This window comes from Williamsia muralis NBRC 105860, from assembly GCF_001598915.1.
GTDB classification, from domain to species: Bacteria; Actinomycetota; Actinomycetes; order Mycobacteriales; family Mycobacteriaceae; genus Williamsia; species Williamsia muralis.
The window spans coordinates 1088418-1146088 of record NZ_BDAP01000002.1 but is presented as its reverse complement, the minus strand read 5'-3'; the positions used below and the strand labels follow the sequence as shown (position 1 = coordinate 1146088).

53 protein-coding genes (1 of these 53 only partly in view) are annotated in these 57671 nt (G+C 65.6%); 27 read left to right on the top strand and 26 right to left on the bottom strand.

Annotated features, from left to right (window positions below; genetic code table 11):
- Nucleotides 1–12 precede the first annotated feature (12 nt).
- From WIMU1_RS12055 to WIMU1_RS12005, 11 genes are all read left to right on the top strand, one after another.
- Nucleotides 13–1245, top strand: coding sequence for an inorganic phosphate transporter (locus tag WIMU1_RS12055; RefSeq protein ID WP_174548719.1), 1233 nt, complete (start codon nucleotides 13–15; stop codon nucleotides 1243–1245).
- A 3-nt stretch (nucleotides 1246–1248) separates the two neighbouring features.
- Nucleotides 1249–1527 (top strand): hypothetical protein, encoded by a 279-nt coding sequence (locus WIMU1_RS12050; RefSeq protein ID WP_062797363.1) that lies wholly within the window; start codon nucleotides 1249–1251, stop codon nucleotides 1525–1527.
- A 13-nt stretch (nucleotides 1528–1540) separates the two neighbouring features.
- Complete coding sequence (locus WIMU1_RS12045) at nucleotides 1541–1849, top strand: DUF3349 domain-containing protein (RefSeq protein ID WP_062797361.1); 309 nt, start codon at nucleotides 1541–1543, stop codon at nucleotides 1847–1849.
- A 109-nt stretch (nucleotides 1850–1958) separates the two neighbouring features.
- Nucleotides 1959–2309 carry a DUF3349 domain-containing protein gene (locus WIMU1_RS12040; protein WP_030165448.1) on the top strand — a complete coding sequence of 117 codons (351 nt, stop codon included), beginning with the start codon at nucleotides 1959–1961 and terminating at the stop codon, nucleotides 2307–2309.
- The gene (gene menE / locus WIMU1_RS12035; RefSeq protein ID WP_371850294.1) at nucleotides 2302–3465 is read left to right on the top strand and encodes an o-succinylbenzoate--CoA ligase; all 1164 of its coding nucleotides are present in this window, start codon (nucleotides 2302–2304) and stop codon (nucleotides 3463–3465) included. Before WIMU1_RS12040 ends, menE begins: the two co-directional genes overlap by 8 nt.
- Nucleotides 3466–3621: 156 nt before the next feature.
- The gene (locus WIMU1_RS12030) at nucleotides 3622–4290 is read left to right on the top strand and encodes a DNA-binding response regulator (protein WP_062797357.1); all 669 of its coding nucleotides are present in this window, start codon (nucleotides 3622–3624) and stop codon (nucleotides 4288–4290) included.
- On the top strand, nucleotides 4257–5492 hold the full coding sequence (locus WIMU1_RS12025; protein WP_062797355.1) for a sensor histidine kinase: 1236 nt from the start codon (nucleotides 4257–4259) through the stop codon (nucleotides 5490–5492). Before WIMU1_RS12030 ends, WIMU1_RS12025 begins: the two co-directional genes overlap by 34 nt.
- Nucleotides 5489–6565 (top strand): DUF8320 family protein, encoded by a 1077-nt coding sequence (locus WIMU1_RS12020; protein ID WP_062797353.1) that lies wholly within the window; start codon nucleotides 5489–5491, stop codon nucleotides 6563–6565. The genes WIMU1_RS12025 and WIMU1_RS12020 overlap by 4 nt, the downstream gene beginning before the upstream one ends.
- A 135-nt stretch (nucleotides 6566–6700) precedes the next feature.
- Nucleotides 6701–6955 carry a response regulator transcription factor gene (locus WIMU1_RS26680; protein WP_307714731.1) on the top strand — a complete coding sequence of 85 codons (255 nt, stop codon included), beginning with the start codon at nucleotides 6701–6703 and terminating at the stop codon, nucleotides 6953–6955.
- Between the two features lie 123 nt (nucleotides 6956–7078).
- On the top strand, nucleotides 7079–8062 hold the full coding sequence (locus WIMU1_RS12010; RefSeq protein WP_062797349.1) for an ATP-binding cassette domain-containing protein: 984 nt from the start codon (nucleotides 7079–7081) through the stop codon (nucleotides 8060–8062).
- Nucleotides 8059–8883, top strand: coding sequence for an ABC transporter permease (locus tag WIMU1_RS12005; RefSeq protein WP_062797342.1), 825 nt, complete (start codon nucleotides 8059–8061; stop codon nucleotides 8881–8883). Before WIMU1_RS12010 ends, WIMU1_RS12005 begins: the two co-directional genes overlap by 4 nt.
- Here the strand turns inward: WIMU1_RS12005 and WIMU1_RS12000 are convergent.
- Nucleotides 8880–12104, bottom strand: a complete 3225-nt coding sequence (locus tag WIMU1_RS12000) for an AfsR/SARP family transcriptional regulator (protein ID WP_062797340.1) — start codon at nucleotides 12102–12104, stop codon at nucleotides 8880–8882. The two genes, WIMU1_RS12005 and WIMU1_RS12000, sit on opposite strands and share 4 nt — an antisense overlap.
- A 123-nt stretch (nucleotides 12105–12227) precedes the next feature.
- Between WIMU1_RS12000 and WIMU1_RS11995 the strand changes: the two genes are divergently transcribed.
- Nucleotides 12228–13097, top strand: coding sequence for a 1,4-dihydroxy-2-naphthoate polyprenyltransferase (locus tag WIMU1_RS11995; protein WP_062797660.1), 870 nt, complete (start codon nucleotides 12228–12230; stop codon nucleotides 13095–13097).
- 74 nt (nucleotides 13098–13171) lie between these two features.
- Here WIMU1_RS11995 and WIMU1_RS11990 read toward each other — a convergent pair whose 3' ends face one another.
- From WIMU1_RS11990 to WIMU1_RS11960, 7 genes are all read right to left on the bottom strand, one after another.
- Complete coding sequence (locus tag WIMU1_RS11990; protein ID WP_062797338.1) at nucleotides 13172–14029, bottom strand: Clp protease N-terminal domain-containing protein; 858 nt, start codon at nucleotides 14027–14029, stop codon at nucleotides 13172–13174.
- Between the two features lie 32 nt (nucleotides 14030–14061).
- Nucleotides 14062–14277 carry a helix-turn-helix domain-containing protein gene (locus WIMU1_RS11985; protein WP_023961410.1) on the bottom strand — a complete coding sequence of 72 codons (216 nt, stop codon included), beginning with the start codon at nucleotides 14275–14277 and terminating at the stop codon, nucleotides 14062–14064.
- Nucleotides 14278–14408: 131 nt separating this feature from the next.
- Nucleotides 14409–15257: an endonuclease domain-containing protein gene (locus WIMU1_RS11980; RefSeq protein WP_062797336.1), complete on the bottom strand. Its 849-nt coding sequence runs from the start codon at nucleotides 15255–15257 to the stop codon at nucleotides 14409–14411.
- 140 nt (nucleotides 15258–15397) lie between these two features.
- Nucleotides 15398–17938, bottom strand: coding sequence for an FtsX-like permease family protein (locus WIMU1_RS11975; RefSeq protein ID WP_084248177.1), 2541 nt, complete (start codon nucleotides 17936–17938; stop codon nucleotides 15398–15400).
- Nucleotides 17935–18603, bottom strand: a complete 669-nt coding sequence (locus WIMU1_RS11970; protein ID WP_023961404.1) for an ABC transporter ATP-binding protein — start codon at nucleotides 18601–18603, stop codon at nucleotides 17935–17937. Before WIMU1_RS11970 ends, WIMU1_RS11975 begins: the two co-directional genes overlap by 4 nt.
- Before the next feature lie 61 nt (nucleotides 18604–18664).
- Nucleotides 18665–19807: an L-cysteine desulfhydrase Cds1 gene (gene cds1 / locus WIMU1_RS11965; RefSeq protein ID WP_062797333.1), complete on the bottom strand. Its 1143-nt coding sequence runs from the start codon at nucleotides 19805–19807 to the stop codon at nucleotides 18665–18667.
- 15 nt (nucleotides 19808–19822) lie between these two features.
- Complete coding sequence (locus tag WIMU1_RS11960; protein WP_245968924.1) at nucleotides 19823–20269, bottom strand: DUF4229 domain-containing protein; 447 nt, start codon at nucleotides 20267–20269, stop codon at nucleotides 19823–19825.
- A 258-nt stretch (nucleotides 20270–20527) separates the two neighbouring features.
- Here WIMU1_RS11960 and WIMU1_RS11955 point away from each other — a divergent pair, with 258 nt between their 5' ends.
- From WIMU1_RS11955 to WIMU1_RS11945, 3 genes are all read left to right on the top strand, one after another.
- Complete coding sequence (locus WIMU1_RS11955; protein ID WP_062797656.1) at nucleotides 20528–20779, top strand: BldC family transcriptional regulator; 252 nt, start codon at nucleotides 20528–20530, stop codon at nucleotides 20777–20779.
- A gap of 125 nt (nucleotides 20780–20904) precedes the next feature.
- Nucleotides 20905–21153: a hypothetical protein gene (locus WIMU1_RS11950; RefSeq protein ID WP_062797331.1), complete on the top strand. Its 249-nt coding sequence runs from the start codon at nucleotides 20905–20907 to the stop codon at nucleotides 21151–21153.
- Between the two features lie 238 nt (nucleotides 21154–21391).
- Entirely contained in the window at nucleotides 21392–21814 is a 423-nt protein-coding gene (locus WIMU1_RS11945) for a helix-turn-helix domain-containing protein (RefSeq protein WP_023961395.1), read from the top strand.
- 47 nt (nucleotides 21815–21861) lie between these two features.
- On the opposite strand, the gene ccsB is transcribed toward WIMU1_RS11945, so the two are convergent.
- From ccsB to eltD, 14 genes are all read right to left on the bottom strand, one after another.
- Nucleotides 21862–22836 (bottom strand): c-type cytochrome biogenesis protein CcsB, encoded by a 975-nt coding sequence (ccsB, locus tag WIMU1_RS11940; RefSeq protein ID WP_062797329.1) that lies wholly within the window; start codon nucleotides 22834–22836, stop codon nucleotides 21862–21864.
- Nucleotides 22837–22859: 23 nt separating this feature from the next.
- Complete coding sequence (gene resB, locus WIMU1_RS11935; protein ID WP_062797326.1) at nucleotides 22860–24650, bottom strand: cytochrome c biogenesis protein ResB; 1791 nt, start codon at nucleotides 24648–24650, stop codon at nucleotides 22860–22862.
- Nucleotides 24647–25468 (bottom strand): cytochrome c biogenesis CcdA family protein, encoded by an 822-nt coding sequence (locus tag WIMU1_RS11930; protein ID WP_030165512.1) that lies wholly within the window; start codon nucleotides 25466–25468, stop codon nucleotides 24647–24649. The genes resB and WIMU1_RS11930 overlap by 4 nt, the downstream gene beginning before the upstream one ends.
- An 8-nt stretch (nucleotides 25469–25476) precedes the next feature.
- On the bottom strand, nucleotides 25477–26022 hold the full coding sequence (locus WIMU1_RS11925; RefSeq protein WP_051406663.1) for a TlpA family protein disulfide reductase: 546 nt from the start codon (nucleotides 26020–26022) through the stop codon (nucleotides 25477–25479).
- A 136-nt stretch (nucleotides 26023–26158) separates the two neighbouring features.
- On the bottom strand, nucleotides 26159–26791 hold the full coding sequence (locus tag WIMU1_RS11920; protein WP_023961390.1) for a histidine phosphatase family protein: 633 nt from the start codon (nucleotides 26789–26791) through the stop codon (nucleotides 26159–26161).
- Nucleotides 26791–28110 (bottom strand): glutamate-1-semialdehyde 2,1-aminomutase, encoded by a 1320-nt coding sequence (gene hemL, locus WIMU1_RS11915; protein WP_245969224.1) that lies wholly within the window; start codon nucleotides 28108–28110, stop codon nucleotides 26791–26793. The genes WIMU1_RS11920 and hemL overlap by 1 nt, the downstream gene beginning before the upstream one ends.
- 176 nt (nucleotides 28111–28286) lie before the next feature.
- Nucleotides 28287–28772, bottom strand: coding sequence for a ribose-5-phosphate isomerase (locus WIMU1_RS11910; RefSeq protein WP_023961388.1), 486 nt, complete (start codon nucleotides 28770–28772; stop codon nucleotides 28287–28289).
- Nucleotides 28769–30550 (bottom strand): dihydroxyacetone kinase family protein, encoded by a 1782-nt coding sequence (locus WIMU1_RS11905; protein ID WP_062797324.1) that lies wholly within the window; start codon nucleotides 30548–30550, stop codon nucleotides 28769–28771. Before WIMU1_RS11905 ends, WIMU1_RS11910 begins: the two co-directional genes overlap by 4 nt.
- Nucleotides 30547–31692, bottom strand: a complete 1146-nt coding sequence (locus WIMU1_RS11900) for an ABC transporter ATP-binding protein (protein ID WP_023961387.1) — start codon at nucleotides 31690–31692, stop codon at nucleotides 30547–30549. The genes WIMU1_RS11905 and WIMU1_RS11900 overlap by 4 nt, the downstream gene beginning before the upstream one ends.
- On the bottom strand, nucleotides 31689–32828 hold the full coding sequence (locus WIMU1_RS11895) for an ABC transporter ATP-binding protein (protein WP_062797322.1): 1140 nt from the start codon (nucleotides 32826–32828) through the stop codon (nucleotides 31689–31691). The genes WIMU1_RS11900 and WIMU1_RS11895 overlap by 4 nt, the downstream gene beginning before the upstream one ends.
- Complete coding sequence (locus WIMU1_RS11890) at nucleotides 32825–33688, bottom strand: carbohydrate ABC transporter permease (protein ID WP_062797320.1); 864 nt, start codon at nucleotides 33686–33688, stop codon at nucleotides 32825–32827. Before WIMU1_RS11890 ends, WIMU1_RS11895 begins: the two co-directional genes overlap by 4 nt.
- 1 nt (nucleotide 33689) lies before the next feature.
- Nucleotides 33690–34646, bottom strand: coding sequence for a carbohydrate ABC transporter permease (locus WIMU1_RS11885; protein ID WP_062797318.1), 957 nt, complete (start codon nucleotides 34644–34646; stop codon nucleotides 33690–33692).
- Nucleotides 34647–34663: 17 nt separating this feature from the next.
- On the bottom strand, nucleotides 34664–36085 hold the full coding sequence (locus WIMU1_RS11880) for an ABC transporter substrate-binding protein (RefSeq protein WP_062797316.1): 1422 nt from the start codon (nucleotides 36083–36085) through the stop codon (nucleotides 34664–34666).
- Nucleotides 36086–36100: 15 nt separating this feature from the next.
- Nucleotides 36101–37189, bottom strand: coding sequence for an erythritol/L-threitol dehyrogenase (gene eltD, locus WIMU1_RS11875; RefSeq protein WP_062797314.1), 1089 nt, complete (start codon nucleotides 37187–37189; stop codon nucleotides 36101–36103).
- A 170-nt stretch (nucleotides 37190–37359) separates the two neighbouring features.
- Here eltD and WIMU1_RS11870 point away from each other — a divergent pair, with 170 nt between their 5' ends.
- Nucleotides 37360–38373 carry a sugar-binding transcriptional regulator gene (locus WIMU1_RS11870; RefSeq protein WP_062797652.1) on the top strand — a complete coding sequence of 338 codons (1014 nt, stop codon included), beginning with the start codon at nucleotides 37360–37362 and terminating at the stop codon, nucleotides 38371–38373.
- Nucleotides 38370–39155, top strand: a complete 786-nt coding sequence (locus WIMU1_RS11865) for an SDR family NAD(P)-dependent oxidoreductase (RefSeq protein ID WP_062797313.1) — start codon at nucleotides 38370–38372, stop codon at nucleotides 39153–39155. The genes WIMU1_RS11870 and WIMU1_RS11865 overlap by 4 nt, the downstream gene beginning before the upstream one ends.
- Nucleotides 39156–39208: 53 nt before the next feature.
- Here WIMU1_RS11865 and WIMU1_RS11860 read toward each other — a convergent pair whose 3' ends face one another.
- Both WIMU1_RS11860 and WIMU1_RS11855 read right to left on the bottom strand, forming a co-directional pair.
- Complete coding sequence (locus WIMU1_RS11860; RefSeq protein WP_062797311.1) at nucleotides 39209–40693, bottom strand: FGGY-family carbohydrate kinase; 1485 nt, start codon at nucleotides 40691–40693, stop codon at nucleotides 39209–39211.
- A gap of 87 nt (nucleotides 40694–40780) precedes the next feature.
- Nucleotides 40781–42289: a PucR family transcriptional regulator gene (locus tag WIMU1_RS11855; RefSeq protein ID WP_425470435.1), complete on the bottom strand. Its 1509-nt coding sequence runs from the start codon at nucleotides 42287–42289 to the stop codon at nucleotides 40781–40783.
- A 226-nt stretch (nucleotides 42290–42515) separates the two neighbouring features.
- On the opposite strand from WIMU1_RS11855, the gene WIMU1_RS11850 reads away from it, so the two are divergent.
- The 7 genes from WIMU1_RS11850 to WIMU1_RS11820 all read left to right on the top strand — a co-directional run bounded on the left by WIMU1_RS11850 (nucleotide 42516) and on the right by WIMU1_RS11820 (nucleotide 52368).
- Entirely contained in the window at nucleotides 42516–43913 is a 1398-nt protein-coding gene (locus WIMU1_RS11850; RefSeq protein WP_062797309.1) for an aminobutyraldehyde dehydrogenase, read from the top strand.
- A gap of 2 nt (nucleotides 43914–43915) precedes the next feature.
- Nucleotides 43916–45286 carry a 4-aminobutyrate--2-oxoglutarate transaminase gene (gene gabT / locus WIMU1_RS11845; protein WP_062797648.1) on the top strand — a complete coding sequence of 457 codons (1371 nt, stop codon included), beginning with the start codon at nucleotides 43916–43918 and terminating at the stop codon, nucleotides 45284–45286.
- Nucleotides 45276–47270, top strand: coding sequence for a primary-amine oxidase (locus WIMU1_RS11840; RefSeq protein ID WP_062797308.1), 1995 nt, complete (start codon nucleotides 45276–45278; stop codon nucleotides 47268–47270). Before gabT ends, WIMU1_RS11840 begins: the two co-directional genes overlap by 11 nt.
- Nucleotides 47263–48780: an NAD-dependent succinate-semialdehyde dehydrogenase gene (locus WIMU1_RS11835; protein ID WP_062797306.1), complete on the top strand. Its 1518-nt coding sequence runs from the start codon at nucleotides 47263–47265 to the stop codon at nucleotides 48778–48780. Before WIMU1_RS11840 ends, WIMU1_RS11835 begins: the two co-directional genes overlap by 8 nt.
- Nucleotides 48781–48838: 58 nt before the next feature.
- Nucleotides 48839–49825: a nitrilase-related carbon-nitrogen hydrolase gene (locus WIMU1_RS11830; RefSeq protein WP_062797304.1), complete on the top strand. Its 987-nt coding sequence runs from the start codon at nucleotides 48839–48841 to the stop codon at nucleotides 49823–49825.
- On the top strand, nucleotides 49825–50844 hold the full coding sequence (locus WIMU1_RS11825; RefSeq protein ID WP_062797301.1) for an agmatine deiminase family protein: 1020 nt from the start codon (nucleotides 49825–49827) through the stop codon (nucleotides 50842–50844). The genes WIMU1_RS11830 and WIMU1_RS11825 overlap by 1 nt, the downstream gene beginning before the upstream one ends.
- Nucleotides 50845–50958: 114 nt before the next feature.
- On the top strand, nucleotides 50959–52368 hold the full coding sequence (locus tag WIMU1_RS11820; RefSeq protein ID WP_062797300.1) for a purine-cytosine permease family protein: 1410 nt from the start codon (nucleotides 50959–50961) through the stop codon (nucleotides 52366–52368).
- Here WIMU1_RS11820 and WIMU1_RS11815 read toward each other — a convergent pair.
- Nucleotides 52356–53891: a PucR family transcriptional regulator gene (locus WIMU1_RS11815; RefSeq protein WP_062797298.1), complete on the bottom strand. Its 1536-nt coding sequence runs from the start codon at nucleotides 53889–53891 to the stop codon at nucleotides 52356–52358. The genes WIMU1_RS11820 and WIMU1_RS11815 overlap by 13 nt on opposite strands.
- Before the next feature lie 104 nt (nucleotides 53892–53995).
- Between WIMU1_RS11815 and WIMU1_RS11810 the strand changes: the two genes are divergently transcribed.
- The 3 genes from WIMU1_RS11810 to WIMU1_RS11800 all read left to right on the top strand — a co-directional run bounded on the left by WIMU1_RS11810 (nucleotide 53996) and on the right by WIMU1_RS11800 (nucleotide 57543).
- A complete protein-coding gene (locus WIMU1_RS11810; protein ID WP_062797297.1) occupies nucleotides 53996–54472 on the top strand; it encodes a nucleoside deaminase in 477 nt (158 codons plus the stop codon).
- A complete protein-coding gene (locus WIMU1_RS11805) occupies nucleotides 54469–55440 on the top strand; it encodes an isopenicillin N synthase family dioxygenase (protein ID WP_062797295.1) in 972 nt (323 codons plus the stop codon). The genes WIMU1_RS11810 and WIMU1_RS11805 overlap by 4 nt, the downstream gene beginning before the upstream one ends.
- A gap of 78 nt (nucleotides 55441–55518) precedes the next feature.
- On the top strand, nucleotides 55519–57543 hold the full coding sequence (locus tag WIMU1_RS11800; RefSeq protein WP_084248174.1) for an acyl-CoA dehydrogenase family protein: 2025 nt from the start codon (nucleotides 55519–55521) through the stop codon (nucleotides 57541–57543).
- Nucleotides 57544–57551: 8 nt separating this feature from the next.
- Here WIMU1_RS11800 and mce1N read toward each other — a convergent pair whose 3' ends face one another.
- On the bottom strand, nucleotides 57552–57671 hold the end of the coding sequence (mce1N, locus tag WIMU1_RS11795; protein ID WP_062797293.1) for a transport-regulating membrane protein Mce1N. 477 nt of this gene lie beyond the right edge of the window; the window shows 120 of its 597 coding nt (coding positions 478–597); its start codon lies off the right edge, out of view — the gene reads right to left on this strand; its stop codon occupies nucleotides 57552–57554.

Sequence of the window (57671 nt, the reverse complement as noted above, 5' to 3'; positions counted from 1 at the left end):
GAATCAGTACTCATGAGCGCAGAAATGTTGATTCTCGTGCTGCTGGTCATCACAGCACTTGGATTCGACTTCACAAATGGCTTCCACGACACCGGAAATGCAATGGCGACGTCGATCGCCACCGGTGCCCTGAAGCCCAAAACCGCGGTGAGTATCGCCGCGATACTGAACCTGGTCGGCGCGTTCCTCTCGGTGGAGGTCGCCGCGACCATCACCAAGGACGTGCTCGAGATCCAGCAGACGAGCGGTGAGGACAAAGGCGATCTCATCGCCGGTCTGAACGCCGAGACTGCGATGATCATCATCTTCGCCGGCCTCATCGGCGGCATCCTCTGGAACCTCTTCACCTGGCTGTTCGGTCTGCCCTCCAGCTCATCGCACGCCCTCTTCGGCGGACTGATCGGCTCGGGCATGGCCGCGATCGGCACCTCCGGCGTCAACTGGGACGGCATCACGTCGAAGATCCTGATCCCCGCCCTCATGGCCCCGATCATCGCCTGCGTGGTGGCCGCCGCGGGTACCTGGATGATCTACGCACTCACCAAGAAGGTGGCGGAAAACAAGAAGGCACAAGGCTTTCGGGCCGGCCAGATCGCCTCGGCCTCCCTGGTCTCCCTCGCCCACGGCACCGGAGACGCCCAGAAGACGATGGGCGTGATCGCCATGGCCTTGATCGCCAGCGGCCACCTCGACGCATCGAGCGTGGAGCACGGCCTGCCCTTCTGGATCGTCTTCAGCTGTGCCGCGGCCATCGCCATCGGCACCTACCTGGGTGGCTGGCGCATCATCCGCACCCTGGGCAAGGGCCTGGTCGAGATCGAGTCCCCCCAGGGCATGGCCGCTGAAGCCTCCTCGGCAGCAATCATTCTCACCTCGAGTGCCGCCGGTATGGCACTGTCGACCACTCAGGTCGCCACCGGATCGATCCTCGGTTCGGGTGTCGGCAAGAAGGGCGCCACCGTCCGCTGGTCGGTGGCCGGCCGGATGGCAGTGGCCTGGATCGTCACCCTGCCGTCGGCGGGACTTGTCGGTGCCCTGAGCTACTACGTGGCCGACATCATCGGTGGCGCCGCCGGAGCCGTGGTCATCTTCCTCATCCTGGTCGCCCTCGCCGGCTACATGTACTGGCGTGCACAGCAGCAGAAGGTGGATGCGAACAACGTCAACGACGAGTGGGACGAGAAGACCGGCAGCATCATCCCGCCCGAGACCGCCGCCGCCCGCGCTGAAACCGAAAAGGTGTGATCGATGGAAACCGTTGAGGCAATCTTCAAGGTCCTGGTGGTCGGGCTCATCCTCGGTGCCGGACTGCCTGCGATCTTCGCTGTGGGCCTGCGTCTGCACTCTGCGGGGGCGGGCGACAACCACGCCGACGGCACGGCGTCCTCGGGCAACCCGGCCCTGAAATACGTTGCGTACCTGTTGTTCGGCATCATCGCGGCGGTCATCGTCACCGGAATCCTGTGGATCACCCGCGAAACGATCGACTACTACTTCGGCATCACTCTCTTCCCGTTCGCCGAGTGAGGGTCGCGTCCCGATGACAACGAGCACGCAGCACGAGAACCCTTTCGAGGCGGTCTTGAACTGGCTGCGCAGTGGATACCCCGATGGGATCCCGCCCCGCGACTATCACCCTGTGCTGGCTCTGCTCCGTCGATCACTCACCGATGATCAGCTCGACAAAGTGGTCGACAACCTGCACGACCAGATCTCGGGTCCGGCGCCCACGACAGCGGAGATCCGTGCCGCCGTGGCCGAGGCGACCCGTGTCGAACCCGACAGCGAAGAGGTGCAACGTGTTTCGGCCCGCCTCGCCGCTGCCGGATGGCCATTGGCCAACCCCTGAGCATTTCGGACCGATCGACCCGGACGCGACCTGCAGGTGGTCGCAGTAAAATCTGGTCGGTTGGTTCATCGCTGTTCGTCGATGGTTTTGATGCCCGGAAGGAGGCGTAGTGGACCGCCCGCAGTTCTTGATGAGAGTCGTCAACTGGCTACGCGCCGGGTACCCGAACGGTGTGCCGTCCGGCGACTACGTCCCGCTGGTGGCGTTGTTACGCCGTCAGTTGTCCGAGGACGAGGTGAAGGCTGTCTCACGAGAGCTGATCCACCAGGGTCAGGTGACCAACGAGGGTCCTGAACCCATCAAGGCAGTGGACGCCGGGGTGCTCATCACCAAGATCACCGACGAACTGCCGTTCGAAGCCGACATCGCCCGGATCCGCGCGCATCTGGAGGAGCAGGGCTGGCCGTTCGACCCCGCCCCGACCCCCGAGCAGCCGGGTGATGATCGACCCCGTGGCTGACCAGCGTCCACTCGAACCACTGCCACTGTCGGCCGCATCGACGAATATCGATGCGCTGCAGCGACTTCTGGACGGCGCGGGCTCCTACCTACCGGTGCCCACCCACGACGAGGCCGAAACTCGGCGGCTCACTGCGGCTCTCGGCGCGGGCGAACCGATCGACGACGATGTTGCGCTGGTGGTCGCGACGTCGGGCACCACGGGCACCCCGAAAGGCGCCATGCATTCCGCTGCATCGGTGAAGGCCTCGATCGATGCCACCCACGAATACCTCGGCGGGCCGGGGGCGTGGCTGCTGGCCTTGCCTCCTCATCACATCGCGGGGCTGCAGGTGCTGCTGCGAAGCGTGCGGGCCGGATTTGATCCGGTGACCCTCGACGTCGCCGACGGATTCGACCCGGCGGACCTCGTCGCAGGCGTGGCCAAGATGCCAGGCCCACGCCGATACACCTCACTGGTACCCACCCAGCTCATCAAGGTGCTTGCCGACCCGTCGGCTGTGGCCGCCCTGCGCGGCGTGGACGCCGTCCTGGTGGGCGGGGCTGCCACCCCGGCGCCGCTACGCGAACGAGCGATCGACGCCGGTATCCCGATCGTGCGCACCTATGGGATGAGCGAGACCTGCGGCGGTTGCGTCTACGACGGCCGGCCTCTGCCCGGGGTGCGGATTCGTATCGACGGCTCACCGTCGGGCCGGGTGCAGCTGGGCGGACCGATGGTCGCATCCGGCTATCGAGGCCGTCCACATCATCCGGCATTCGCCGAACCCGGATGGTTCCGCACCGACGATCTCGGCACCCTGAACGTCGACGGGTCGCTGTCGATACTGGGCCGCGCCGACGAAGCGATCAGCTCCGGGGGCCTGACCATCGTTCCGCAGGTGGTCGAGGCCGCCCTGCTCACCGACCCTGCGGTCAGCGAATGCGCGGTTCTCGGTCTACCCGACGAGAGGCTCGGCGAGCAGGTCGTCGCAGCGATTGTTCTTTCTCCCGGCGCAATTGCCACCACCGAAGACCTGCAGGAAGTCGTCGCGAAACAGCTGGACAAGACCGCTGTCCCCCGTCGGGTGTTCTTTGTCGATGACCTGCCCAGACGGGGTCCGGGCAAGGTGGATCGTGCGGCACTTCGGAGCCAACTGAGCGGGCACGACCGGTAATTCAGCAGCGGTTCGGCGGCCCGCGCCACGCTGAAAATCGATCAACTGGCGCCGCTTTCCGAACGCATCACGATTCGTGTTCTTTGTCACCCGATCCCGACTGGTTGGGTGAAACTAACTATATGAATCGGGGGAACCGGCTAAAACAGCAGTGCGATGAATGAGCAGAGTTGTGACCATGAACGGAAGATCGGTGTGGTGGAGGACTTCGAGTCCCAGCTCACCGGCCTCGCGGCCATCATCAATGGTTCCGACGGCATGACCTTCGCCGCGGGGGCGAGCACCGTTGAAGGGCTCCTCGACATCACCAAAGACCTCGATCTGGTGATCTTGGACCTGCGACTGGAAGACGGTTCCACGCCGAAATCCAACGTCGAGCAATTGCACGCTGCCGGCATCAAGGTGCTGGTCTTCACCACAGCGGACTATCCCGACCTCGTTCGCGCCGCCACCGCTGCCGGCGTTCTCGGCGTCGTGCGCAAATCGGTACGCAACACCGAACTGGTTGAGGCCATCCGATCTGCGGCCGACGGGAACACCGTCGCGACGATGGACTGGGCCTCCGCGATCGACGCCGACCCGGCGCTGTCCGAGGTGAATCTCAGCCCCCGCCAGCGGCAGGTGCTCGAACTCTATGCGTCCGGCGAGCCTGCCAATCGCGTTGCGTCGCTCACCGGTCTGTCCACCGAGACCGTCAATGTGTACCTGTCCAGGATCCGCCGCAAGTACGCCGACGCCGGCCGTCCGGCACCGACCAAGACCGACCTCTACAAACGCGCATTGGAGGACGGTTGGCTTCCGATACCGCGACTCTTCCGACGCTGAACAGCACCCCGGCGACCGGTTTTGATCCGGAAGGCGGCGTATCGGCCGCGGACAAGATCATCCGGCAGTTCTGCCGCTATCTCGGAATCGGTTACTGCCTCAGCTTCATCGGGCTGAGCAGCGTCATCACGAGATCGCTTGACGTGGTCCCGATGTGGTGGACGGTGGCAGCGCTGCTCTCGGTATACGGGTCGGCGATCGCGATGATCATCCTTTCGTTCCGGCCAGGTATTCGTGCCGTACGGGCGGCCTCGAGTGCGGTGGTGATCGGCTACGGCTTGACCATCGTCACGTGGCCCCTGGTGTGGAACGGGGCGCAACTCGATGTGGCGCAAGGGATGTGGTTCACCCAGTTCAACGGGGTGGTCGCCTTCAGCGCTGCGTTGACCTGGCGCGTCCGGTGGTCGCTGCCCTACTGGTTGTTCGTCCTGGTCTCGGTGCAATTCGTCAACGACGTGGTCCGCGTGGCGGACCACAGCAATCCGGTCGCTGCCGAGATCGCCTGGAGCTTTTGCCTCACGGCGATGCCTTACGCGATGGGAGTGGCTGCGATTCGATCCGGACGCATCCTCGACACCACCAGGCACCAATCGGCCACTGCTGCTGCCGAAGCCGCTGCGGCCGTAGCTCGCGCACATGAGCGTTCTAGGTTCGACGCGCTCACCCACGACGGCGTGATGGCCACATTGCTGGCCGCCGCCCGCCACGACATGTCACCGGCACTGGTCGAACAGGCCACCGACACACTCACCAAACTCGAGGTCCTCGAGTCCGGGGTGCGGCAACAAGCCGAGTTCGATGTCGACGCTGCCATCAGTCAGTTGCGCAGTGCCACCGGCGAAGTGGACGACTCGATTCGATTGGTCAGCTTCAACGGAACCGCCGATCCGGCCACCCGCTACCCGGGTACCGTCGTTCGGACGATGTCCGCGGCACTCGCCGAGGCCCTCCGCAACAGCGTTCAACACGCCGGACCGGGCGTCCGCCGGTCGGTGCAGGTGAGGACCGGCGACAATCTTCTCCGGGTGACGGTCGGCGACAACGGCGTCGGGTTCGATACCGCGACCGTTCCCGGCCACCGGCTCGGCCTCGCCGTCAGCGTTCGAGGACGAATGAAGCAATTGCCCGGTGGCTCAGCCGAAATCGCGTCACGCCCGGGCGAGGGCACTCGGATCGACCTGACTTGGCGACGACCGCAATGACACTCGCGACACCGACCGGACCCACCGACATCCGCGAGGTGCTGGGCCTGCACACCCGCCTTGCGCGGGGACTGACGGGTGCGGTGGTGCTGGCGATGGCCTTCTGTGCGTTGCAGAACACCACCGGCGTGTCACCGATGTGGCCCGAGGTGGTCGCCGTGCTCATCATGGCCGCCGCGACCGTCGCCGTGGTGATGTTGCCGCATGACCCTCTGCTCCGTACTGCGGCACTCGCTTTGGCGTTGTCACCGCCTGTGGCAGCGGCGTTTCTGCTGTCGGCGGTACCGGTGCCCTTGGAGACATCGAATCAGATCTGGGTGTCCGGCTATTCGTCGATCATCTATGTGTTCATGTGTCTGCGAGGGCGCGCCCGATACGCGTGGTCGAGTATCGCCCTGACGGTCGGGGTCTACGGCGCCTGGGCGGTGCTCACCGATCAGGGCTGGTGGACCGGAGCCACCACACCGATCTACAACTCGGGCGCAGTTGCGGTCGCGACCGTACTCGCATTGGCCGTCCGCCCGACGATCCGTTCGATCTTCACGCTGCGACAGCAGTCGATGACGCGTGCGGCGGAGGCATCTGCCGTTGCGGCGGCCCAGTTCGAGCGCAACCTCCGGCTACGCGAACTCGACGAACTCGCTCGCCCACTGCTCGAACGAATCGCCACGGGCACGCCCCTGTCGGATCAGGAGCGGCAATCGTGCGAACTGCTCGAAGCCCATCTGCGCGATCAACTTCGCGCGCAAGCACTGGTGAACCCGTCCACGGCTGCTGCCGCACGCGCGGCTCGCGGCCGGGGCGTCGAGGTGTTGATGATCGACGACGGAGGTCTCGACGACGCGGACGCAACGGTCCGCGACCGTGCCAGCACCGTGGTCACCGATGCCCTGTCCGCGGCGGGCGACGGCGACGTACGTATTCGCGTGCTGCCACCCGGCCGGTCGACCGTGCTGTCCATTTATCGCAGCGGAGTTTCCGGAACTCGCCGCATAGACCTTGACAGATCAGGCAGGATGTCAAAAGGCAATCACGTCGTGAAGTATTCGAACGCCGATATCGAAGACGAGTAGTTTGCATGGCTCACGATGACCCCTATTCGGGTGACACCAAAAGATACATCTGTCGAGTTGTCGCCACCCGCGATAAGTTCTCCTGATGGGTCGGGGGACCCAAGTTCCGGCCTGTGGCCTGCCCGAGGAGAAGTGTTGCCGTCGACCGGTTCAAAATCCCTGCCAGCCCCACCACTGACCGCTCGTGAAATAGAGATTCTGCGCGAATGGGTCATGCGCGATTCAAAAGCAGAAGTGGCTAAAGCGCTGTTCATCACCCCAGCCACGGTGAGCACGCACGTGAATCGGATCAGACTGAAATACGCGTCGGTGGGTCGTCCGGCGAACACAAAAGCGGCATTGCTCGCCCGCGCTCTGCAAGACGGTCATATCGAACTCGATGAGTTGTAAACGGTCTCGGTTGCACGCGGCGACCTGACGGTCCTGCCGCCCTGGTGAACCCACGACAGCACCTGGCAGCCCGCGACAGCCGGTGTAAGCGCCACGACAGCGCGTCGGCGCAGAGTCTGTTCCATGAACACACCACTGCACACCGATGCGCCGGCCATCGAGGCCCGCGGATTGGTCAAACACTTCGGTTCCACCAAGGCCGTCGATGGCGTCGACCTGGTGGTTCCCACCGGATCGGTCTACGGAGTCCTCGGTCCCAACGGCGCGGGCAAGACCACCACCGTGCGCATGCTCGCCACCCTCCTCAAGCCTGACGAGGGCCAGGCGAAGATTTTCGGGTACGACGTGACCACCGACTCGGTCGCCGTGCGCTCACTGGTCGGTGTCACCGGCCAGTACGCGTCGGTCGACGAAGACCTTTCCGCCACCGAGAACCTCATCGTCTTCGGTCGCCTGCTCGGCAACAGTCGCCAGGCATCGCGGCAACGGGCCCACGATCTCCTCGAGGAGTTCGGACTCACCGACGCCGCCAAACGACCACTCAAACAGTTCTCGGGCGGGATGCGTCGGCGACTGGACCTCGCCGCAAGCCTGATAGCCACTCCCCCACTGCTCTTCCTCGATGAACCCACCACCGGTCTCGACCCGCGGACCCGAGCGCAGATGTGGGACACCATCCGGCGTCTCGTCGCCGGTGGCAGCACAGTGCTGCTCACCACCCAATACCTCGACGAGGCCGACCAACTCGCCGACCGCATCGCAGTGATCGACCACGGACGGGTGATCGCCGACGGCACAGCGGACGAGCTGAAGAGCTCGGTCGGGTCGTCCACCCTGCAACTGACCCCCGCCGACAAGGCGATGGCGCCGGCCGCAGCCGCACTCATCGAACGAATCCTGTCCGAACCGGCCACGCTCAGCGCCGAAGCCGGACGCATCACCGCCCCCATGGACCGCCCGGATCTACTGCCCGACGTCCTCATCGCGTTGCGCGAGGAGGGCATCGCGATCGAAGGGCTGAACGTCCAGAAGCCGAGTCTCGACGAGGTCTTCCTCACCATCACCGGCAAACCCGCCGACCCCACTTCCGAGGAGCAAGCCGCATGACCACACTCATCGACAAACCCATCACCACCGCACCAACCAACACCACCGTCCCTGTCAGATCGGTGAGCATCGCCGACGCTGTCCGACAGTCGTTCACGATGGGCTACCGCGGTCTGCTCAAGATCCGCCACAACCCGGAGCAGCTGTTCGACGTTGTGCTGCAACCGATCATCTTCACCCTGATGTTCACCTACATCTTCGGCGGCGCACTCGCCGGCAGCGTGCACGACTACCTGCCGATCATCATTCCCGGCATCCTGGTGCAGACGGTGATCGTCACCAGCATCGTGACCGGCACCCAGTTGCGTGAAGACATGGACAAGGGTGTGTTCGACCGATTCAGGTCGCTCCCGATCGCTCGGATAAGCCCTTTGGCGGGTGCACTTCTCGCCGACGTCGTCCGTTACCTGATCGCCACCGTGATCACGTTTGTGGTGGGCATCGCGATGGGTTGGCGACCAGACGCCCTGGGCGTCCTCGGCGCGACCCTGCTGGTCATCACCTGCAGCTTCGCGGTGTCGTGGATCTTCGCCTTCATGGGCACCATCATGAAGAAAGCCTCAGCAGTGCAGGGCATCTCGATGCTCATCCTGTTCCCGCTGACCTTCATGTCCAACGCATTCGTGCAGCCGGAGACCATGCCTGGCTGGATGCAGTCCTTCGTCCAGGTCAACCCCATCTCGCACCTGGTCAGCGCGGTTCGCGAACTGACCAACAACGGTCATATCGGTATGCACGTCGTCTGGTCGCTCGTGGGTGCCGCCATCATCATCGTGATCATGGCTCCACTCACGGTGAAGTCGTACATGCGCAACGCCTAGACGTTGAGCCTCTTGATGATGTCCACGATGTCCCGCACGGCTTGCCTGCGGGACATCGTGGACACCGCCGCCTCACCCGATCGCCACTCGTCGTCGCAGACACCGGACATCTCGAATCGACGGTCCATCGCTGAGGCGAGTGTGGGGAAATCGCGGCGTCCACCCAGCCGTACGGCCAGGTGCAACAGCCTCACCCCGTCCGGCGAACCAGGCCGACGCAGACACGTCAACACCCCGTATCCCAGTGCGACCGAACCCATTTGCGGTAGGTCACCCATTCCACTGGGTCCCACCATGTGGTCGATGATCTTCGCGAGATCGGCAAGGTACGGCGTGGCGCGGTCGACGGCGCCGTTGACCGCCATGCCACACACGGCGGTACTGATGATCATGGCAACAAACGGGTCCTGCGCCGGCATGGGGTGTTCTCTCAGCAACAGCCGAACCGCGCGCTCGTACAGGTTCGCTGCCGAGGTGGTTCTGTGGTCGTAGACCTCGAGTTCGGCCGCGGCGATGAGGATGCCGGCAGAGACCTCCGGATGCAGTTGCGGGTCGGGGTCACTGGGTTGCCAACCGTCGGAGAGGTCGGCGAACTCCGCCCGGGCGTCGTCGATCCGGCCAGATCCGATCAGGGCGGCCACCACATACCCTCGCGCCTGCATGCTGTCCTGTTCGGACCCGATCTCGTTCAGCAGATGAATTGCCTTGAAATAACTTTCGAGCGCGGCGTCGAAGTCACCGACCTGACCGTGGAGACTTCCGATCTCCATCCTGGACGCCGCGGCCATCCACAGGTCGTTCCGCTCCTCGGTGAGGGCCAGGTTCTCGACGGCGTCGCGCATGGCGCCCGCGCGGTCGCCCACGTTCTCCCGGACGTTCACCCGCAACACCGCCGCCAGCATCTGCACACGCGGGTTGGGACTGTCCCGCGCGATGACCAACAGCCGCAACGCGGACAACGGGTGGTACGAGGTTGCGATCGCCGACGCGAAGTCCATCGGACGCAGAATGGCCAACTGTGGTCGGAGAAGTCGTCGAACCCGAGTCCGTGCGACAGCAAGCGACCGCAGATGTCGGGACATCAGCAGATGCGCTGCCGCGAGAATGTAGGTGGCCTGGCGGTTCTCGCGCTCGAAGTCGGACATCACGGCGATCGCCGCGGGCGTCTCTGCGGGCAGCGCCGCGACCACGCGCGGACCCCACATCATCACCTCAGCGTGCAGGCCACGGATGGCCCAATAGCCGGCGAGCACGGGAAAGCAGGTCACGACAGTCAATTCCGCGGCATCGGGGCGGTGAACCGGGTCCGGCTCCATGCAGCGACGCAGCACCCACACCAGATTGTCGGCCTCAGTAGCGATCGCCTTCAACGCCACCGCTTGCCGCCCGTTCTCGAACGGCTCCCGGACGTCTTCGGAAAACTTTCGGGCCCACCGAGCGATCGCCGAATTGACTTGCGCCTCTTCGCCGGCCGCGATGATCTGTTCTTCGCCGAACTCCCGGACGGTCTCGAGCATGCGATAGCGAACGCCACCGTTCTCCACCACGTGCAGCAGGGACTGGTCGACAAGCGCATCGAGAACATCGTCGAGCTCGAATCCGCCTGCTCCCACCAGTTCCGCTGCCGCTTCCCTCGAGAAACCACCGGGGAACCGGCACAGCCGACGCAGAGCGACCTGCGCCGCGTGGTCGAGCAGTTCCCAGCTCCACTCGATCACCGCATGCAAGGTGCGATGTCGCAGTGGCGACGAGCGGCTGCCCGCACTCAGCAGCGCAAAGCGGTCGGTCAATCTCTGGGAGATCTCGCCGACGGTCATCGTCCTGACCCTGGCGGCGGCCAGTTCGATCGCGAGCGGCAGACCGTCCAGTGCCCGGCAGAGCGCCGCGACCTCACCGAGGTCGATCGCCACATCGGGGCGGATCGCATGAGCGCGGGCGACAAACAGATCCGTTGCGGCCGAGCCCTTCTCGCCGACATCCAGGGTTGGGAGCTGATGGACGACCTCACTGCTGACCCGCAACGGCGATCTGCTGGTCGCCAGGATCCGCACCCCGTCTGCCGCTGCGATCAACTCACTCGCGATGCGCGCCGCGGCGTCGACGACGTGCTCACAGTTGTCGAGGATGACCAGGGTGTCTGCGGTCAGGGCGTCGGCGAGCCGCGCACGCAGGTCCGAGTACGCCAACCTCGGCCGACCGCCCGGACCAACGTCGGATTCGCCGACGCCGAGAGTGCCCGCGACCGCGGCCAGCACGTCGTCGTCGCCACGGACAGACGCCAATTCGACGAAGAAGACACGAGCGCCGTCGCCGGCGACGATGTGCCCGATCTTGTTGGCAATACGCGTCTTTCCCGCGCCTCCTGGTCCCTGCACGGTGACCATGCGCGAGGTCTCGAACAGTCGGCAGATTCTTGCGACATCGGCAGCGCGGCCGAACAACTCGTTCGGTTCGGCCGACAAGCCCACCGCTCTGACGGGGGCCGCGCGACGTGCGGGCGACGGGGTGGTTCCCTGTCGGCTCACCAGTTGCTGATGCAACGCAGCGAGTTCCGGCCCGGGGTCGGCGCCCAATTCGGCGGACAGCGAGCGCCGGATGCGGGCGAACACGGCGAGAGCCTCCGCATCGCGACCCAGTGCCGCCAGCGCCCGGATCACGGTGGTGTGCGCGGACTCATCGAGTGGATCGGCGTCGCATCGTTGCTGGGCGAGCGAGCGCGCCAACTCGAAGTCGTCGTCTTCCAGAGCTTTACGTGATCGATGGGCAACGATGTCGTCGTGGACGCGGTCAGCGGTCTGGCGGAGGGTACGGGCCAGGTCATCGTCACCGAGGTCTTCGCCCGGATCCCCGCGCCACAGCGCCGCCGCCGTGTCGAGCGCCTGGGTAGACCCCTCGGCGACGAGTGATCTGGCGACGAACACATCGATTGCATCGGCGGAGAGCGTGAGTCGGTAACCTCTCGGCCCGACCTCGATGGCGCCGTCGGGAAGTTGCGGTCGAAGCCTGGAGATCTGTGTGTGGAGTGCCGACTGCGGCGACCGAGGCAGGTCGTCGCCCCACACCCCGTCGATCAGTGCTGACTGCGATCGGTGGGTTCCGGGCATCAGCGCGAGCACCGCCAGCAACCGCCGGGCGCGAATGCCCTGCACCGGTCGCATTTGTCCGTTTTCGTCCACAACAGCCACCGGTCCCAGCAGTCCGATGATCGGCGCTACTGTCACAGACGGCACATTTCCTCGCTGATGATGAACAGATCGACGGCAAACCTGCAGGTCGGGGTCGCTTCTTACACACTAGTGGGTCCGGCGGACACCGGGGTCGAGCCCGTGCGCAAGGATGCTCTCATGGCTACCGCAGCGCAATGGTTCGAAGGAGCCAGACCCCGCACCTTCCCGAACGCGATCGCACCGGTGATCGCCGGCACCGGAGCCGCCGGCTGGCTCGACCAGATCATCTGGTGGAAGGCCGCGCTCGCGCTCGTGGTGTCGGTGGCGTTGATCATCGGCGTGAACTTCGCCAACGACTATTCCGACGGCATCCGCGGCACCGACGACGACCGCGTGGGCCCGATGCGGCTCGTGGGGTCGAAAGCGGCGAGCCCGAAGTCGGTGAAGACCGCGGCGATCGCGGCGTTTGCGCTCGCGGGCGTCGCCGGCCTGGCACTGGCCCTCGCCAGTGCGTGGTGGCTCGTCCTGATCGGACTCGCCTGCATCGCAGCGGCCTGGTACTACACCGGCGGCCGTAACCCGTACGGCTACAGCGGCTTCGGCGAGGTCGCGGTGTTCGTGTTCTTCGGTCTGGTCGCAGTGCTCGGCACGCAGTTCGTGCAGGCCGAGTCGGTCGACTGGGTGGGTCTTCTCTGCGCGATTGCGGTCGGGTGTTACTCGAGCGGCGTTCTCGTCGCCAACAATCTCCGCGACATCCCCACCGACACGGTGTCGGGCAAGAACACCCTCGCGGTTCGTCTCGGCGACAAACGCACGCGGGTGTTCCATACCGTCCTCGTTGTCATTCCGTCGGTGATCTCGCTGGTGCTCATCGCCGCGACCCCGTGGGCGTTGCTCGGGCTGGTCGCCGCGCCGCTGGCCGTCAAGGCCAACGCACCCGTCCGGGCCGGCGCCGGAGGTCCGGCACTCATTCCTGCACTCGCACTGACCGGGTTGGCGATGCTCCTGTGGTCCATCGGCACCGCGGCCGGCCTGCTGATCGGCTGACCCCGGTCCCCGGTTTTGGTGGGTTCGGGCGAGCAAACCCGCAGGTCAGCCTCACCCGAACCCACCAAGATCGGCTATTTGGCGTCGGCCGGCTGCAGTGCGGACCGCAAGGACTCGACCGTGGTTGTCGACTCGATCAACGCGGTGGATGCGGCGTCGCCGGTCGCGAGGATGCCCAGCAGGACATCCTCGGCCGTGATGTCGCGGTTCGCCTCTCGGGCGATGACGCCAGCATGGGTGATCGCCGACTTGGCGTCTTTCGAGAACTGTGGTCGGCGAGCGCGGCCACGCGGTCCGCGCCGACCGCGGCCGGCCTCTCCTGGTCCTTCATGACCCGGTCCGTCATGACCCGGTCCGTCATGACCCGGGCCGCCGTGCCCGGGTCCGCCCCGCCACGGTCCGCGCTCCCCGATGAAGGGGCCTTCCCCGTCCGGTCGCACCCACGGGCCGTCGACGTCGGGGCGCACCCACGGACCGCCCTCACCGCGTCGGCCACGGGGTCCACCGTGTCGACGACCGTGCGGGCCGCGCTCTGAGCGCTCGGCACGTTCGGGTCCACCCGGTCGTCCCCGGCCTCCGCGGCGTTTGCCCCAGTTGTCGGTGATGTCGTCTCCGAAGGCCCCTTTGACCGCCTCGCGAACCTTGTCGAGGTCGATGCCGATGGCAGCAAGGGCATCGCGATCTTCGTCGATCCGGTCCTTGTCGGGATCGGAATCGGCGGCGTTGACCTCGTGATGGGCCCGGACCACCTCGCGTGCCTGCGGCAGGGTCAAGCCCTGCTCACCAAGGATACTAAAGGCGGAAAGCCTTGCATTGCACAGCATTCCGAGGATGAGGTGGTCGTTGCCGAGTGTGGTGTGCCCGAGGTCGGCGGCCTCCTGATACGCAAAAGCCAGGGTTGTCCTGTTGTCACGTGTGAATTGGTGAAGCATGTTGTCTCGCTCTCTGATGCAGCGGCTGACTCTTACTCGCCGCGAAAGTGTTTTTGGTGTACAGCCTGGCGGCTCACCTGGAGTACGTCGGCAATCGCTTGCCAGCTCCACCCTTGTTGTCGGGCGTTGGCGACCTGGACGTCTTCGAGCCGGTCCGCCAACGTGCGCAGCGCTCGCACCGCCGCCAGCCCTTTGGCCGGATCGCGATCTGCAACTGCTGTGGTGATGTCGTCTTGGTTCTCCTGCACGATTGTCAAGTTATCCTGACATCACGCGGTTGTCAACATTTCTTGACAACAAATCGCCCCAGGTCCCCGGTTTTGGTGGGTTTGGGTGAGAGAAAGCCCAGGTCGTCATCGCCATTTCCCACCACTTTCGGCTACGACCGGCCGCGGGCGGCGAGTGCGGCCCGAAGCTGGATCACGAACTCATCGCGACCTGCCGTGATGTTGCGGGCTGTCACTGCGATGACCACCCACCCTGCTGCCCGTAGCCGGTTCCATCGCTCCAGGTCTCGTGCGTGCTGTTCACTCTCACGGTGATGAGCTCCGTCGTATTCGACCGCGACCTTGAGGCCCGGCCAAGCGATGTCGAGGCGATACCTGCCGCCCATCACCTCATGCTGCAGAACGAACCCGTCCAAACACTCGTCACACAGGATCAGCCGCAGGCGGGTCTCCCACGGTGATTCCGCGAGCGGGTTCACAAGGCGCAGTGCGGTGATGGCCTTGCCGATTCCCCAGTGGTTCTCCCACCGCTTGAGTTCGACTCTTATCTCATCGAGCATTGTCGGCCTCAGCCGAACCATGCCATCCAAAGCCGATACGGCATCCTCCCGCGGATTAAGTCGCCCGAGGTCGATCCCAGTGCGGGCAAGCGAGGTGAGTCTGACGCCGTCGATGTCGACGATGTCATCGTGGTCGATCTGCACTCTGCGGACACAGATTCCGTCGTAGGGCCGGTTGCCCTCGATCGGCGCCGTGATCTCGGGCTGTGCGCAGTCCGGGCGGAAGGGATTGCCCCACAAGTCGGCTGCTGACCAACCGCACAGCACAGCGTCGTCGTGGACCATCCCGGCCGCGATCGAGTGCGTTCGAAACGTCAACGGCTGGTCGTTTCGGAGCCACACGCCCCGTGCGACACTGCGATATTCGAGGCGAAGCTGATGCCTCGACATCACGGTCAGCAGGTCCGTCACGCGCGCCGGTCCGGTCGGTAATTCCCCCATGCGCAAAGTCTGCACCGACCGACGCACGAGAATCTCGTGCCAGCAAGGGTTATCCACAGCCCCGACACCCCGAAGTGGTGGGAACGGGCGAGGCTGAACTGGGGATACGCTCACCCGAACCCACCAAAATCGGGGAGGGGCTACTCGGTGAGGATGGCTTCGCTGATGTTCATGCGGCCGGCGCGGGCGGCGGGGAAGAAGGCTCCGGCGAAACACAGCACAAACGCGACCACCACGTAGATGCCGATCACGATCTGCGGCGAATACTGCACCTGGACCGATGTGGTCTCAGTGAGGATCTTGTTGCCCACCACGTGCAGAGCGGTGCCCATCACCACACCCAGCAGCGACCCCACGGCCGCGACCGCAGCCGCTTCGGCCAGCACCATGCGGCGGACGAAACGCCGTGAGGCACCCATCGCGCGCAGCACCCCGAGCTCACGTTTGCGCTCGATCACCGACAACAGCAGGGTGTTCAGCAAGGCGACCGCGGCCACCACCGCGACGATCCACTGGATCGCGATCGCGAACGCTCCGGACTGTTCGACGGACGCCTTCGTGGCGTCGAGACCTTCTTGGCCGGTGTAGACGTTCATGGGCATCGACGTGGCCCCGTCGGCGGCCGCCTCGATCAGCGGACGCATCTGTTCTCGATCCGCGCCGGGCTCCAGATCGACCTGCAAGAACGTCGCCCCGGGCCGATTGAACCACTGCGACAACAAGTCCGACGATATCGCCGCGGTGCCGGAGTTGATGCTGACGTAATCGACGAGCTGCAGCACAGGCAGTCGGTGGAAACCCGTCGGCGATGCGATCTCCACCGTGTCCCCGGCGTCGACATCGAGGTTCCGGGCCAACGTGTGCGACATGACCATCCCGCGTCCCGCCAGCACCTCCTGGATGACCTCCGGGCGAGCCTTGCGGACAAACGGCGCGCTCGTCTCGGGTTCCAAGCCCTGCAACATCACTCGCGACTCACCGACATTGACCGCCGCCCACTGACCTCGGACCACCCGCTCGACGCCGGGCACCGCAGCCACCGCTTGGGCCACTGCAGGATCGATGACCGGACCATCGGGAATGGACGACTTCTCCTGCGACGACACGTAGAAGTCCGGGTCGGCGAGCCCGCTGAGCGACCCCGTGATCGACGACACCAGGTTGTTCATCACGCCAGAGGTGCACAGCCCCACGGTGATCGCCACCGCAACCGTCATCAACGTGGCCCAGGCGCGACGCGGTGCGCGTTCGGTGTTGACCGCACTGAGCTTGCCCGGCCCACCGAACCGTCCGGCCAGCCAGGTCACGGCCGCCACCAGTGGCGGCGTGAGTGCGTAACAGACCAACAGCATTCCGACACAGAAGACGATCCCGGCAGTGACCACCGCCCGGCCCTGGATCTCGTCGGACATCAGCCAGCCGGCGACGATGAGCACCACACCCAGTACCGCGCAGATCTTCGCGGCAATGCCGCGTCCCGACTGCTGGTCGGCCGCAACACTGCTCGACATCGCCTCGATCGGCGACACCGTGAACACCGAGCGCGCCGCCAGAACACTTGCCGCACAACAGGCGAGCACACAGGCAACGACGGCTGCGGGCGCCGCGTACCCGGGCAGCGAGAACTCGACGGTCGCACCGTACGACGACAGCACGTCGGGCAATTGGCCGATCGCCCACCGCCCCGCCAGGATCCCGATCGGTACACCGATCAGGCCTCCGACCAACCCGAACAGCGCGGCTTCTCCGATGAGGTCGGCGACAAGTGGTCCACGCCGCCCGCCCAGTGCGCGGATCATCGCAATGGACGAACGACGCGATGCCACAGCCATGTTCATCGTGTTGAACACCAGGAATCCGGCGATGACCAAGGAGATCAGCGAGACCAGCAGGGTGGAATCGCGCGTGACCGACGCCGCGGTCTCCGCCTGTTTTGCCCGGAAGTCGGGATCGACCACCACCGCGCGCCCGTCGACTACTCCCTTGAGCTGATCACGTAACTCGTCCGTCGTGGCGCCCGGCTCCTTGGTCACGAGGATCGAGTCGACCCGACCCTCGTGGTCGGTGATCTGTTGTGCCAAGCCTAAATACGCGAAGATGAATCGTCCGCCGTTGATGGTCTGGGCCTCGGGCGCGTCGATCACCATGGTGACGGTGGTGTCCACCCCGTTGATCGTCACCTCCTGACCCTTCTGCAGTCCGGTGCCCTTGCCGACACTGATACCCGACATCAAGGTGGTGAGATCGGTGCCCTCGCTGGTCGCGGCGCCCTGCACGGCGTCGCGCAGATCGCCGCTCAGCGCGGTGATGTTGTTGTCACTGCCCAGCACAGTGGTTCGCTTGCCGTCGATGAAGACCGAGCTGTTGACCAGTGGCACAACACTTCTGGCCGCCGGGGCATCGCGGCGGATCTCCCCCGCCAGTTGGTCGTCGACACCGGAGTCGACGATGCCTGCGACCTCGAGGTCCGCGGTACCGGAGATGGTGGCGCTGAGCTTCTGCACCGACGAGGTCAACGAACCGTAGGTTCCGAGCACCGCGACCATGAGTGTGGCGGCCACGACGATCACCATCAGGGAGGTGATCACCCGCAGCCGGTGCCCCAACAGCTCACGAAGATTGACGACCCGGACACGGGTGGCCCCGGCGAGCAGCGGACCCACCAGCGGGAGACGGCTCACTCCTCGATCTTTCCGTCGCGAACCGTGATCGTCTGGTCGGCGTGTGCCGCGGCCTTGTTGTCGTGGGTCACCATCACCACCAGGCGCCCGTCACCTTCGTGGGCCACCTCGGTCAGCAGTTGGAGGATCGATTCGCCCGTGTGGGAGTCGAGGTTGCCGGTCGGTTCGTCGGCCAGCACGATGCGGGGGCTCATGATCAGCGACCGCGCGATGGCAACGCGTTGCATCTGCCCGCCCGACAGCTCCGACGGACGATGCTTGGCCCTGTCGCCCAGACCGACCCGGTCCAGCAGCGCGATCGATTCGGCCTTCGCCGATCGCAGTGACCGCCCATCGAGAAGCCTTGGCAGCGCGACGTTCTCCCACGCCGACATGGTGGGGATCAAATTGAAGAATTGGAAGATGAAGCCGACCCGATGCCGCCGGAACTCGGACTGCTCGACCTCGGACAGGGCCGCGAGATCAAGACCGTCCACCACGATCTTTCCTGAGTCGGGTACGTCCAGCGCCCCCAGGACGTGCAGCAACGTGCTCTTGCCCGCACCGGAGGGGCCGACGATGGACACGAAACGACGGCCTTCGAGGGTGAGGTTCAGCCCGTCGAGGGCGCGCACCTTCTGCTCGCCCATCTGGTACTCGCGCACCAGGTCGGTCGCCTCGACCATCAGCCTCGGCGGCTCGGCGACCGCGCCGTGTCCCCCACTTCGGTCGGGGTGTGGACCCTGCTCACTCACTCCACTGTCCGGAGGCGAAGAACTCATCCAAAATCCCCTCTGCCCGGCCCAGGTCCAGCCCGTTACCTGCAAGCCATTCGTCGTTGTAGTAGGTCCCCGAGTACCGATCGCCGCCATCACACAACAGCGTGACCACGCTGCCCGCCTGCTTGTTCGCCCGCATCTCGGCGACCAGTCGCAGCGCGCCCCACAGGTTGGTGCCAGTAGAACCACCGACTCTCCATCCCAGCACGTCGCTGGCCCGGCGCGCGGCCGCAATACTTCCCGCGTCCGGTACCGACACCATGCGGTCGATCACCTGCGAGATGAACGACGGTTCCACCCGTGGACGGCCGATCCCTTCGATACGCGACGACCGTGCACCACCCGCAGGCGGTTCCGCGCCATCTCGGTAGGCCGGATAGAAGGCCGAGTTCTCGGGGTCCACCACACACAGCCAGGTGCGGTGCCTGCGATAGCGGATGAACCGTCCGATCGTCGCGGAGGTTCCGCCGGTGCCCGCCCCGACCACCACCCAGGTCGGGATCGGATGTTCTTCCTGCGACAGCTGACTGAAGATCGACTCGGCGATGTTGTTGTTCCCCCGCCAGTCGGTGGCCCGTTCGGCCATCGTGAACTGGTCGATGAAGTGCCCGTTCGTCTCGTCGGCCAGTCGCTGCGCCTCGGAGTAGACCTCGTCGGAACGATCCACGAAATGGCAACGGCCACCCTGGCGTTCGATCAGCGCGATCTTGGCCGGCGACGTGGTCCTGGGCATCACCGCGATGAACGGCACCCCGATCAGCTGGGCGAAGTACGCCTCCGACACGGCGGTGGACCCGGACGACGCCTCGATCACCGTGGTGCCCTCGGTGATCCAGCCGTTGCACAGCGCGTACAGGAAGAGCGAACGTGCAAGGCGATGCTTGAGCGAGCCCGTGATGTGGGTGCTCTCGTCCTTCAGATACAGCGAGATCCCTGCCGTGCCCGCGCCGTCCTCCCACCGCGACCACGCGGGGAGCGGGAACCGCAGCAGGTGGGTGTCGGCGCTGCGGGTGGCGTCGGCCTCGATCAGCCGCACGGCATTGTCGACCCATCCGCGGTCGGACCTGCGGTCGATGTCGTGCGTGCGTGCTCCACCATCGGCAGAGGTCATGTCATTCCCGTCTCGTCACACACTCGACGAACCGGAGCCGCCATCGGACTCCGGCCGCCCCTCGCCGCGCAGCCTGGCGTTGAGGTTCTCGCGCTGAGCCTTGCGGCCGGCATCCACGGTCGCGATGCCGACATTGACGCGGTCACGCAGTCCGCGGAACAGGACCATTCCCAGGGGCAGCGCAATGATCACCGCAAAGAACGCCGCAACCAGGATCGGGACGTCCACACCCACCGCGCGGCCAAGAAGGTAGATACCGCCTGCCAACGCGATCACCAGGGCGATCCGCGCGACGGTGAAGGCAAGCAGATCGAACGCGAGACGGCGACCTGCCCCCGGGCTCGGTTCCACGGCCGGAGCCGTTCTCTTCGCCGACGGCGCCCGCCGGCCGCCCGGTTTGTCGCTCTTGGATCCGCCTGCGCCGTCAGGTCCGGTTCCACCATCGGCTGCTTGTTCGCTCACAAACTAGACCTTACTTCTCTCCGCACCGACCCGAAACGGGCGCCTTTGCGATCCCTTTACCAACAGCTGACCGTTCGAATACCTGGGGTTTCGGGTGTAACCATGAGGTCGCGGTGACTCGCGGATCGTCGCGGCCACCGACACCCGCAGGATTCTTCGCGACCCGCCGAAACCTCCGTCAGGAGTCACGGCGCGGCCGATGTGAGGCCGGACTCGATAGGAGCACAAATGACGTTTGCAAGCCCCCACGGTGCAAACATGCCGAACTCGGGTATCAACGGATCTGCAGCAGGTATCGCCCCGCCGACGCTGAGTCCGCAGGCAGCGAGCCAGCACACCCTCACCCCCGGCCAGGTAGCCGCGATGTTCAACGTCAATCCGAAGACCGTGGCGCGTTGGGCCAGTTCAGGCCTCCTGGGGGCCATCCGCACCCCGGGCGGGCACCGCCGTTTCCGGGAGTCCGACGTGGTCGCCCTGCTCAATCGGCGAACCCCCGCAACCGGCAGCTGACAGTTAACTCAGGCCATACCGCAGGATCGCGCCGAACCTTGCGGCCCACACTCGCCGCGCCCGGCATCTCACGAGCCCGCCTCCCGTAGCCTGGAGGACACGGCTTTGATTTCGGAGGTGCCGACATGATCTACCTACTCGCCATCATCGGCTTGCTGGCACTCACATACCTGGCGTGGCGTGCGTTCGGCCCTGACGCCCCTGCGATGCCGGGCCAGTCGAGTGATCGCACGCCGGGTCGGCAGATTCGTCGCGGCCCGGTCGGCCCGGACGACGATCCCGAGTTCCTCAACGACCTCGACCGCAAGGCCCGAAATAAAGATCCCAAATTCCAAGCCGATGGTGACGACAAACCCAGCGCCACCGACCAATAAACCCCGGTTGGGCTACTGACCTGCACAACTGTCCAAAGTTTGTTGAACCAACGTCCAGGTTCTATCGGCCGATACCAGCGGTTTCGGACGCAAATGTGTGCATAATCTTTAGTAAGTCAACCCTTGGTTCGGTGTGCTTTTCTGGGTACCCATTTTGCGAACTTTAAAGGTAGAGTCTCGGTCTAGTTCGATCCTGCAATACCGCCGGGGTCAAATTAGAGGTCTGGGAGATAGAGAAGTGGCAGCTGTACAAGATGGAAAGAGCTTTGCCGAGCACCTGAATGAGCTGTTCAGCACGGTGCGCGACGAAAACGGTATTCCTTACACCGGCAAGAAGATCGCGCTGAAGGCGAACCAGCTGGGATACACGCTCAGCGATGCGTACATCTCGCAGCTTCGTACGGGCAAGGCCAAAACCCCGTCGTTCCGCACCGTCGAAGCGATCTCGCGAGCATTTGAGATCAGCGTCACTTATTTCCTGACCGATCCCGATGAAGACCTCAAGCGGGTAGAGCAGCAGCGTGAGTACGTCCAGATGGCCGCCGAGACCGGCGCCCACCTGGCCGCGTTCCGCCAAGAGGCCATCTCCACCGACACCCTCGACGTGGTCATCGAGCTACTCAAGGTCGTCAAGAAGCAGCAGGCCGACCGCGACGAGTGAGCATGGTCCGGCGGACCCTCGGGTCCGGCGGTCCACCTCGGGTCAGGTCAGAGTCCGGCGTACGAATGTAGGCCGGACACAACCAGATTGATGATGAAGAGGTTGAACAACATCGCCACGAAACCGGCGATGTTGATCCACGCGGCGGCGGTGTTGCGCCAGCCTGCGGTTGCGCGGGCGTGTAGGTAGGCCGCATAGATCACCCAGGCGATGAACGACACCGTCTCCTTGGGATCCCAACCCCAGAACCGGCCCCATGCCGCTTCGGCCCAGATGGCTCCGCAGATCACGCCGAGCCCGAAGAGGGGGAAGGCGAAGACCACGGTCTTGTAGGCCAGTCGATCCAGGGTCTGCGCGGGTGGCACGCGTTGCAGGATGCGTCCCCAGAACCGGTCGCTCGGGTTGGGGTACTTGAGCTTCAGCAGGTACAGGATGCTCGCGACACCGGATACCAGGAACACCCCTGAACCCGTCGCGACGATCGAGACGTGAATGGCAAGCCAGTACGACTTGAGGGCGGGCACCACCGGGGCGGCGTTTGTGTACAGGTAGGTGCCTGCGATGAACAGCAGGATCACCACGGGCAACAGGACGAACCCGAGCAGCGGCCGGTACTCGCGTTTACGGAGCACGAACAGGGCGGCGACCATGCCCGCCGCACACGAGATCGAGACGAACTCGTACATGTTGCCCCACGGAGCGCGACCGGTCGCGAAACCACGAAGGACGATCGACCCGATCTGCAGCGCGGTCGCGAGCAACACCACGCCGAACGCCATCTTGGCCAGCCGATCACCTAGCGGCGCCTTGGCCGCGGTCTCGAGCTTGCCCGGGGTACGGACATCAGACGCGGGCGCCACGGTGGGGCCGGCGCCTGCTGCGACGAGTTCAGCCGACTTCTCGACGACCTGTCGCTTGCTGGCCAGCGCGGCCAGGAACATGACCATCGCCAGTACGTAGACCGTCAGCGCGGTCCCGAAGCACAGATCCGAATATCGGGACAGCGTCTCGTTGACGTCCATCGCTCACCTTCCGCAGCCGATCGCTACTTACGCTTGTTGCCCTGTGTGGCTTGGTTGCCGGACGCCGGCGGGGTGATCCCCAGCAGGTCGGCGACCATGTCCGGGAAGCCTTCTCCCCATCCGGCCTGGTCGGTCCGGGCCAGCCCGGCCATCTCTACTACACAGCGTCGCACACCCAGAGTAGAGGTCTCGGGCCGATTCTGAGAATCCGGTCCGTGGGCGGAATCGCCAGCCTGATCTGCGGTGTCTGCGGGCGCCCGCGCACCGGCATCGTCAAGGCTCGTACCTGCGGCCAGTGGTGTGATCCGGGCCCAGACACGGCGGCGCTTGATCAACAGCGAGACCAGCAGTCCGGCCAGCATCGCAATCGATGAACCGAGGACCCAGTTCTGGGCAGGGTCGTGGGACACCTGCATCGACACCCAGCGTTGATAGCCGTCGAAGGAAACGGTGGTGCCGTTCTCCAGGGTCGCCTTCTCTCCCTGCTGGAGGTTGACCCGCTCCTTCTTGAGCAGCCTGCCCTGGTTGATCAGGTTGACGTCCAGGCTGAACACATTCTGCGGACGGCCGGTGTCGAGGCCGGTGTCACCCTGGTAGATGTCGACGGCGACGGCGGGGTTCTCCGGCAGCGGGAACGACGACGTCATCAGACCGCCGTGGAACACGGCCGTCGGCGCGAACAGCCCCTCGATCGCGATCTGGTTCTTGCGGCGCTCGTCCTCGTTCGGGTACAGCCCGGCGGGGGTGTCGAACCGGGCCGCACCGCTCGACATCATCGTCTGCAGCTCGTTGGGCTGGAACGGGACGGTCTGCGAACGGGTCTCGCCGTTCGGGAAGGTGACGGTGAAGGTGGGGGCGAAGCCGTTGCCCAGCAGGTAGATCCGGTCGCCTGCGATCCGTAGCGGATGGTTGACCTTGACCTCTGCGTCTTTCCAGGTGTCGCCGTCGATGTCGTCGCCGACCTGGTACCGCACCTTCGAGCTGTAGTCCTCGGGCTGGCCGGTGGGCAGGAACTTGGCCTCGAACGAGTCGACCTGCATGCAGAACTCGTTGAGGTTGGTGCCGTCGACCAGGTTGCCGGCCCGGAACGAGTCGTAGACCGCCGTGGAGGTGTTGCACAGTCCCTCGTCGCCGTTGGCCACCAGGATGCGAGTGCCCTCGTAGCCGTACAACTTGCCTGCCGCGATCGAGACGAGCAACGCCAGGAGAGCGAAGTGGAAGACCAGGTTTCCGAACTCGCGCAGGTAACCCTTCTCCGCGGAGATCTCGGTGACGGTGACCACCGAGCCGTCGGCTTCGGTGCGCTGCGTGGTCCGAGTGGTCTTACGCCATCCGCGGAGTCCGTTGTTGATCCGCTCCGCGATGGCCTCGGGGCTGCCGTCCACCTCGTGGCTCTCGTGCCGCGGCAACCGTCCGAGGTTGCGCGGGGCGGCCACCGGACGCGCCCGTAGCGACTTGGCGTGCTCCATCATGCGCGGGGTGAGGCACCCGACCAGGGAGATGAACAGCAGCGCGTAGATCGCGGTGAACCAAACACTGCCGAAGACGTCGTACATCTGCAGTTTGTCGAACAGCTCACCGAAGAAGCCGTGGTCGGCGATGTACTGCTGGGTCTTCTGCTCGTTGAGGTCGCGTTGTGGCAGCAGCGCGCCGGGTACCGCGGCCAAGGCGAGGAGGAACAACAGGGCCAGCGCGGTGCGCATGGACGTCAGCGAGCGCCAGAGATTACGTGCGGGCCACAGGAGGTAGCGCTTGATCGGGCTGGGCGGCGGCACCTTGCCCGGCTGCGGCGCTCTGGTGGCGGTGGCGGTCATATCGGCAGCACCGTGTCGGTGACGAACATGTCGCGGACCCAGACGATGAACTGATCCCACAGTCCGGTCACCAGTGCCACGCCCACGACAACCAGTAGTACACCTCCGAAGATCTGGATGGCCCGGGCATGTCGGCGCATCCAGCCCACCGCCCGCAGAGCCCACGCGGAGCCGAAGGCCAGCAGGACGAACGGCAACCCCAGGCCGAGGCAGTAGAAGACGATCAGGGTGACCCCACGCGCAGCCGTTGCACCCTCGGTGCCGCTCGCGGTGGTGATGACGGCAGCAAGGGTGGGACCGAGGCAGGGTGTCCAGCCGAGTGCAAACACTGCGCCGAGCAAGGGTGCGCCGACGAGATTGGACACCAGTCGCGGATGAAACCTCGCGTCGCGCTGCAACATCGGGATCAGCCCGATGAACACCAGCCCCATGATGATGGTGACCACGCCGCCGATGCGTTGCAGCAGTTCACGATTGACGATGAACGTGCTCGTGATCCCGAACACCGATGCGGTGGCGAGGACAAACACCACCGTGAAGCCGAGGACAAACAGCAGCGCCGCACCGGTGACCCGAAGTCGCCCAGCCTTTCTCGACTCCTTGGGCGACATCGCCGGCGCCTCGGCTCCGACCAGACCGGCAAGGTAGGAGAGGTAGCCGGGCACCAGTGGCACCACACACGGTGAGGCGAAGGAGACGAGACCGGCCAGCACACACGCGCCGAGGGCCAGCAACAGTGGGCCCGTCGAGACGGTGTTGGAGAAGCTGTCCCCCACACCGGCGAGCGTTGCCGTGCTCTGGGCTCCGGCGCTCAGCATCACCGGCGTCATTGCTGCGGCGCACTCTCGGCGGCGACCCGCTCGACGACGGGCTGCAACTCTTCGGCGGTGATCGCCTTGAGGAACACGGCGGCCGCGCGGTGGTCGCGGTCGAGAACGAGGGTGGTCGGAACCACAGATGTGGGGGTGGTGAGCTTGGCCAATGTGCGGCCCGGGAAGTCGAAGATCGACGGGTAGGTGACGCCGCGGTCCTTCACGAAGTCACGTGCCGTGCTCTTCTCGTCGCGCAGGTCGATACCGAGAAAACTCACGCCCTGGGCCTTGGTGGCTTCGTACACCTGCTCCAGGGCCGCGGCCTCGCCGCGGCACGGGCCACACCACGAACCCCACACGTTGATCACCACGACCTGGCCTGCGAAGTCGGACAGGTTGATGGTCTTGGTGTCGTCGAGCAGGTCCTCGCCGGAGATGGCGGCCACCTTGCCGCGGTCGGCGGGAGGATCGTAGAAGATGACCGTCTTGCCGCCGGGCGAGACGAACTCGAAGGTGTCGCCCTGGGCGACCGCGTCATCGCCGGTGCTGCACGCCGTCATCACGAGCAGGGTCACCAGGCCGAGGACGGCCAGTAGACCCAGTCGCCATCCCAACGGGGCCAATACGCGCGCAACACTGCGCCCGCGGCCAAGTCGGCCCCCATTGTCGTTCGCCGTCAAGATGTTCCGTTTTCCCTCAAGCTCCTGTGGCGAGCGGATCAGATGATCCGGCCGGCTCGGAGTACACGATGTCGACGAGCGCATCGCCGTCGTACAGAAGGCTGGTCAGCGACGCCAGCGAGCACTGCCGCTTACGCGGGTCGTGCCAGAGACGCTGGCCCTCGAGGAAACGTCGCAGCGTGTAGACGGGCAGCTGATGGCTGACGCACACGGCCTCATGGCCTCGAGCTTCCTCGCGCGCCTTGTTGGCGACGGCGAGCATGCGGTGCGCGAGCTGGATGTAGGGCTCGCCCCAGCTGGGGGTGAACGGGTCGCGCAGTTTGGGCCAGTGCCGCGGCCGACGCAGAGCTCCGTCGCCCGCCGAGACGCGCAGGCCCTCGAAGGTGTTCTCGGCTTCGATCAAACCCTCGTCGGTGATGATCTCCAGGCCGTGCGAGGCGGCGATGGGAGTGGCCGTCTCCTGCGCACGCTGCAGCGGCGACGCGAACACATGGGTGATGTCGTGGTCGGCCAGGGAGTCGGCGACCTTTTGCGCCTGGGACGCGCCCAGCTCGGAGAGATGGAAGCCCGACAGGCGTCCGTAAAGAATGCCGTCCGGGTTGTGTACCTCGCCGTGCCGCATCATGTGCACGATGGTGCGCTGCTGCATCAGTTCTCCTTCCGAGCACGTGCAGCCGCGGCCGCAGCTGCCGGTAGTGCGTCGGCAATGACACCGAAAGCATCCCCGTCCAGCGCCGCGGATACAAACCAGGCTTCGAACGCACTGGGCGGCGGGTATACCCCGGCGTCGAGCAACGCGTGGAAGAACGGCGCAAAACGCCAGGTCTCGGTGTTCTTCACGGCCGCGTAGTCGTTGATCGCAGCATCGGGTCGCGTGGTGAAGAAGACACTGACCAGGTTGCCTGCGAACTGGACGCGGTGGCCGACTCCCTCCGCGGTGAGCGCCCCGCCGATCAGGGAACCGAGCTGTTTGGAATTGGCGTCGAGTGCCGCGTAGACGGAGTCGTCGGCGTGGCGCAGGGTGGCGAGACCGGCCGCCACCGCGACTGGGTTACCGGACAGGGTGCCGGCCTGGTAGACCGGGCCGGCCGGCGCGAGGTAGGCCATGATGTCGGCGCGGCCACCGAAGGCAGCGGCAGGCAGGCCGCCGCTCATCACCTTTCCGAAGGTGTAGAGGTCTCCTGCGACACCCTCGAGGCCGAACCAGCCGGCTTTGCTGACGCGGAACCCCGTCATCACCTCGTCGATGATCAACAGGGCGCCATCTGCCGACGTGATGTCTTTGAGGCCCTGGTTGAAGCCGTCGACCGGGGCCACCGCCCCCATGTTGCCTGCCGCCGCCTCGGTGATGATTGCGGCGATCTGACCGGGGTACGCGGCAAAGGTCTCGCGGACCGCGGTGAGGTTGTTGTACGGGAGCACGATGGTGTCTTGCGCCTGAGCGCCGGTGACACCGGGCGACGTCGGCAGCCCGAGGGTCGCGACGCCCGAACCCGCGTCGGCCAGCAGCGCGTCGACGTGACCGTGGTAGCAGCCGGAGAACTTGATGATCTTGCTGCGACCGGTGAACCCGCGGGCCAGCCGGACCGCCGACATGGTGGCCTCGGTGCCCGAGTTCACCAGGCGGACCTGCTGCACCGGGTCGACCCGCGCGATGATCTCCTCGGCCAGATCGATCTCGGCCTCGGTGGGTGCACCGAACGACAAACCTGTGGTCGCGGCTGTCTGCACCGCCTCGACGACGGCCGGATGGGCGTGACCGAGAATCATCGGCCCCCAGCTGGAGACGAGGTCGACGTAGCTGTTGCCGTCGGCATCGTTCAGCCGGTACCCGGAGGCACTGGAGATGAATCGGGGTGTACCTCCAACCGAGTTGAAGGCACGAACCGGCGAGTTGACCCCGCCGGGTATGGAGCGCGAAGCGCGCTCGAACAGCTGGGCGGAACGGTCGGTGGTGTGCGGCACGATCTCCAGTGTGGCAAATGTCCTGATGTGACCCCGGCCATGGATGGTCCAGGCCTTCGTATTCTGCGGTGGGACCTTCGTGTTCTTACGGTGGGACCTTAGTGTTCTCCGGTGGGAATGGTGGGCCCGGGGAACGCGACCGGGGAGAAACGTTCTACCCGGACCCACCAAGTTCTGCCTCAGCCGGCGGTCTTGTGCTCGTAGTCGTCGATGGCGGCGACCTTTCCGGCCGAGGCACTTTCGGGATCGAAGGTGTAGTCGAGCCATTCACGAGCCAGCCGGCGGGCCAATTCGAGCCCGACCACCCGCTGTCCGAAACACAGCACCTGTGCGTTGTTGCTGAGCACCGACCGCTCGACGGAGAAGCTGTCGTGCGCTGTCACCGCCCGCACACCCGGCACCTTGTTGGCACTGATGGCCACACCGAGCCCGGTGCCGCACACCAGCAGCGCGCGGTCGGCCTTGCCCTCGGCGACCATCCGCGCGGCTGTCACGGCGACGTGCGGGTACGCGGTCTGGTCGTCGGCACCGACTCCGACGTCGACGACGCTGTCGACCCTTCCGTCGGACTGCAGGTCAGCCTTCAGGGTCTCCTTGTACTCGTAGCCCGCGTCGTCGGATCCGATGACGATGCGTAGTGCGCCGGAGTTCTGTGAATCGGTCATGAGTGAGATGTCCTCTCATCGCTTGAGTGCCCTGCGCCCACGAGGGCGCTGGTTCGGTCGGCGATTGCCTGCACCGACAGGGCCAGTGAGATCGCGCCGGCATCGGGTGTCCCGACGCTGCGTTCGGCGAGGGGCCGGGCACGGCCGACCTTCGGTCGTAATCGAGCTGTGGCCTGTGCGGACTCGTCGGCCACCACTGCGGCGGCCGACCAGGCCTCGTGCCAGCCGACGCCATCGGCGGCCTGTCGTTCGATCTCTTCGACGAAGGGTCCCAGCGCGTCGAGCATCGTCTTGTCGCCGGGCGCAGCACCGCCGAGATCGACCAGTGCCTGATACCCGTCGCGCAGACCGGCACCGAGCAGTGCGGTATCGGGTGAACCGGTGTCGCCGAGCCGGGCGCCGAGTGCACCGAGCAGCGCACCCCACAACACACCCGACGTGCCGCCTGCTTTTGCGGCCCAGGCTTTTCCGGCAGCGGCGAGTACCGATCCGGCCCCGGCCTGAGCGGCTATGGCCTCATCGGCCGCGGCGACAGCGGCCGAACTGCCCTTGACCATTCCGCGGCCGTGGTCACCGTCGCCTGCCACGGCATCGATGCGGCCGAGCTCCGTCTCGGCGCCGGCCACCGCATCGGCAAGGGCGTGCAATGCCTCTCCGACCACCTGCCCGGTGCGGCGCCCCGCCTCGTCCGAGAGAGATGCCAACGCGGGGGCCGCGGCGACCGCGACTTCATCTGTCTGCGAACGTAACTGCGCATCACCCATCGACGGGCCGACGTGGTCGCCGGTCATCTTCCGGTAGGCAGGGGTGTCGGCGGGGGCCGTCCAGAAACGCTCGAGGTCGTCGTCGAGCCACATCACGGTGAGCGAACAACCGGCCATGTCGAGGCTGGTCACCAGCTCCCCCACCTCGGGATCGATCAGGGTGTACCCCGCCTCGCGAAGTAGCGCCGACGCCGTGGACCACACCACGAACAGTTCCTCGTATTTGGTGCGGCCGAGCCCGTTGAGGATCACGGCGATCCGCTTCGAGTCGGTGGTGGGAGCTGCTGCCAGCACGCCGTCGACCAGTGTGCGGGCCAGTTCCTCGGCTGTCGGCATCGGCTCGTCGGCGATACCCGGTTCACCATGGATGCCGAGGCCCACACCCATCTTCCCGGCCGGGACGGTGAACAGCGGGGCATCTGCCCCGGGCATCGTGCATCCGTCGAAAGCGACACCGAGTGTGCGCGTCGCGTCGTTGGCCCGCCGGGCGATGTCGAGGACGCCCGCCATGTCCCGGCCGACATCGGCCGCGGCACCGGCACACCGGAACACCGTGAAATCGCCTGCGATGCCTCGCCGTCGGGACTCTTCACCGGCCGGTGCACTGGCGACGTCGTCGGTGACCGCCAGGTAGTGCGCGTCGATTCCCTCGGCCCGCAGCTGTTGCACGGCGAGCCCGAAGTTCATCACGTCGCCCGCGTAGTTCCCGGTGGTCAGCAACACGCCGGCACCGCCGTCGGCGGCGCGGGCCACCGAGGTGGCCTCGTCGGTGGACGGCGAGGTGAAGATGTTGCCCACCACGGCCCCGTCGGCGAATCCCGGGCCCACGACGCCGCAGAACGCGGGGTAGTGACCGGAGCCGCCGCCGACGACCACCGCGACCTTGCCCGGTGGTGTCCGGTGCGCACGCACCACTCCCCCGGGCACGGCCGCGACGTACCGGGAATTGGCATCGCAGAAGCCCGCGAGCATGTCCTCGGAGAACCGCGACGGGTCGTTGAACAACCGGGTCATCGCAACCGCTCCCCGCCATCGGCGTCGAAGAGGTACACGCGCTCGGGTGGGGCGCCGATCTCGATCTTCTGGTCGGTGGTGAAGTGGTCCTCGGCGGGCGTCTGTACAACGATCCCTTCCTCGATGCCACTGACCGTGCACGTGGCCAGCCCGAACTCCAGGAGATGCTCGAAGTACGCCACCGACGCCGACACGGTCGGATCACCGGCGGCCCGGACAACCGAGCAATCCTGCGGTCGCAACCCCACCGACACCCGGGTGCCATCGGCGATCGGGCCACGCACGGTGGTCGCCAATCGTCCTGCACCACGCCCGATCTCGACGAAAACTGTCTGGTCGATGGTGCGGGTGACGCCGCGCAGCACGTTGATCTGCGGTTCGCCCACGAACTCGGCGACAAAGAGATTGGCCGGGTCGTCGAAGACCTCGTCCGGCGTGCCGAACTGCTGGATCACGCCGTGGTTCATCACGGCGAGACGGTCGGCGAGCGAGAGCGCCTCGACCTGGTCGTGCGTGACCACGATGGTGGTGTATCCGAATTCGCGCTGCAGCACCTTGAGCTCGCGGCGCACCCGTTGCCGGGCCGATGCGTCGAGGTGACTCAGCGGCTCGTCCAGCAGCAGTACCGGTGGGTTGCGGACGAGCGCTCGCGCCAGCGCCACCCGCTGCTTCTGACCACTCGACAGGCTCGCCGGCCGAAGCGGCAGAAGGTCTTCCATCTCCAAACGACTGGCGATGGTCTCCACCAGCTGGTCGGCACCGGAAACCTTGCGGGCCTTGAGGCCGTACGCGAGATTGTCGCGGATCGACATGGGCGGGTACAGGGCGTAGCTCTCGAACCCCACACCGATGCCCCGTTTGGCTGCGGGCAACTGCGAGATCTCTTTGTCTCCGACCTTGATCGAACCGGAGGTGACGGTTTCCAGACCGGCGATCATGCGCAGGGTTGTCGTCTTGCCACAGCCCGAAGGACCGAGCAATGCGACGAGTTCCCCTGGGGCGATGGTCAAATCGATGCCCTTGACCGCCTGGAAACTCTCGCGGCCGCGGGCCGAGTACGTCTTCACCAGCTTGTCGAGGGTCAAGCTCTTGGCGACGTCAGACGACACCTGACTCGGGGCGGGGATGGTCGTCGAGCTCACCGGGTTGCCTCCATTTCCGATTGCACGTTCGATATCAGCCGCACGCTGTCCGCGCCGGCCTGCTCGTCGTCGAACACGTGGACATCGCGGTTGGCGACGGTGAGGCTCACCTCGGTGCCTTCTGCGAAATGTTCGCGCCCGCTGGACAATGCGATGATCTGCCGTCCACACGAGTCGATGGTGAGTTCCACGTTCCGGCCGAGTCGCTCGGCCAGCATCACCCGACCGTGCAACTGCATCGCATCGTCGGGGATCCGTTCGCCGCGACCCAGCACCTTCAGATCACAGGGCCGCAGTCCGACGCGCACACGGTCGCCCGACGACGCCATCACGCCGTCCGGCACCCGCACCCTTCCCGATCCGTCGCCCAGCCGAGCGGTCGAGCCATCGATCACAGCGTCGACGACGTTGATCTCGGGCTGCCCCAACGACTTCGCCACGAAGGTGTCGGCCGGGCTGCGCCAGATCTGCTCGGGCGTGCCGACCTGGACCAGTTCTCCGTCGCGCAGCACCCCGATGCGATCACCGAGCGCGAGCGCCTCCTGGTAGTCGTGCGTGACGTAAATGGTTGTGGTACTCGACATCTGGCCGAGTTGCTTCAGCTCGGCACGCATCGCCGCGCGGAGCTTGGCGTCGAGGTGACTGAGCGGTTCGTCGAGCAGGTAGACATCCGCCGGTCGCACCAGCACCCGGCCGAGCGCAACACGCTGTCGCTGTCCGTTGGACAGCTCACGGGGGAAGCGCTCGAGCAGATGGTTGATGCCCAGTGTGGTGGTGACCTGATCGATGCGCTGCTTGCGTTCGGCGTCGGTGTACTTGCCCGTCCGTCCCGACTTCAACGGCGATTCGAGGTTCTGCGACACCGTTTTCTGTGGATACAGCGCGTAGCTCTCGAACGCCATCGCCACGTTGCGGCGGTAGGGCTCCACCAGTGTCATGTCGACGCCGCCGATGTGCACCGAACCGGCATCGACGTCGACCAGACCGGCAATCGACTTGAGGGTGGTGGTCTTTCCCGCACCACTGGGTCCGAGGATGACAAAGAACTCGCCGTCCGCGATGTCGAGGGACAGGTCCTTGATGCCGACCGTCTTGCCGTAGTTCTTGCTGAGGTTGTCGAGCCTGAGAGTGCTCATGCTTTCACCGCTCCAAACGAAAGACCGCGGACGAGGTAGCGCTGAATGGTCAGCGCGAGGATCAGCGGGGGCAGCGCCGCGATGACCGCAGCTGCCGCGGTGAGGTTGTAGTAGGCCTGACCGCCGCCGCCGAGGAACTTGGTGATCGCCACCGTCACACCGGCATTGCTGTCGGCGAGGATCAACGGGAACACGTAGTTGTTCCACGCGAAGATGAATGCCAGCAGTCCGGCGGCCGCGATGCCCGGACGGACCAGCGGCAGCGCCACCATCACAAACGCCCTGGACCGGGTGTAGCCGTCCAGCAGGGCCGCCTGCTCGAGGTCTTCGGGCAGATCCTGGAAGTACGAACGCAGGATCCACACCACCAGCGGCATGGTGACCAACTGCAGCACCCAGATCATTCCGACGTTGGTGTCGAAGAGTCCGATCTGGTTGTAGATCACGAACAGCGGGACGATCACCATGAGCTCGGGGGCGAACCGGAACGAGAGCATCTGGAACATCAGATCCTCACTGCCGCGGTACTTCCACCGGCCGGCCGCGTAAGCCGCGGGGATTCCGATGACCAGCGACACGATGACCGCACCACCACAGTTGATCAGGCTGGTCAGCAGCGACGCCTTGAAGTCGACGCTGGTCAGCTCGGTTCCCTTGTTGGACAGCACCGTCGAGAAGTTCTCCAGGGTGGGACTGAAGGAGAAGTAGGTGCTGGTCTGCTGCTCGGTGTTCTTCAGCGAGAGGATCACCATCCAGATGATCGGGAACAGCGAGAAGATGAACCACGCGATCAGGGTGAGGTCGGCCGCAACCGACCCGACGGTGAAACGTTTTTGACCGGGCAAGAGTTCACGCGCCATGTCAGGACTCCGCTCCCGCAGCTCGTCGCTGCGCCTTTCCGAGCACGCTGACGAGAACGCGTGCGGTGATGAACACGATGATCCAGAGCAGCAACATGTAGGTCGCTCCACGGGAGTAGTCGAGGTTGATGATCGCGTCCTCGAACGCGCCGATCTGAAGGGTGCGGGTCGAGACGCCGGGGCCGCCCGCGGTGAGCACGTAGATCGCGTCGAACACCTTGAGGTTGTCCATGAACCGGAAGATGACGGCCACCAGGATGTATGGCCACAGCATCGGCAGCATCAGTTTGCGGAACATGAAGAACCAGTTGGCACCGTCGACCTCGGAGGCCTCGAACGGCTCCTTCGGCAGCGAGCGGATGCCCGCGAGCACGAGGATCGCGACAAAGGGTGTGAAGATCCAGACGTCGACCAGGATCACCGACCAGAGCGCGTTGGTGCTGGACAACCAGTCGAAGGTGTTCCCCAGTCCCAGAACGTGGTTGAGGATTCCGAACTGCGGGTTGAACATCAGCTTCCAGATCACGCCCGCGATGACGGGTGCGATCATCAGCGGCAGGATCAGGACCTTCTCGAAGATCTTGCCGATGATGCTGGAGCGGTTGAGCAACAGCGCGAGGCCCACGCCCAGGACGGTCTCGACCGCCGTGGCAACCACCGCGAACACTCCGGTGACCTGCACGCTCTGCCAGAAGATCTGGTCGCCGAGCACCGAGGCGAAGTTACGGAAACCGACGAACACGGGATCGGGGTTGACGGCCGCGTAGTTGAGCACCGAGTAGTAGGCACCGACGAAGAACGGGTACAGGATGCCGATGACGATGATGAGTGCGGGAAGCGAGAGCAGGTAGGGGCGCAGCCGTCGGCGCCAGGTCGGCACCTCGACCGGTTTGTCCGCACGGACAGGCGGCTGGTCCGAAACACCATCCGTCGTCGCCTTTGACGCTTGAGTGGTCATTGGTTCTTCTCTCTCCGTTAGAGATTCACTTTGGAGGTGTTGGTCTTGGCCAGACTGTCCAGCCGGGACTGGGCGTCGTCGCCGCCGTAGATGTCCTGCAACGCCACCGCCCAGTCCTTGGTGGTGTCGAAGAACTTCTTCTGCGGGGTGAACTGGATCTTCGACGACCCGATGACCGTCTCGAAGGTCTCGAGGTAGCCCGGCTGATCGGCCGCGATCCGCTTGAACGTGCTGTCGAACACCGACTTACGGACCGGGTCGGCATAGATGCCGCCTTCGACGGCCTTGTTCATCGCCTCTTTGCCGGTGGCCCACTGCATGAACAGCCAGGCGGCGAGCTTGTTCTTGGACAGCGAGTTCATCGCCCACGTCCAGGTCCAGAGGTTGGTGTTGTAGTTGCCGTCCGGTCCCGCGGGTCCGGGGTACCACCCGAGGTTGCCTGCCTGCGCACTGGCACCGGGCTTGTTCTTGGGGTAGGTGGCGCTGTCGGCGTCGTACACCATCATCGCCTTGCCGTCACCGAGGTCGCCGGTGGCGTTGGGGTAGTCGTAGGTGGTCCACGACGTGGGTCCGGCCTTGTGCTGCATCTCGATCCACTTGCGCGTGAAATCGACAGCCTTAGCGGAGTTCATTCGGGCCACCAGTTCGTCTCCGTCGAGCGTGTAGTCGACGGCGCCTTCACGGGCGTACTGACTCATGAAGCCGGGATGGATGGTCGCCCACGACTTCGAGCCGCGGGTCGCGATGCCGTAGCGGTTCTCGGAGCGATCGGTGAGATCGATTGCGAGTTGGATGAAGTCGTCGAAGTTGTCCGGCAGCGCGATCTTCCGGCTGTCGAAGTAGGCCTTGTTGTAGGCCACCACATTGTTCTCGAATCCCCAGGGGATCGCCCACTGACCGCCGGTGCCGAGCGGGCTACCCAGCTCGAAGTTCCAGCGGGTCGAGGTGCGCAGGCCCTCGAAGATGTCGTCGAAGTCGTACTCCTGGCTGGTGGCCGCGCTGTTGCCCAGCCACGGGCCCAGGTCCTCGATCCATCCGGGCGGGCCGTATTGCCAGATGAAGTAGGCACCCAGCATGAAGACGTCGTGCTTGCCCGTGCCGCCGGCGAGTTCGGTGTTCAACTTGGTGAAGTAGTCGGCCTCGGGCACGAGATCGACATTCACCTTGATGCCGGTGAGAGCGCTGAACTCGGACAGCAGCGGCTGGAATGACTGCTGGTAGGGGTGCGGTGTCTGCAGGATGTTGAGCGTGGTGCCTTCGGCTTTACGCCAGTCGAACGAGCCCGAGACCGCAGCGGCACCGTTCTCCGCGTCGACTCGACCACCCACGCCGCAGGCGCCCAGGATCGGTGCTGCGGCAGCGGCCACACCCACCACGCCGAACGCCCGCAGCAGGTTTCGACGGGACATCGGAGTGTTGACCGAAAAATTCTCATTCATGGATACGTCTTTCGCTCAGGCCGGGATCAAGGACACCTTGACCGACTCTTTACCGCTGGCCACCAGGTCCAATCCGCGCTGGAACTCGCTCAGCGGCAACTGGTGGGTGCAGATCTCGTCCATCGGGAGAACCCCCGACTCGATCATGCGGATGGCTGCGGGCCAGCAGTACGGACCCAGGTGCGCACCGAGGACGTCGAGCTCTTTGTCGTCGCTGATGATGCTCCAGTCGACGGACACGTCGCTCCCGAAGACGCCGTACTCGACGTACCGGCCCAGTTTGCGCAGCAGGTTCAGTCCCTGCGGGACCGCCGAGGGGTGCCCCGTGGCTTCCAGGTACACATCGGCACCGTAGCCGTCCGTCAGATCCTTGATCATCGCCACCGCATCCTCGGTCGCGATGTTGATGGTGAGGTCGGCGCCGCACCGCTTCGCGAGTTCGAGCTTCTCCTCGGCCATGTCGAGGGCGATCACCCGAGCGGGGTTCTTCGACTTGGCACCTGCGATCATGCCCAGGCCGATCGGTCCGCAGCCGGCGACGACGACGGTGTCCTCGAAGGTGATCTGTGCGCGCTCGACGGCGTGGAGTGAGCACGACAGAGGCTCGGCAAATGCGGCGTGGTGCGCAGGGATGTCCTTGGAGACCTTGTGCACCAGCGCTTCTCCGGGATAGACCATGTACTCGGCCATCGCCCCGGGTGTACGGCGCTTGAATCCGTAGAGGTCGTGCGGCGCGCACATGTGGTACCAGCCGCGCTTGCAGTACATGCACTCCCAGCAGGGAACGATCTGCTCGGACACCACCCGGTCGCCCACCGCGATCCCCCACCGCTCGGCAGCGGCGGCGTCGAGTGAGACCACCGTGCCGACGAACTCGTGGCCTGGGATGACCTCCGTCTCGGCCCATGCGGGACGATTCTCGTCGCCCCAGAACTTCGCCGCACCGTGGTAGCACTTGAGATCACTCGCGCAGATACCCACTGCTTCGACCTTGATCAACGCCTCACCGGGGCCGGCGACCGGTACCGCGACCTGCTCCAAGCGGTAGTCCTCGGGTCCATGACAGACAACTGCCTGCATCTTCTCGGGTAGTTGCTCACCCATTAGCCAACTCCTCACCGGCCGAGGCCGCGTTCATTTTGCTGTGTTCCGGGTCACGTTAGCGCTTACTGATACATATGTACAGAACAGATGTTCACGAGTTTTCACCGCATGAACAAATGTGCAGTGCCATAATCGGCGGGATCGCAGTCACCGACGGAGGGGTGTGCCTCATGGCCAACCAGACACGCAGGTCGGCGGCCTCCCCGTCGACCGATGCGGCGAACGGGTCGGATTCCGGCCACTTCTCCGCCTCGCTGGTCTATGCCGCTGCCCGCCTGTACTACACCGAAGAAGCCACCCAACTCGAAGTCGCATCACAGCTCGGCGTCAGCCGCGCAACCGTCAGCCGGCTGCTCGCCGAAGCCCGTCGCCGGGGCATCGTCCGCATCGAAGTGATTGCGCCACAAGACTTCTTCGACGCCGACCTGGAGACCAGCCTGGCGGCGGCACTGCACCTCGACAGGGTGTATCTCAGCAGCCCGCTTCCCCCGCCCACCCCAGCGCGCCCGACCGTGGAGGTCATGGGATCGGTTCTCGCCCCCGCGGTGGCACGCAGCCTCCGTGACGCAAATCTGTTGCCGGGCGACGTACTCCTGGTGTCCTCCGGCCGCACCGTCTACGAAGTGGCCCAGTACGAGATGGCCGAACTGCCCGGCGTCCTGGTGGTACCGACCGTCGGCGGCAACGACCAACCCGAGCCGTGGTACCAGACCAACGAGATCACCCGCCTCGTCGCAGGAAGGATCGGCGGCCGACCGAACTACCTCTTCGCACCCGCCCTGCCCGGGCCGGACCTGCACGCCTCACTCACGGTCGACCCCAGCATCCAGCCAGTCCTGCGACTGTGGTCGCAGGCCCGCTGCGCGCTGATGGGCATCGGCGCACCGCCTCTGTTACGTTCTGACATACCGCAATTCGTCCCGACCGGCTCGGCGTCGCTGCGCTCGGCCGTGGGGGACGTGTGCTCGCGCTTCTACGACCGCGACGGCCGGGCCGTCGATTTCCCCGGACGCGATCGGCTCATCGCCATCGAACTGGACCTGCTCAAGCAGGTGCCGATCGGCATCGGTGTGGCGGTCGGCAAAGACAAGGTCGACCCGATCGTCGCCGGGGCAGCCGCGGGCTTCTTCAACCAACTCGTCACCGATCCCGCAACCGCCACAGCAATCATGGAGAGCTTATGACCACCCCGACTGTCGATCCGACCACTCTGCGCCTCGACGGCAAACGCGCGCTGATCACCGGCGCCACCAAAGGAATCGGCGCCGATATCGCGGTCACGCTCGCACGCGCGGGAGCCGACCTCATCCTGAGCGGACGCAACAAGGTCGAGCTCGACGAGGCCGCTGCCACCCTGAGCCGTGAACACGGCACGCGCGTTGCCACAGTGGTCGCCGACTTGGCCGACACCGATGGTCCCGAAGCACTCGCGCGTGCCGCCGCAGCCGCGTTCGACGGCCTGGACATCCTGATCAACAACGCCGGGATCTCCTATCCCCATTCGGTTCTCGACCTCGACACCGCGCAGTACGACGCCGTGCTCAACGTCAACCTCCGAGCTCCCGCCCTTCTGGCCGCGCGGGTGGGCTCGATCATGGTCGAGCAGGGCACCGGGGGTTCCATCGTCACGGTCGCCTCGGCTGCCGCCCTGGCACCGCTGCGTGAGCACTACTCGTACTGCGCCTCCAAGGCCGGATTGGTGATGGCCACCAAGGTGCTGGCGCTCGAACTGGGCCAGTACGGGATCCGCGCCAATTCGGTGTGCCCCACCGTCGTGCTCACCGAGATGGGTCAACGCGTGTGGGGTGAGGAGACCAAAGCTGCGCCGATGCTGGCGCGGATCCCGCTGGGCCGCTTCGCGATTCCGCAGGAAGTGTCGAACACCGTGCTGTGGCTGGCCTCAGACGCGGCATCGATGATCTCCGGCGTGGACCTCCCGGTCGACGGCGGCTACACGATGGGCTGAGCGCTACAAGCGGGCGCAACCGACTCGGCCGCGGTGGATCCGACCACCAGCTCTCAGCGGTCGTCGGTCATCCGCGCCAGATGATGTACCTGATCTGCTGTTGCCGGATACAGTTCGCGCCACGTCTGATAGAGGTCGTCATAGAGTGACGCGACCTTCGGGTCGGGAGTGATCTCCCGAGCGAGCTTGGTCCAATCGGTCTCCGGCGCAACGAGATCAACCGCGATCGCGGCGAGCAGAGCGTCGCCGTAACTCGCGCCGATCGTCTGTTCGGGGACCAGCTGGGTACGGCCGGTGATATCGCTGAGTGCCTGAGCCCACACCGGGCTGCGCAGCCCGCCACCCACCGCGACAGTGCGTTTGGCGGTGTGCGCATCATCGAACATCTCGAGGATCTGCCGGATACCGAAGGAGATCCCCTCGTAGGCCGACCGGAACAGATGTCCACGGTTGTGCCGCAACGTGAGCCCGGCGAACACGCCACGCGCATCGGGATCGAACACCGGAGTACGTTCTCCCGCGAGATACGGCAGCAAGAGCAGCCCCTCGCTCCCCGGCGGCACCGCCATCGCCTCGGACGTCAATTCGTCGAATGAGGCGTTGCCGGTGACCGATTGGAGCCACGAGATCAGCCGACCGGCGGTAGACGTCCCGGCAGCGAGTGCGAGGGTGCGCTCCTGGACGCCAGCAGTGGTCCACAGCGCAGGGTCGCTGTGGAACTCGTCGATGATCTGGATCAGGAACATCGTCGAGCCGTACATCAACATCTGGTCACCCGGCTGACGCACACCCACCGAGAACGCCTCGGCGAAAGCGTCGACCGTGCCCGCGACCACCGGGATCCCCTCCGGCAGTCCGGTTTCCTCGGCGCCGCGACGGTGAACAGAGCCCACAACCTCGCCCGGCCAGCACAAGCGTGGCATCGGAATGTCCGCGCAGATCTGCTCCGCCCACCGGCGGTGCCACTCGAAATCCTTTATCGCATAGAGCGGGTCGCACTGGCTGGCCGTGTGGTGATCCATCACGTACTCGCCGGTGAGTTTGGCGGCGATGTACGAGTTTGACCCATACCAGCGCGCCGAGCGCGCCCACACCTCAGGTTCGTGATTGCGCACCCACAGCATCTTGGGCCCGACCGCCTGACTGGACAGCAACGTCCCGGCATCGGCGAGGATCTGCTCGGCGCCCAGCTGCTCGGTCAACTCGGCGATCTCCGCGCTGGCCCGGGTGTCCACGCCGTACAGGATGGCCGGGCGGGTGGGCCGTAGATCGGCGTCGCAGAGAACCAGGCACGGGCCGACCCCGCTGACGCAGATGGCGACCACATCACCGTCCGCGGGTTTGGCGGCCATCAACGCGGAGCTGATCGTGCAGATCTCCTGCCACCACACCCGTTCCGGGTCGACCTCCACCCATCCCGGCCGCGGCATCGACGTCTCGTGGGGAACCGTCTCGGTGGCGAGCACCGTTCCCCCGGCGTCGGCGAGAACCCCTTTGCTGCTTCCGGTGCCCATGTCGATTCCGATGACGAGTTCCACCTGAGTCAGCCTATCGGCCGGACATCATCGTCGTCACCGGGTTGGCGCCGTCGCGGGCATCGACATCGGGTCCGCGGACCTGCCGGGTCAGCGGGGGTCGGACAGGAGGATCAGCAGCAGTTCGGCGCGGGTGCGTGCGTCGGTGAGGTCGACGCGCAGGAGTTGCTCGATGCGGTCCACCCGGTGGCGAAGGGTGTGCCGATGCACACCCACCGAGGTGGCGGCGGCTTCCCATTGTCCGTTCGCCAGGAGGTATCCGCGCAGCGTCTCCACCAGGGCGCTGTCGTTGCGTCGATCGTGTTCGAGCAACGGGCCCAGGACCGATTCGTGTGCCCCGCTGAACGCCTGGCGTACCGGCTCGAGCGCCAGCACCGACCCCTGTGCTGCCAGGTCGACCACCTCGCCTTCACCGGCCACCGCACATCCGAGCCGAGCCTGACGGACCGAGTCGCTGATGTCGTCCACCGAGACCACCGTGCCCAATCCGGCACGGGCCCCTTGCCTGCCCACCATCGCGAGCACCGATTCGGCGAACGAACGTTGGTCCTCCCCGCGAAGGAGCACCACCACCTCCGGACCGCTCTGGTCGACGAACACCGGTCGCCAATGGTTCTGCAATTCCACCGCCACCGCCGCGGCGGCCTGCTGCGCACCTCCCACCCCCGAGTACTGCGCGACGGCGATCCGCACACGCCCGTCCCGGTCGGCGGCGCGCAACACGATGTTGCGCGCTGCCGCGGGCGGCGGGCCCGACATGGCCAGTGTCAACGCGTCGGAGTTCAGCGCCTGCTGGTCGCGCATCACCTGACCGGGTTTGGCGTGTTCCAGACTGAGCAGCGATGTCGCGTGACCCACCAGTACCCGCTCGAGATCACCGAGCGGGGTTCGGCCGATGACGGCAAGGTGCCCGAATACGTTGCCTGCCACACTGATCCGTTGCACCGTGATCACCCGGTCGCCGGTCAGTGTGACGCCGCTGGCCGCCGCGGGGTCACGTCCCACCTGCGACCGCACCGACTCCAGATCTTCGGCGGACACCGGTTGTGGCCGCGCGCTCACCAGCTGCTGATCACGGTCGAGCAGCACAACCGTCTGCTCGATGGCGTCCGCGAGTTCGCGCACCACCGCCGGCATGCCGCCGGCGATGATCGCGCGGGTGATGCGCGGCTGCGTGTGCGACGCGCGGACGAATTGGTCGAAGCGCTCTGCGGCGATGTGGTCGAGCACCGTGCGCGCGATGGCAGAGAACGGCACGGGCAAGGGGACCTCGAGGAGCGGCAGGCCAACCTGATCGGCGGCCTCCACCAGATCGGCAGGCACGTCGTCGAAGCCGAGGCCGACACCGAATCCGACACCTGCGACTCCCACCCGGTCCAGCAGCCGGACGTACTCGAGGCGCCCGGCTGTCGTGGGAGGCAGACGCAGACCGGTGGTGAGAAGCAGCTCCCCGCCGGCGAGCCACTCGTGCGGGGCAGGCAGTTCCGAACTCAGTGCGCAGTCGATGTCGCGGTCCTGACCAGCGGCTCCCCCGATCAGCCGCAGATCGAGGTCACGTTGACCAAGCAGCCAGCGGACAGTGGTGGTCAACGGCTCCACCTTCCTCCTCGGGCCCAGTCCGGGGCTACAGACCAGCACAAACAAGCCGACTGTTGGACAGAGTGTACCGACGGCGAACAGACCCTGGACATTTTGTCAGGTCCGCAACCACATCGATGCGGCGAACACTGGCAACCATCACCTGTCCCCCATCGATCCCCGAGCCACATCGACCCCCGAGTCCAATTCGACCCGAGTCCAATCCGACAGAGAGTGACCGCGCGTCATGCCCGAGATCCTGAAGAACTACATCAACGGCGAGTTCGTCGCGTCGTCGTCCACCGAGACGATCGACCTGATCAACCCGACCGACGAATCGGTCGTCGGTACGTCGCCGGTCTCGACCACCTCCGACATCGACGCGGCCATGGCCGCTGCGGCCACTGCCTTCGAGTCCTGGGGTAAGACCACCCCGAAGACCAGGCAGACCGCCTTGCTGAAGTTGGCGGATGCCATCGAGGCGAACTCTGATGCGCTCGTGGCCGCCCAGGCACGGAACACCGGGCAGCCGGCCGATCAGATCGCCGACGAAGAGGTGACCGTCGGCGCCGACCAGATCCGGTTCTTCGCCGGTGCGGCCCGCCTCCTCGAGGGGAAATCGGCCGGTGAGTACATGGAGGGGTTCACCTCGTACGTGCGGCGTGAACCCATCGGCGTCATCGGTCAGGTGACCCCCTGGAACTACCCCCTGATGATGGCGTTGTGGAAGATCGGACCTGCGATCGCCGCCGGGAACACGGTGGTGCTCAAGCCTTCTGACACCACTCCCGAATCGACGCTTGTCCTGGCCTCGCTGTCCAAGGGCATCCTGCCCGACGGAGTCCTCAACGTGGTGCTCGGCGACGGTGGGACGGGTGCGTCCATCGTCGGGCACAAGACCCCGGGCATGGTGTCGATCACCGGGTCGGTCCGTGCCGGCATCGCCGTGGCGGTGTCCGCCGCACAGCAACTCAAGCGCGCGCACCTCGAACTGGGCGGCAAGGCCCCTGCCGTGGTGTTCGCCGATGCAGACCTCGACAAGGCCGTCGACGGCATCGGCGAGGCGTCGTTCTTCAATGCCGGCCAGGACTGCACGGCGGTGACCCGCATCCTCGTGCACTCCTCCATCCACGACAAGTTCGTTGCCGCGCTCAGTGAAAAGGCCGACGCGACAACGGTTCCTCCGCTGAACAACATCAACCACTTCACCAAGGTGACGTCGATACTCGACTCGATCCCCTCGCACGCCACCGTGGTCACCGGCGGAAAGCGCCGCGGTGACAAGGGATTCTTCATCGAGCCCACCGTGATCACCGGAGTCCGCCAGACAGACGCGCTGGTACAGGAAGAGACGTTCGGCCCCGTGGTGACCGTGCAGACCTTCGAGGACGAAGCCGAGGCCATCGCGCTGTCCAACGACGTGAGCTATGGCCTGGCCTCGAGCGTGTGGACCACCGACCACGGCACCGCCAACCGGATGACCGCAGGTATGGACTTCGGCTGTGTGTGGGTCAACTGCCACATCCCGCTGGTTGCCGAGATGCCACACGGCGGGTTCAAGAACTCCGGCTACGGCAAGGACCTGTCGTCCTACGGGGTCGAGGACTACACCCGCATCAAGCACGTGATGAGTTCGGTGGAATGACCATGACGACAACAGCAGCGGTCTCCTACCGCCTTCCCCAGCAACGCAAACTCGTCACGCCCATCCCCGGACCGAAATCCCATGAACTGCAGGGTCGCCGCGCGATGGCCGTCGCCGGCGGCGTGGGCTCGACCGTGCCGGTGTACGCCGCGGACGCCGACGGTGGCGTGATCGTCGACATCGACGGCAACTCGTTCATCGACTTCGGGTCGGGGATCGCCGTGACGAGCGTGGGCGCCAGCAACGCGGCGGTCGCCGAAGCGGTTGCCGAGCAGGCACGGCATTTCACCCACACGTGCTTCATGGTGACGCCCTACGAGGGGTACGTCGCGGTGGCCGAACGGCTCAATCACCTGACACCAGGTGACCATCAGAAGCGCACCGTGCTGTTCAACTCCGGCGCCGAGGCTGTGGAGAACGCGATCAAGGTGGCCCGGTTGGCCACCGGACGCGACGCGGTCGTGGCGTTCGACCACGCCTACCACGGCCGAACCAACCTGACGATGGCGCTGACGGCCAAGACCATGCCCTACAAGTATGGTTTCGGACCCTTTGCGCCGGAGGTCTACCGAGTACCCGGTTCGTACCCCTTCCATGACGGACTCGACGGCCCGGAAGCGGCGGCCCGCGCGATCTCGATGATGGACAAGCAGATCGGGGCAGATCAGCTGGCCGCGATCATCATCGAACCCGTGATGGGCGAAGGCGGCTTCATCGTGCCCGCCCCCGGATTCCTTCCCGCACTGGCCGACTGGGCCGCCTCGAACGGCATCGTGTTCATCGCCGATGAGGTGCAGAGCGGATTCGCCCGCACCGGTGCATGGTTCGCCAGCGAACACGAGAACGTGGTGCCCGATCTGGTGACGATGGCCAAGGGCATCGCCGGCGGTATGCCGTTGTCCGCGGTCACCGGGCGCGCCGATCTGCTCGACGCAGTGCATGCCGGTGGTCTCGGAGGAACGTACGGCGGTAACCCGGTGGCCTGCGCAGCTGCACTTGCCACCCTCGACGTGATGGCCGAGCTCGATCTACCCAGACGGGCAAGGGAGATCGAGGAGATCGCCGTCGGACGACTGCGGGCGATGGCCTCGGTCACCGACGAGATCGGCGACGTCCGGGGACGAGGAGCGATGCTGGCCATCGAACTCGTGCAACCGGGTACGAACAAGCCCAATCCGGAGCTGACCAAGGCCCTGGTGGCAGCCTGTCTCGCACAAGGTGTGGTGTTGCTCTCCTGCGGTACGTACGGCAACGTCATCCGGCTCCTGCCCCCGCTGGTCATCGGTGACGAGCTGCTCGGCGACGGGCTCGACGTACTCGAGAACTGCCTGCGCGAACTGACCGGGTCCACAGGAGCAGCGCGTGTCCTCTGATCCGGCAGCCGGCCCGCCCGAGACCACCAGCCATCCCCTCGACCCCTTCAGCGCCGACGAATTCCGTTCGACGGCAGCACTACTCGCACGAGACCATGGCGTCGCCGAGGGCTGGCGGTTCCATTCGATCGAGCTGCTCGAGCCCAGCAAACAAGCTCTGGCCGACCACGCGACGGGAGGCCCGCGGCCTCCTCGCAAGGGACTCGTCACCTGCTCGGACACGACGCGCAACGCCACCTACAAGGCGGTTGTCTCACTGACCGAGGATGCGGTCGAATCCTTCACCCACATCCCCGGCGTACAGGCGAACTTCACCGTCGACGAGTTCGAAGAATGTGACCAGGTGCTGCGGGGCCACCCAGATGTCATCGCTGCCCTGAAGAAGCGCGGGATCACCGACCTCGACCTGGTGTTCATGGACACCTGGACCTACGGAGACGCCGTCGCCCCGGACAAGTACCGGAACAGACGGCTCGGATGGTCGGACACCTGGCTCAGGTCCGAACCGGGGGCCAACCCCTACGCCCACCCGGTCAGCGGACTGCACTGCGTCATCGACCTCAACACGATGGAACTGCTCGAGATCGAGGACAACGGCGGCGTCGAACCGCCGGATGTCATGGGCGAGTACGTGCCCGGCCGGATCCCCGAGCGGATCCGGGCCGAATCGCGCCGCCAACCACTCAAGCCCCTGGAGATCACCCAGCCGGACGGCCCCTCGTTCACCCTCGAGGGCAACAAGCTGACCTGGCAGAACTGGTCGGTGCGCGTCGGATTCAACCACCGTGAGGGCATGACCCTGCACGCCGTCACCTACAACGACGGTGGTCGCGAGCGCTCGGTGGCCCACCGGCTGTCGTTTGCCGAGATGATGGTGCCGTACCGAGATCACTGCGAAGACCATTACCGCCGAACAGCATTCGACATCGGCGAGTGGGGCCTCGGCTTCATGACGACCTCCCTGGAACTCGGCTGCGACTGCCTCGGCGAGATCCGTTACCTCGATGCCGTGCTGCACAACAGCAAGGGCGAGCCGTACACGATCACCAATGCGATTTGCATCCACGAGGAGGACAACGCGGTTCTCTGGAAGCATGTCGATCACGATGCGGGCGCCGAGGTTCGCCGGATGCGCCGGCTCACGGTGTCATTCCATGTCACCGTGGCCAACTACGAGTACCTCGTCTACTGGCGCTTCTACCAGGACGGCAACATCGAGTGCGAGGTGCGCGCCACCGGCATCATGGTGACCACGCCGATCGCACCCGGCGCCACCCACCCGCACGGCACCCTGGTGGACGAACGCACCTACGCACCGTTCCACCAGCATTTCCTGGTCGCCCGCCTCGACCTCGACGTGGACGGGACCCAGAACACCGTCTACGCCAGCGAAACCGAGATCGAACCGATGGGACCGGCCAATCCGTACGGCCTGTCCCTGGTGCAGCGCAACACCCCTCTACGAACCGAAGAAGAGGGCAAGCAGGACATGAACTGGTCCACCCAGCGAGCGTGGAAGGTGGTGAACACCAACACCACCAACGGACTGGGCACCCATCCTGCCTACAAACTGGTCCCCGGCGACGCCATCCCTGCCATGTTCGACCCGGCCTCACCGGTGTTCGCGCGCGCCGAGGTCATCGGCCACACCGTGTGGGTCACCCAGAACAGTCCCGACGAACGTTGGCCCGCAGGTGAATTCGTGAACCAGTCGGCCACCGACAAAGGGCTGGGCGAATGGACGAAAGCCAACCGCAGCATCGACAACACCGACGTGGTGCTCTGGTACACCTTCGGCATCCACCACATCACCCGGCCCGAGGACTGGCCGATCATGCCGGCCGACACGGTCTCGTTCTGGCTCAAGCCATTCGGCTTCTTCGACCGCAACCCATCCCTCGATGTCGCACCGAGCCCGAGCGCGCATTGTCACCCCACATCATCCACATCGCCCGAATCATCTGGAGGACACTGTCATGACTGATTCCCCGGCCACTGATCCAATCGCCGCCTTCCGCGAGCTGCTCGACCAGGTCCCCACGGGTCTGTGGATCGGCGGGGCCTCGGTGGACGCATCCGACGGTTCCACGTTCTCGGTGGACGACCCGGCCACCGGCACGTCCCTGGTCCACGTGGCCGATGCCACGCCCGACGACGCGAACACCGCACTCGAGAGCGCGCTCGCAGTGGCGGACGAGTGGGCTGCCACCGCGCCGCGCAAACGATCGGAGATCCTGCGCGCCACCTTCGATCTGGTCCAGGACCACGCCGACGACATGGCCACGATCATGACCCTCGAGATGGGCAAAGCACTGCCCGATTCGAAGTCCGAGATCACCTACGGCGGCGAGTTCCTGAGGTGGTTCGCCGAAGAGGCCGTTCGGGTTTCGGGTCGGTTCACCCCGTCGCCGGGGGGCACCGGACGGATCACGGTGACCCACGCCCCCGTCGGGGTGGCACTGGCGATCACGCCGTGGAACTTCCCGCTCGCAATGGGCACCAGGAAGATCGGTCCGGCGCTGGCCGCGGGCTGCACGATGATCGTCAAGCCCGCCCAGGAGACCCCGCTGACCATGCTCTACCTCGCCAAGCTGCTCGGCGAGGCAGGACTGCCCGGCGGTGTGCTCTCGATTCTCCCGACCAGCAAGGCAGCCGACGTCACCGAGCCGCTGATCGCCGATCCCCGCGTACGCAAGATCAGCTTCACCGGGTCGACCCCGGTCGGCCGGCGCCTGCTCGGACAGGCAGCCGAGAACGTTCAGCGGACGTCCATGGAACTCGGTGGCAACGCACCCTTCCTCGTGTTCGACGACGCCGATCTGGACAAGGCGGTGGAGGGTGCGTTCGCAGCGAAGACCCGCAACGGCGGCGAAGCGTGCACGGCAGCCAATCGTTTTCTCGTCCAGGAAGGTATCGCCGAACAGTTCACCGCGGCGCTGACGGCGAAGATGGAAGCCATGGTTCTGGGGCCCGGCTACCACCCGAAGACCACACTGGGCCCGATGGTCAACACCAAACAGCAGACGTCCATCGCGAAGGCTGTCGCCGCCGCCGTAGCCGATGGGGCCCGGGTGCGGCTGGGCGCCGATCCGGAGAATCTGCCGAGCTCCGTCACGACGGAGACGTCGGCCGACGACGCGGGGTGCTACTACCCCGCAACGGTTCTCGACCAGGTGCCGGCAGACGCGGACATCGTGCGAAACGAGATCTTCGGTCCCGTTGCCGTCATCAGTACGTTCTCCACCGAGGACGAAGCCATCGAGGCGGCGAACTCCACCGAATACGGTTTGGCGGCTTACCTTTACACGCAGGACCTGGACCGGGCGCTGAGGGTCGCCGACAAGATCGAGTCGGGTATGGTCGGGATCAACCGAGGCGTGATCTCCGATGTGGCAGCGCCGTTCGGCGGCGTGAAGCAATCCGGGATCGGGCGCGAAGGTGGATCAGAGGGCATCTACGAATACCTGACCACGAAATACATCGCACTGACGTAGCCCGGCAAACACGCAGGGACACACACCGGATCGGCGACGCCGTCCGGGAAAGGACATCATGCAGCTCATCACTGCCCTGACGGCGCCGCCGTCACTGTGCCGGGACACCGACTCAGGGCGTGCACCGATACGGGTGGGTCTCGTGCAGCATCGCTGGCAGCCCGACACCGATGCCCTGCTGGCCGATCTCGCCGAGGGCGTCGAGATGGCCGCCAGGGCCGGGGCGGGCCTGGTGTGCCTGCCCGAGATCACCCTGCTGCGGTATCCGGCGTTCGTCCGAGGTGGCGCGAACCCGGCCGAGTCCGCCGAGGACCTCGACACCGGGCCCACATTCGCCTTCGCCTCGGCAATGGCAAAGCGGCACAACATCTTCCTGCACGCGTCGCTGTACGAGAAGAACTCGGCGGAGAACGGCACCACCTACGACGACGGCCTCGGGTTCAACACCGCCATCCTGGTCTCACCGACCGGTGAGCTGGCGGCCAAGACACGCAAGATCCACATCCCCATCACCGCCAGCTATTACGAGGACACGTACTTCCGGGCAGGACCCGCCGAACCCGACCCGTATCCCGTGCACTCGCCGGCCGGACTCGACGCCACCCTGGGGATGCCGACCTGCTGGGACGAATGGTTTCCCGAAGCCGCACGCGCGTATTCGCTGGCCGGGGCCGAGATCATCGTCTACCCCACCGCCATCGGATCCGAGCCCGACTTTCCCGACTTCGACACGCAACCCCTGTGGCAGCAGGTGATCGTCGGAAACGGGATCGCCAACGGCACCTTCATGATGGTACCCAACCGCACCGGGAACGAAGGCGAGATCACCTTCTACGGTTCGTCTTTCATCTCCGACCCGTACGGCCGCATCCTTGTGCAGGCGCCGCGCGACGAACCTGCCGTGCTGGTCGCCGAACTCGACCTCGCCCAGCGTCGTGACTGGCTCACACTGTTCCCGTTCCTGAAGACCCGACGGCCTGACACCTATGGTCGTCTTGTCGATCCGGTTGCCGCACACGGCCACTTCGGCGCCGGAGACGTCTGATGTCGCAGTGGCGCATGCCCGCCGAAACAGCACCGCAAGAGAAAGTGTGGATGGCCTTCCCGGCACCCGGATATTCACTCGGCGACACCGACGCCGCGCGTGACGAAGCCCGCCGGACATGGGCGGCGGTGGCACACAGCATCTGTGAGTTCGAGCCGGTCACGATGCTCGTCGACCCGGATGAACTGCCATCGGCCCGGAAATACCTCTCCCGCGACGTCGAGATCGTCGCGGCTCCGCTCAACGACGCCTGGGCGCGCGACATCGGGCCGACATTCGTGCTCGACGAGGACGGCACCCTCGGAGCCGTCGACTGGGTGTTCAACGGATGGGGCGCTGCCTCGTGGGCGCGATGGGACAAAGACCAGCACATCGGCGCGCTGATCGCCGAGCTGTCGGGGGCCCAGCGCATCGACTCGCCGATGGTCAACGAGGGCGGCGGGATCGCGGTCGACGGCGACGGCACGGTGGTGCTGACCGAATCGGTGCAGTTGGGCGATGGCCGCAATGCCACCTGGTCTCGTGAAGACGTCGAGGACGAGCTGCGGCGGACGATCGGCGCCGATAAGGCGATCTGGTTGCCGTACGGCCTCACCCGCGACAACCAGAAGTTCGGCACCCGTGGACACGTCGACATCGTCGCGGCCATCCCGTCGCCGGGTGTGGTGCTGGTCCACGACCAGCAAAACCCCGACCATCCCGATCACGCGGTGAGCGCTCGAATCAGAGAGGTGATCGCCGCGGCAGAACCCGGGTGGCAGATCATCGACGTCCCGGCCCCCACGGTCCTGACCGACGACGAGGGACCGGTGGACTACAGCTACATCAACCACCTCGTCATCAACAATGCCGTGATCGCCTGCAGCTTCGACGATCCGAATGACGCCCGGGCCGCGGCAATCCTGTCCGATGTGTACCCCGGGCGTGAGATCCGCACAGTCGACGCGCGGCCGTTGTTCGAGCGAGGCGGGGGCATCCACTGCATCACGCAGCATCAACCGGCCGGCCGTCGGATATGAACCACCGGTCACTGCGCCCCGTCCGACGGGCCGACAGTTCGCCCGCCCTGGACACCACGCCAGCGGACGTTCTGTAGGTTGCCGCGGCACCCGCAGGTAGGGGACCGTGACGCAATGACATCGACCACTCCCCGAACAGAGCCCGTCGCCGACGCGGCGCCCAGCTCGTATGGCAGCAAAGTGCTTGCGGTCGAACCAGGCGGCAACGAGTTCATCCCGCTCGAGGCCCGGCACGGCAAACCGCGAAGCATGTTCTGGACGTGGACCGCGCCCAATCTCGAGTTCGCGACGATCTTCGTCGGGGTCCTCTCGGTGCTGTACTTCGGTCTCAGCTTCTGGCAGGCCCTCGCCGCGGTGGCGTTGGGCAACCTCCTCGGCGCCCTCGCTCACTACGCCCTCTCCGCTCGCGGCCCGCTGCACGGAGTGCCGCAGATGGTTCTTGGCCGCCTGGGCTTCGGCTACCGCGGCAACATCGTGCCCGCCGCGTTCATGACCGTCATGTGCGGCATCGGCTGGTTCGCGACCAACAGCGTCAGTGGAGCGCTGGCCCTCAACACGCTGTTCGGTCTCCCGTCGGTGCTGGCGCTCCTGATCGTCGTACTGGCGCAGACAGCTTTTGCGTTCTTCGGACACAACCTCGTCCAGGGGTTCGAGCGCATTGCCGCGCCGCTTCTCGCCATCGTGTTCGTGATCGCCGGCGTCATCATCTTCAGCAAGGCCGATCTCGGCGCACCCGCCACCGACGGTGGCGCCGGACTCGGCGGCTTCCTGCTGACCGTGGGTACGGCGTTCGGTTACACCGCCGGCTGGACCCCCTACGCGGCCGACTTCACCCGCTACCTTCCCGCGACCGTGTCCCGGTTCAAGACCGGATTCTTCGCCTCGTCAGGGCTGTTCGTGTCCACCACTGCACTGATGGCCGTCGGCGCCGCGTCGGTGACGATCGGCTCGGATGCGGAGAGCCCCACCGACGCATTCACCGGGCACCTGCCGTCGGTCGTGGCGGACCTGACGTTGCTGGCCATCGCAGTCGGGGCGGTCGCGGCCAACGCGATCAACCTCTATTCCGGCGGAATGGCTTTTGTCACCATGGGATTCAAGATGTCGCTCGGCCTCCAGCGGGCGCTCGTCACCGTGGTGTTCGGCGTCGTGGGATTCCTGGTTGCCTGGTGGGCACTGGCCGACGCGGCCGAGTCCTACGAGACCTTCCTGCTGATCGTCGCCTACTGGATCGGCCCGTGGCTCGGCATCGTGTTCGCCGACCAGATCCTTCGCCGGAACCGTCCCGTGGCCGCGATGCTGTACGACCCGAAGTACACGAACTGGGGCGGACTGTCGGCGTTCCTGATCGCCCTCGTCTCCTCGGTGCTGCTCTTCAGCAATCAGGAACGATATGTCGGTTTTGTCGCCGAGGCCGTGCCCGAACTGGGAGACATCACCTTCTTCGCCGGATTTGTCATCGCTTTCGCCGGATACTTCCTGCTGTCGCGCAGCAAGATTCGTCGCGACTATCAGTCCGCCTGACCGGAGGCCGATCGCACCGCACTGCGGTGCGCGCAGAGGGCCAGCAACACAGACGGGTAGGTCTCGGGCGCCGCGAAGTCGAACCCCAGCAGCTCCCGGATCCGTTCGAGACGTTGATACAGACTCTGTCTGCCCAGGTGCAGGGCAACCGCGGATCGTGTTGCGCTGCAACCATGCCGAAGATGCACCTCGAGGGTGTGGGTGAGCTCTGACCCGTGGGTCCGATCCCATTCGACCAGCGGCCCGACAGAGGTCACCAGGTCGTCGCGGACCGCGGCGTCGAGAGTCTCCACCGCGAGTTCCGCCGCGAGCGCGCGAACCGAGGAGACCGCATCGGTGTGACGGGCCATCGCACGCCGGGACCCGGAGGCGATCGCGAGTGCTCGCCGTGTGGTCAGCAAGGCGTCGGACAGGTCACGGGCATCAACACGCGCAGCATTTCCGACCACAACCGTTGCCTCACCGACGATTCCGGCGAACGCTGCACAGACCTGGGTGATCTGGTCGCGGGCTTGATCGGTCATGGCGAACAGCGCGTAGGAGGTCGCATGTACGTCGGCGTGCAGCGACTGCACGGCCAGCTCCTTGGTCACGGTCGCCGTCAGCTGCACGGCCATCCGGGGCGCCGGGGCAGAGATCGCCACCGGAACGATGCAGACAGCGCCCGCCGGGTCGAAACCTGCTGCCCGAGAACGCATCATGAGGTCAGGACGGCGATCGACCCGCCGATCGAGCAGATCGGACATCAGAGTGGCCGCGGCCCGATGGCGTAGCCCTCCGAGCTCGCGCGACATCGACAGCGCCACACCCAGAGGTCCGGCACCGAGGCCGAGAAGGGACCTCATGGTGTCCGTATCGAGCGACGACGGACCGGCGACCAAGGTCGCGATGACCTGGCCGCGCGACTGCACCGGCACCGACGCGGACTGCGCGTCCACCACCTGCCACGCCGAATGGTCGTCATCAACACCCTCGGCGGCCATCAGCGCATTGTTCTTGCCCAACACCACCAATGGGCACCCGATGGCAGCCGCGATGGCCTTCACGATCGCCGGGGCACCGGCACCGGCCGCCATCAGCGCGTGCAGTGCCGCGTCGAGTTCACCTCGTCGGCGGAGTACCCCGACTTCGCGCGAGACGATGTCGGTGTTGGCAGCGCGGCACAGGTCGATGAACGGGACCACGGTGTGCAGCGCGATCAGCGGTAGTTGCACCGACGAAGCCTCGCGGATCATCTCGTCGGGAACCTCGTCGAAGGTCCTGCCTAATTCCACTGCCACACCGGCGACGTCGCGAGTGGCCAGCTCGCGGATGTAGTGGCGACGCGTACCGGCGTCGGTGCCCGCCAGTCCGAGTCCCGTGGTGAGCAGGAGTTCACCACCTGACAGCAGCGGACCGATCTCGAAGATCTCACTGGAATGCACCCAGCGGACCTCGTTGCCGAGCCGACCGTGACCACTGAGCACCTGCGGATCGGTTGCCGCCAGGTGCCGGTCGAGGACCTCGTGTAACGCCAGAACCATTGTCGCTTGCCTCTCGTCACCGACGAATTGCACGTCCGTAGCCCCCGGTGCCGCGACACTATGTCAGTTGCCCCAAGTGCGCACGACGGGCAGCGTTGATCCCCATGAGCACCTCCATCGACGTCTCGCCCGCAACGCTGCTCGAGACCGCATACGCCGAAGCCCAGCAGAGTCTGATCGAGGGCGGGATCCCGATCGGGGCCGCACTGTTCGCCGTCGACGGAACACTGCTCGGACGTGGTCACAACATGCGCGTGCAGAACGATGACCCGTCGGTACACGGCGAGACCGCCGCCTTCCGCAACGCCGGGCGGCAACGCGACTACCGATCGACCATCATGGTGACCACCCTGGCGCCGTGCTGGTACTGCAGCGGCCTCATCCGTCAGTTCGACATCGGCGCGGTGGTCATCGGCGAGACTCGGAACTTCCAAGGCGGCGAGGACTGGCTGGCCGATCTGGGTGTGTCGGTCACCGTGGTCGACGACCCACGGTGCGTGGCCATGATGGCCGACTTCATCGACGGCAACCCCGGGCTGTGGAACGAAGACATCGGCGTCGCCGAGGAGACCGACCGATGAGCAGCCCGATTCTCACCGTCGACATCTCCCAGTGGCGCCGGGGCGGCGACGCAGCCGAGGCACTGTGCCGAGCGGTCGACGAGAGCCTGCAGACGGCAGGTTTCCTGTTGGTCACCGGCCACGGCATCGATCCCGCACTTCCCGCCGACCTCCGAGCGGCCGCGCGCCGGTTCTTCGCCCTTCCCGCCCACGTCAAGAGCCGATACGCGGTCGCCGTCGGTGGTCGCGGATGGATCGGACCGGGCATGGAGGCCAACGGTTCTGCCGACGGGAGCGAGACGCCACCCGATCTCAAGGAGACCTACAACTGCGGCGCGCAGACCCCGACCGGTGACCCGGTGGTGGACGCCGCATGGTTTCCGCCGAACGTCTGGCCGGCGGAGGTGCCCGAACTCGATGAGTTGTTCACCGAGTACTGCCGTCAGATGAAGCTGCTGTCCGACGACCTGCTCGCGCTGATGAGTGCGGCGCTCGGGCTCGATTCCGGACATGACTTCCTCGGCCGCGCCGAACGAGCCACGTGGACGTCCAACATCAACCACTACCCCGCGCTGACCGAGGTGGGTCGTCCCGAGGAAGGACAGTTCCGGATCGGGGCGCACACCGACTTCGGCACCGTCACCGTTCTCGACCGCGAACCGGGGTCCGGCGGCCTTCAGGTCTATACCGAGGAAGGCGGCTGGGCGGACGCCCCCTACGACCCCGAGGCCCTGACCATCAACATCGGAGACCTCCTCGAATACTGGACAGGCGGACGATGGCCGGCAGGCCGCCACCGTGTGTTGCCTCCGCAGGCCGACGCTCCCGACGAAGACCTGATGTCGCTCATCTTCTTTTATGAACTCGATCACGATGCGGTGGTGACCCCACTGGGCCCACCCGTCGGTGCGGCAAACGGCCAACCCCCGGTTGTCGCAGGTGAGTTCATCATGGAGCGGCTCGAAGCGATCACCGTCACAGCGTCCTGAGGCCCGGCCCAACGGGTGCCCCCGGGGGTTTGCGGAACTGCCGGTTCAAAGTCCTTACTCGTGGGTAACCTCGGATCCATGACGGCGAACGAAGCGGACACCTTCACGGCAACGGACATCGATCCCGAGGTCCGGACCGCAGATCTACCCGAGAAGCAGACCCCCGAGGAAGACACCGAGCTGCTGGTCGACAACCTGCGCATCGCACTCGACGGACGCTGGCGGTCCACCCGTGAAGCGGTGCGAGAGCAGCTGAACCGTTCCGAGTTGCTACCCGACCCGTCGCTCCCGTTGGACCAGGCCCGCGCTCGCATCCTCGAGATCATGCGTGAACTGGCCGGCCACGGATTCCCCCGCGCCGGATTCCTGGAGAAGCACGGAGGCACCGGCGACATCGGTGCTTCGATCAGCGCGATCGAACTGCTCGGCTACGCCGATCTGTCGCTGATGGTGAAAGCGGGAGTCCAGTGGGGCCTGTTCGGCGGCGCGGTGGAAAACCTCGGCACCGATCTCCACCACCAGAAGTACGTACCCGGCCTGATCAATCTCGATGTGCTCGGCTGCTTCGCCATGACCGAGACCGGACACGGCTCCAATGTGCAGGCCATCCAGACCACGGCCACCTACGACACCGCCACCGGCGAGTTCGTCGTCAACTCCGACACCAAACTGGCACGTAAGGACTACATCGGCGGCGCGGCAGAGCATGCCAAGGTCGCGGCGGTGTTCGCCCAGCTGGTGACCGGTGGTCCCGACGAGGAACCGACCGGCCGAGGCGTGCACTGTTTTGTGGTCCCGCTCCGTGACGACGACGGCAACGATCTCCCCGGGATCACCACCAGCGACTGTGGATACAAGGGCGGCCTGGCGGGAGTCGACAACGGCCGCATCGTCTTCGACCGCGTGCGCATCCCCCGCGAGAACCTGCTCAACCGCTACGCCGACGTCGCCGAGGACGGCACCTACAGTTCGCCCATCGAGAACGAGAACCGCCGGTTCTTCACGATGCTCGGCACCCTCATCCGGGGCCGGGTCAGTGTCGCAGCAACGGCCGGGGCCGCTGGCCGCAAAGCGCTGACCATCGCGACCCGGTACGGATTGGTGCGCAGGCAGTTCGAGCAGCCGGACTCCGACGACGAGATCGTCATCATGGACTATCTGGCACATCAGCGAAAGCTGTTGCCCCTCATCGCGAAGTCGTACGCGCTGGCGTTCGCCCAGAACGAGATCATCGAGGAACTGCACGAATTGCAGTCCGCCGAAGACCTCGACGAGGACCGTCAGCGTCAACTCGAGGGCGCTGCCGCCGGCCTCAAAGCGATGACCACCTGGCACGCCTCGCACACCATCAACGTCTGCCGTGAAGCCACCGGTGGCGCGGGTTATCTCGACGAGAACCAGCTGTCGATCATGCGCGGCGACATCGACGTCTTCACCACCTTCGAAGGCGACAACACAGTCCTCACGCAGCTCGTCGCCAAAGAATTGTTGTCGGCGTACGCGCAAGACGTCCGCGGACTCAACACCGTGGGCTGGGCACGGTTCATCGCGGGGATGGCCCGCGACGTGTTCCTGGAGAAGTCCGCTGCGCGCCAGGTGGTCCAGACCCTGATGGACACCTCGGGCGAAGATCCCGAAGAGTCCGAGCTGACCAACCGTGGCACCCAGATCCGGCTGTTCCGCAACCGCGAAGACCATCTCCTGCGGACCTGCGCCAACCGGTTGCGTCGGGCGACCGACGACGACGCCGACCCGTTCGAGGTGTTCAACGGTGCCCAGGACCATCTGCTGAAAGTCGGTACGGCGCACATCGAACGGGTGGTGCTCGAGTCGTTCATCGAGGCCATCGACAAGTGCGACAGCAAGGCCGGAACCGAACTGCTCGGCAAGGTCTGCGACCTGTACGTCTACTCGGCTCTCGAGGCAGACCTCGAATGGTTCCTGATGCACCGGCACATCTCGGTGGAACGCGCCAAGGCGATCCGCCGCGGCGTCAACGACCTGTGTGCGGCACTGCGTCCGCATGCCCGCCCGCTCGTCGACGGGTTCGCGGTGCCAGAAGAACTTCTCAAGACAGCGATGGTCGAAGACCAACTCAGCTAGAGCTCTACCTACGAAGAGTCCTCGTCACCATGTACCGGTGGCGGGGACTTCTTCGGTTTCGGCTTGGGCTTCTGGAGGGAAGAGGACTTCTTCGGACCGAGCCCCAGGGCGATAGCCTGGTGAGCCTG

Bases quoted from the DNA above. Each gene is read 5' to 3' on its own strand.
- WIMU1_RS11970 (WP_023961404.1), bottom strand. From the start codon at position 18,603: ATGGTCGAGGCGACCGACCTGGTGCGCGAGTACCAGATGGGCGAGCAG.
- ccsB (WP_062797329.1), bottom strand. From the start codon at position 22,836: ATGGACGTCAACGAGACGCTGTCCCGATATTCGGATCTGTGCTTCGGG.
- WIMU1_RS11955 (WP_062797656.1), top strand. From the start codon at position 20,528: ATGCCGAACTCGGGTATCAACGGATCTGCAGCAGGTATCGCCCCGCCG.
- WIMU1_RS12050 (WP_062797363.1), top strand. From the start codon at position 1,249: ATGGAAACCGTTGAGGCAATCTTCAAGGTCCTGGTGGTCGGGCTCATC.
- WIMU1_RS11850 (WP_062797309.1), top strand. From the start codon at position 42,516: ATGCCCGAGATCCTGAAGAACTACATCAACGGCGAGTTCGTCGCGTCG.
- WIMU1_RS11995 (WP_062797660.1), top strand. From the start codon at position 12,228: ATGGCTACCGCAGCGCAATGGTTCGAAGGAGCCAGACCCCGCACCTTC.
- WIMU1_RS11870 (WP_062797652.1), top strand. From the start codon at position 37,360: ATGGCCAACCAGACACGCAGGTCGGCGGCCTCCCCGTCGACCGATGCG.
- WIMU1_RS12055 (WP_174548719.1), top strand. From the start codon at position 13: ATGAGCGCAGAAATGTTGATTCTCGTGCTGCTGGTCATCACAGCACTT.
- gabT (WP_062797648.1), top strand. From the start codon at position 43,916: ATGACGACAACAGCAGCGGTCTCCTACCGCCTTCCCCAGCAACGCAAA.
- WIMU1_RS11885 (WP_062797318.1), bottom strand. From the start codon at position 34,646: ATGACCACTCAAGCGTCAAAGGCGACGACGGATGGTGTTTCGGACCAG.
- WIMU1_RS11905 (WP_062797324.1), bottom strand. From the start codon at position 30,550: ATGACCCGGTTGTTCAACGACCCGTCGCGGTTCTCCGAGGACATGCTC.
- WIMU1_RS11830 (WP_062797304.1), top strand. From the start codon at position 48,839: ATGCAGCTCATCACTGCCCTGACGGCGCCGCCGTCACTGTGCCGGGAC.
- WIMU1_RS11920 (WP_023961390.1), bottom strand. From the start codon at position 26,791: ATGCAGCAGCGCACCATCGTGCACATGATGCGGCACGGCGAGGTACAC.
- WIMU1_RS11925 (WP_051406663.1), bottom strand. From the start codon at position 26,022: ATGACGGCGTGCAGCACCGGCGATGACGCGGTCGCCCAGGGCGACACC.
- WIMU1_RS11825 (WP_062797301.1), top strand. From the start codon at position 49,825: ATGTCGCAGTGGCGCATGCCCGCCGAAACAGCACCGCAAGAGAAAGTG.
- WIMU1_RS12005 (WP_062797342.1), top strand. From the start codon at position 8,059: ATGACCACACTCATCGACAAACCCATCACCACCGCACCAACCAACACC.
- WIMU1_RS11800 (WP_084248174.1), top strand. From the start codon at position 55,519: ATGACGGCGAACGAAGCGGACACCTTCACGGCAACGGACATCGATCCC.
- eltD (WP_062797314.1), bottom strand. From the start codon at position 37,189: ATGGGTGAGCAACTACCCGAGAAGATGCAGGCAGTTGTCTGTCATGGA.
- WIMU1_RS12010 (WP_062797349.1), top strand. From the start codon at position 7,079: ATGAACACACCACTGCACACCGATGCGCCGGCCATCGAGGCCCGCGGA.
- WIMU1_RS11895 (WP_062797322.1), bottom strand. From the start codon at position 32,828: ATGAGCACTCTCAGGCTCGACAACCTCAGCAAGAACTACGGCAAGACG.
- WIMU1_RS12020 (WP_062797353.1), top strand. From the start codon at position 5,489: ATGACACTCGCGACACCGACCGGACCCACCGACATCCGCGAGGTGCTG.
- WIMU1_RS12045 (WP_062797361.1), top strand. From the start codon at position 1,541: ATGACAACGAGCACGCAGCACGAGAACCCTTTCGAGGCGGTCTTGAAC.
- WIMU1_RS11815 (WP_062797298.1), bottom strand. From the start codon at position 53,891: ATGGTTCTGGCGTTACACGAGGTCCTCGACCGGCACCTGGCGGCAACC.
- WIMU1_RS11980 (WP_062797336.1), bottom strand. From the start codon at position 15,257: ATGGGGGAATTACCGACCGGACCGGCGCGCGTGACGGACCTGCTGACC.
- WIMU1_RS11805 (WP_062797295.1), top strand. From the start codon at position 54,469: ATGAGCAGCCCGATTCTCACCGTCGACATCTCCCAGTGGCGCCGGGGC.
- WIMU1_RS11880 (WP_062797316.1), bottom strand. From the start codon at position 36,085: ATGAATGAGAATTTTTCGGTCAACACTCCGATGTCCCGTCGAAACCTG.
- WIMU1_RS11820 (WP_062797300.1), top strand. From the start codon at position 50,959: ATGACATCGACCACTCCCCGAACAGAGCCCGTCGCCGACGCGGCGCCC.
- WIMU1_RS11950 (WP_062797331.1), top strand. From the start codon at position 20,905: ATGATCTACCTACTCGCCATCATCGGCTTGCTGGCACTCACATACCTG.
- WIMU1_RS11990 (WP_062797338.1), bottom strand. From the start codon at position 14,029: ATGCTTCACCAATTCACACGTGACAACAGGACAACCCTGGCTTTTGCG.
- WIMU1_RS11910 (WP_023961388.1), bottom strand. From the start codon at position 28,772: ATGACCGATTCACAGAACTCCGGCGCACTACGCATCGTCATCGGATCC.
- cds1 (WP_062797333.1), bottom strand. From the start codon at position 19,807: ATGACCTCTGCCGATGGTGGAGCACGCACGCACGACATCGACCGCAGG.
- WIMU1_RS11930 (WP_030165512.1), bottom strand. From the start codon at position 25,468: ATGCTGAGCGCCGGAGCCCAGAGCACGGCAACGCTCGCCGGTGTGGGG.
- WIMU1_RS11835 (WP_062797306.1), top strand. From the start codon at position 47,263: ATGACTGATTCCCCGGCCACTGATCCAATCGCCGCCTTCCGCGAGCTG.
- resB (WP_062797326.1), bottom strand. From the start codon at position 24,650: ATGACCGCCACCGCCACCAGAGCGCCGCAGCCGGGCAAGGTGCCGCCG.
- WIMU1_RS11810 (WP_062797297.1), top strand. From the start codon at position 53,996: ATGAGCACCTCCATCGACGTCTCGCCCGCAACGCTGCTCGAGACCGCA.
- WIMU1_RS11865 (WP_062797313.1), top strand. From the start codon at position 38,370: ATGACCACCCCGACTGTCGATCCGACCACTCTGCGCCTCGACGGCAAA.
- WIMU1_RS11890 (WP_062797320.1), bottom strand. From the start codon at position 33,688: ATGGCGCGTGAACTCTTGCCCGGTCAAAAACGTTTCACCGTCGGGTCG.
- WIMU1_RS12030 (WP_062797357.1), top strand. From the start codon at position 3,622: ATGAATGAGCAGAGTTGTGACCATGAACGGAAGATCGGTGTGGTGGAG.